This window comes from Polyangium sp. 6x1, from assembly GCF_029946515.1.
Lineage (GTDB): Bacteria > Myxococcota_A > Polyangia > Polyangiales > Polyangiaceae > Polyangium.
The window spans coordinates 1-57671 of record NZ_JARZHH010000061.1 but is presented as its reverse complement, the minus strand read 5'-3'; the positions used below and the strand labels follow the sequence as shown (position 1 = coordinate 57671).

Sequence of the window (57671 nt, the reverse complement as noted above, 5' to 3'; positions counted from 1 at the left end):
CGATGATGCGCTTGATCCCCGCGCGGTGCGCCGCGAGCACCTTCTCCTTGAGGCCGCCGATCGGCAGGACGCGACCACGCAGCGTGATCTCGCCCGTCATCGCGACGTCGTGCCGGACCTTGAGGCCCGTCAGGAGCGAGACGAGAGCGGTGAACATCGTCACGCCCGCGCTCGGACCGTCCTTCGGCATCGCGCCCGCGGGGATGTGGATGTGGAGATCGCTCTTGTCGAGGAAGTCCTTCGGGATGCCGTACTTCAGGGCATTCGTCCGGACGAACGACAGCGCCGCCTGCGCGCTCTCCTTCATGACGTCGCCGAGCTGCCCCGTGAGCTGGAGCTTGCCGGTGCCGTACATGCGCGTCGCCTCGATGAAGAGGATCTCGCCGCCCACGCTCGTCCACGCGAGGCCCGTGGCCACGCCCGTGTCCGCCGTGCGCTCGGCGACCTCGCTCGTGTACTTCGGCGCGCCGAGGAACTCGTGCAGATCGTCCTCGTTGTCGACGCGACGCTTCTGCGTCTCGCCCTCGGCGACCTTCACCGCCACGCCGCGGATGACGCTCGCGATCTGGCGCTCGAGCGAACGGACGCCTGCCTCGCGCGTGTACCGCTCGATGATCTCCTCGAGCGCGCGATCGGTGATGTCGAGCTGCTCCTGCGTGAGGCCGTGATCCGAGAGCTGCTTCGGCAGGAGGTGCTGCCGCGCGATCGCGAGTTTTTCGCGACGCGTGTAGCCAGGGATCTCGAGGATCTCCATACGATCACGCAGCGGAGGCGGGATCGGGTCGGCCGTGTTCGCCGTGGCCACGAACATCACGTGCGACAGGTCGTACGGGATCTCGAGGTAGTGATCGGCGAACGTGTTGTTCTGCTCCGGATCGAGCACCTCGAGCAGCGCCGCGCTGGGATCGCCGCGGAAGTCGTGCCCGATCTTGTCGACCTCATCCATCATGAAGATCGGGTTGATCGTCCCCGACTTCTTCATGCCCTGGATGATCTGGCCGGGCAGCGCGCCGACGTAGGTGCGCCGGTGGCCGCGGATCGCCGCCTCGTCGTGCACGCCGCCGAGCGAGACGCGGTGGAACTTCCGACCGAGCGCGCGCGCGATGCTGCGACCGAGCGAGGTCTTGCCGACGCCGGGAGGCCCGAGCAGGCAGAGGATCGGACCCTTCTTGTCCTGCTTCAGCTTGCGCACCGCGAGGTACTCGAGGATGCGCTTCTTCACCTTCTCGAGGCCGTAGTGATCCTCGTCGAGGACCTTGCGCACCGCCGCGATGTCGAGGTTGTCCGTCGTCGACTGCGTCCACGGGATGTCGAGGATCCAGTCGAGGTACGTCCGAACGACCGTGTACTCGGCCGAGCCCACCTGCATCGTGCGCAGGCGCTTGAGCTGCTTCTTCGCGACGGTCTCCGCCTCCGTCGGCAGGTTCGCCTTCGCGATGCGATCCTCGAGGCCGTCGAGATCGCCCTGATCGCCGTCGTCCTCGCCGAGCTCCTCCTTGATCGCCTTGAGCTGCTGGCGCAGCACGTACTCGCGCTGGTTCTTGCCCATCTCCTCCTTGATCTGGGAGTTGATGCGCTCGCGCATCTTGAGGATCTCGAGCTGCCGCGTGAGCAGGCGCAGGACCTTCCGGATGCGCTCCTTCACGTCCACCGTCTCGATGAGCTGCGCCTTCTCCTCGACGGGCGCGTCGAGGTTCGCCGCCACGAGATCCGCGAGCGCGCCAGGCGCCTGGATCGAGTCGATCAGCGAGCCCGCCTCGCGCGGCAGCTCCGGCATCAGCTGGATGACCTGCTTGGCGATGTCGCGCAGGCTCATCGCGAGCGCCTCGGCCTCGACGTCCTCCGTCGCAGGCTCGTCGATGCGACGGATCTTCGCCTTCATGTACGGCGACAGCGTGGACACGCCTTCGAGACGGATCCGCGTCAGCCCCTGGAGGATGAGCGAGTAGTTGCCGGAGCTGTGCTTCAGCGCCTTGAGGACGCGGGCCGCACAACCGACCGGATAAAGATCCTCGGCCGCGGGATCATCCGTCGACGGATCCCTCTGTGCGAAGATCGCGATCACCGGCCCGGGAAGGTTGTCGACGTCTTCGACGAGGGCGACGCTCTTCTCACGGCCCACGTCGAACGGCGCGACCGCTCCCGGAAACAGCACGGCGTTGCGAATGGGGAGGACCGGCAGCTCGTCGCCGAAGACCACCTCCTCCTCGGAACGCGGCTGACTCGGCGGGTTTTTCTTTTCCGACATGAGACGATCTCCTCTGCGAAGCTACCCGGGACGGGAGCAGCTCCGACCGGCATCAGCGGCAATTGCTGGACCCTACAGAGGCCAGCTCACGAATAGCGTCAATCGGTTTGATGTCCTCCGCAGCCCCGCGGAGCAAGCAACGCCCGAACGGGGTCTCGGAGGCGGCGGTCAACGTAGACACGACGCACGCCCCATGCCAGGCCCCTGCGGGAGATTTCATCCGGCCTCGGGGTCCAAGGGGGTGCCGTAGGGCGTTCTCCGAGGTTTTGAAGAGCCCGCCACGGCTAGCGCCCACGTCCCGGGCGGGTACCATGCGCCCGGGAACAGGCTGCTCCTTCGCTCTGCGACCGCGAGCGCGCGGGCAGCCTTCGCCTTGCTGGAGGCCGCCGCTTGCTCGATCCGGTCGTCGCGACGTTGTCCCTCGCTGCCTACCTGCTCTACGTCCCCGCAGCGCCTTCGCTCGATCCAGGCCCGACCCCCGAGTGCCCGAGCGACATGCGCCTCGTCACGGGCACGCACGCCGACGAGATCCAGCACCTCTGCACGGACCCTCGCAAGGACGCGAAGACCACCCATTGCTTCGCCTATCACGAGGGCCTCACGGGCGAGGAAGGGTCGCGGAACGACATCCGCGTCTGCATGGATCAGTTCGAGGCGCCGAACCGCCGCGGCGCGCGGCCGCTCGTGATGCAGTCGTTCCGCATGGCCGAGCGCTGGTGCGGCGAGCGCGGCAAGCGCGTGTGCAGCGAGCAGGAGTGGGAGCTCGCCTGCGAGGGCGGAGAGCGCAGGCCCCTCGCGTACGGCTGGCAGGTGAACCGGACGCAATGCAACAGCGACAAGGGGTGGCGTCCGTTCGACGCGCGCGCACTCGCGGCCGGCGGCGAGGACGAAAAGAAGGAGCTCGAGAAGCTCTGGCAAGGGTCGACGAGCGGCTCGTACCTGAGCTGCGTCTCGCCGTTCGGCATCTACGACATGATGGGCAACGTCGAGGAGTGGGTCGCGACGCGGCCCGGACGCAAATTCCCCGGCGCGCTCATGGGCGGATTCTGGGCGAAGCCGTGGACGGGCTGCCGCGGGACGAACGACGCGCACGAGCCGGGTTTCACGTTTTACGAGACGGGCTTCCGCTGCTGCGCCGATCCCGGCAAGCTCTCCGATACGACGAAGGCGAAGGTCGACGGCGACGGAACGAAGGACGAGAGCGGCGACGCGAAGCCGAAGCCGGCGAAGAAGAAGCGGAAGAAGCGCGCGGGATAGGGAGCGTCAAGCGCCGAGGATCATGCCCTTCGCGAGGGCACGACCGGCCACGAGCTCCTGCGCGGACAGAGGCTTCCGCCCTTCGAGCTGCCCACGCACGAGCGTGATCGAGCCCGCGCCACACGCGATCTCCGCGCCCCATTTGTCCGCGGCGGTGATCTCGCCGGGCGCCCCGCGCACACCTTGCTCGGTGGCTACCTTCGTTGCGAGCACCTTCAGCCCTTTGCCTGCGCACGTCGTGAACGCGCCGGGCCACGACGTCATGCCGCGGACGTGATCGTGCACGGCGCGGGCAGGCTTCGACCAATCGACGCGACCGTGCTCCTTGTCCAGCAGCGGCGCCATCGTCGCCGCCGCAGGATCCTGCGGCGCAGCGACGAGCTCCCCCGACACGGCGCGGGCGAAATCCTCACGCACGACGCGCGCCGCGAGCGCGCCAAGCTCGACGTAGAGCTCATCGGCGGTCATGTCCTCGCCGATCGGGATCCGGTGCGTGGAGTAGACCGGTCCCGTGTCCATGCCCTCGTCCATCTGCATGAGGCAGACGCCGGTCTCGCGCTCGCCGTTCACGATGGCCCAGGTGATCGGCGCCGCGCCGCGGTACTTGGGCAGGATCGACGCGTGCAGGTTCATGCAGCCGCGGCGAGGCGTGTCGAGCACGGTCTTCGTCAGGATGCGGCCATAAGCGATGACGAGCGCGACGTCGGCGTTCGTCTCCGCGATGAGCTGGGCGAACTCCGGTGTTTTGACCTTGAGCGGTTGCTCGACGCGCAAGCCGAGCTCGAGGGCACGCTGCTTGACGGGCGGCGCACGCAGCTCGAGGCCACGACCGGCCGGGCGATCAGGCTGGCAGATGACGAGCGGGATCTCGGCGATCGCATGGAGCGCGTCGAGCGCAGGGACGGAGATGGCAGGGGTGCCGAAGAAGAGGGCGCGCACGGGCGGGGTGTAGCGCTTCAGAGGCGGCGGAGGAAGTCGGTGAGGGGCTGGAGCTCGGGACGGGAGAAATCGAAGACGCCATCCCTCGCTCCAGGGCCCAGGCGAGGATCCTCGTCGCTGAGGACCGAGAGGAGCGCACTGATCCGTCCTTTGTCGGGGCTTTTTGCCCGATGACCTTGGCCGTCCATGCAGGCGAGGAATGTCTCGACGCACGCCCTCGGCCCAGCATTCTCGGGGTCGTTCGACCAGGCTCGCCAGACGAGGGACTCGATCTCGCCGGTGTTGCCGTCGCCGTAGCCCTCGACGAGCAGCACTCGGCTGGCCGCCTTGAGATCATGCAGGTGGGTCATCGCGATCTCAACGAAGCTCGATGTCGGCGGCGATGGCCGCTTCGATGTGCTTGCGGTCCAGCGTGCGTCCCTCCGCCGCATCGCCCAGGCGGTAGAGCTGGATCACGCGAAAGTCGTAGTGCTCGCGCTCCGCGAAGCACTCGTGTGCAGCAACGAAGCACTCCCGCGAGTGGGTCGTGGCGAAGACCTGGATGCCGAGGCGCTCGGCGACTTCGGCGATCCCCTTCCAGACCGTGGGGAGCGCGGTGTAGTGGATGCCGTTCTCGATCTCGTCGATGAAGCAAAGGTTCGGCTTGTGGCCGATGAGCGCCGAGAAGATCCCGACGAGCCGGTAAATCCCCTGCCCTGCCTGGGAGAGCGGGATGCGTTCGCGCAGACCCACATCGACGGCGATGAACGGCTTCGAATCGACCGCGTCGATACGCACGGAGCGGATACGGCCATCGACCTTGTTGAGAAGCGAGACCAGCAACTGCTCGTCTTCGGGTGCGCGGACCGTCTCCGCGAAGGCGTCGATCATCGAATCGGGCGATCGCTGCTGAACGGAGACCGCATGGATGAAGAGCTTGGACAACCGCCTGCTGTGAAGGAGACGAAGCTCGCCTTGCTGCCAACCAAGCTCCAGCTCGTCGCCCTCGGTAGCCGCCGAATCGCCCTTCACCAAGAGGATACGCCTCTGCGGTGAAGCCGAGGCCACCGCCTTCAGCTCGGCTTCCACGACATCCGCGCCATGCTTCGGCAACCACCTATAGAAGCGCTCGTCCACCGTCCCTGCGTTGGCACGGAAGAGCCCGGGCATGTTCTTCATCATGCCGGGATTCGCGAGCAACGTGAGCGCCTCCAGCAGCGACGTCTTCCCCGTGTTGTTCTCACCAACGACGAGGTTCACACGGCCGAGATCGCTCAAGGCGAGCCGGGAGAACCCGCGAAACCGTTCGATCTCGATCGACTGGAACATGCGCCTCGCCGTTCCTTGCCCGTTCACCCGCCCAGCGGCAAGCCCCTCGCCGGCCGAGCGCAACAAACGCCCTGACGAGCCTCCGCCCTCGTCGGACAAGAGCCGCTGAACACCCCTGCAAAACGCAGCGTGCCAGCTCCCGACCGAGGGATCCCCGACGCAAAACCCCACGCCGCCTCTGCTCCGCGTGTCTTGCACGCATGCAAATCGACGCTCCCGGCTCCGCAGACGGCACTTGCACGCGTGCAAGCGAGGTCCTCGCGGCTGCGAGGCGGCGCTTGCGTGCACGCAAGCGGGTCCCTCGCGCCTGCGAGGCGACGCTTGCGTGCACGCAAGCGGCATCCCGCACACACGACGGACGCGTTTGCATGTACGCGAGAGCGATCCATCTGTGTGCGAGGTCGCGCTTGCACGCGTGCAAGCGCATGGATCAAACGTCGCTGGCTGCCTTCGCACGCGCGCGAGCCCCCCCTCGCACGCGGCTTCGTTCGATTTGCATGCATACAGGGCCGCCCGCGCGCGCGGCTCCTCCGCTTCGCGTCGGCGCAAGCGTGGCCGCGTGCCGATCACGCAGGCGTGATCACGTGTGCAAACAGGGGTCGTGAGGGGAGAGAAGAGGGGACGGGCGTCGTCTACACGCCCGACGGGTGCCAGATCGTCTTCATCTCGACGAACCGCTCGATCCAGCGCGGACTCGTCGCGCTGTCCGCGTCGAACCACGCCGCCTCGTCGATCGATCGCGCCCGCACGCGCTTCACGTTCACGATCGCCGCCTCCTCCGCCTTGCGCGCGAGCTCCGGCGTCACGTCGTGCAGATCGAGCGCCGCCACCTCCATGTGCTTCGCGAGGTGCGGGAGCAGCTCGGCCGCGCGGCCCGTGAGCACGTTGATCACGCCGCCCGGCAGATCACTCGTCGCGAGCGCCTCGCCGAGCACGAGCGCCGTGCGCGGATCGGCCTCGCTCGCGAGCACCACGACCGTGTTGCCCGCCGTGATGATCGGCAGCACCGCGCCGATCAACCCGAGCAGCGCCGGGCGCGCCGGCGCCACGACGCCGACCACGCCCATCGACTCGGGCACCGTGAAGTTGAAGTGCGGCCCGGCGACCGGATTCAGGCTCGAAAACAAGCTCTGGTACTTGTCCGCCCAGCCCGCGTACGAGACCACGCGATCGATCGCAGCCGCCGTCTCGCTCGCCGCCTGCGACGCATCGAGCCCGCCGCGCTCGAGCGCGCGCGAGAGCTCGCCTTGCCGCGCTTCGAGCATCTCCGCGAGCCGGTAGAGGATCTGCCCGCGGTTGTACGCCGTTCGGCCGGCCCACCCCTCCCACGCACCGCGCGCCACGACGACCGCGTCGCGCACGTCCTTGCGGGAGGCCCACGGCACGTTCTCCTTCGTCCCTCCGAGGCTCATCGGATCCGCCACCTGGATGTACCTGCCCGACTCCGATCGAACGAACTGCCCGCCGACGAGCATCTTGTAGGCCTTCCGCACCGACAAACGAGCGGGCGGAACGAACCCGTTCTCGCGCTCGTCCGTGCGGGCAGGCGCCCCTGCCGTCTCCTTGTCCTTCGCGCGCGCCATCAGTCCACCTCGAGATACGGCAAGAGCCCTTGCCGGCCGCCCTCGCGGCCGAACCCGCTTTCCTTGTAACCGCCGAACGGAGAGCTCGGATCGAACTTGTTGTACGTGTTCGCCCAGACGACCCCCGCGCGCAGCCGCTGCGAGACCCAGAAGCTCTTCGAGCCCTTGTCCGTCCAGACGCCCGCGCTGAGGCCGTACATCGTGTTGTTCGCCTTCTCGATCGCCTCGTCGGGCGTACGGAAGGTCATCACGGCGAGCACCGGCCCGAAGATCTCTTCGCGCGCGATGCGATGCGACTGCGACACGCCCGTGAAGAGCGTCGGCGCGAACCAGTAGCCGCGCTTCGGCAGCTCGCACGGCGTCGAGAAGCGCTCGGCGCCCTCGCGCTCGCCGGCCTCGACGAGCTCGCGGATCTTGTCGAGCTGCATCTTCGAGTTGATCGCGCCGACGTCCGTGTTCTTGTCGAGCGGATCGCCCACACGCAGCGTCTGCATGCGGTCGCGGAGCTTCTGCATGAGCGGCGCGAAGGCGCCCTCCTCCACGAGCAGGCGCGAGCCCGCGCAGCAGACGTGCCCCTGGTTGAAGAAGATGCCCGAGATGATCCCCTCGACCGCCTGATCGAGCGGCGCGTCCGCGAACACGATGTTCGCCGCTTTGCCGCCGAGCTCGAGCGTGAGCTTCTTCTTCGTCCCCGACAGGGCCTTCTGGATCCGCTTGCCCACGTCGGTCGATCCCGTGAACGCGACCTTGTCCACGTCGGGATGCGCGACGACCGCCGCGCCCGTCGCGCCCGCGCCCGTCACGATGTTCACCACGCCCGGCGGCAGATCACACTCCTCGATGATCTTCGCGAGGAGCAGCGCCGTGAGCGGCGTCGTCTCCGCGGGCTTGAGCACGCACGTGTTGCCCGCCGCGAGCGCGGGCGCGAGCTTCCACGCGGCCATGAGCAGCGGGAAGTTCCACGGGATCACCTGCCCCGCGACGCCGAGCGGGCGCGGCGAGCGACCCGGGAACGCGTACGCGAGCTTGTCGGCCCAGCCCGCGTAGTAGAAGAAGTGCGCCGCGACGAGCGGCAGGTCGACGTCGCGCGACTCCTTGATCGGCTTGCCGCCGTCCATCGTCTCGACGATGGCGAACTCGCGCGCCTTCTCCTGGATCACCCGCGCGATGCGGTAGATGTACTTGCCGCGCTCGATCCCGGAGAGCTTCGACCAGTATTTTTCGTACGCCGCGCGCGCCGCCTTCACGGCGAGATCCACGTCTCGCTCGCTCGCCTCCGCGACCTCGGCGAGCTTCTGCTCGGTCGAGGGGCTCACGGTATCGAAGTACTTGCCCGACGACGGCGCGACCCACTTGCCGCCGATGAAGAGCTCGTAACGCGGATCGATCCGCACATGATCGGCGGCCTCGGGCGCGGGCGCGTAGATCCACGCCTTGCCGAACTCGAGCGCGGCCTGCTTCGCAGGCGACGACGGGGCCGCGTGGGTCTCGCCGTTCGTCGCAGAGGCGATCGTTTCCTTGGCGGTCATCGTGTCTCCTCGTCAGTCCTTGCTGAAGTAGTCGCCCGACTGGTAGGCGCCCGTGCGCTGCGTCTCGAGCTGCATGAGCACGTCGTTGAGCAGCGTGGACGCGCCGAGCCGGAAGAGATCCGGCGTGAGCCACGCATCCCCGAGCGTCTCCTTCACGAGCACCAGGTAATGAAGCGCCTGCTTCGCCGTGCGGATCCCGCCCGCCGGCTTCATGCCGATGCGCTTGCCCGTCGCGTAGAAGAAGTCGCGGATCGCCTCCAGCATCACGAGCGTCACGGCGGGCGTCGCCGCCGGCGTGACCTTGCCCGTCGACGTCTTGATGAAGTCCGCGCCCGCGAGCATCGCGATCTGGCTCGCCTCGCGCACGAGGTCATACGTGCCGAGCTCGCCGGTCTCGAGGATCACCTTGAGATGCGCTTGTCCGCACGCCTCTTTCGTCGCCGCGATCTCGTCGAAGATGCGCGTCTTCTCGCCCGCGAGCAGCGCGCCGCGATCGATGACCATGTCGATCTCGTCGGCGCCCCAAGCGACCGCGCGCCGGACGTCGTCGAGCTTCACGTCGAGCGCCGAGAGCCCGCTCGGGAACGCCGTCGCCACGCTCGCGACCTTCACGCTCGACCCGGCGAGCGCGCGCTTCGCCACGGGGACGAGCTTCGGGTACACGCAGATCGCAGCGCACGGCGGCACCTCGGGCGAGGCATGAGGCCGCATCGCCTTCTGGCAGAGCTGCGTCACCTTGCCCGGCGAGTCCTTCCCTTCGAGGGTCGTGAGATCCATCATCGCGATGGAAAGCAAGAGCCCCGCGACCTTCGCTTCCTTCTTGATGCTGCGCTTGCCGAGGGCCGCCGCGCGCTCCTCGACCATCACCTTGTCCACGGTGGGCGCCGAGAAATCGGGGTACGTCCGCGCTCCGCTCGGCCCCGCCGCGCCCTTGCCATTGCCGCCTTCTGCAGCCATCGACCGGCCTCCGGGGGTTTGGGGGCAGAGCCCGGCTCAGCCGGGCGAGCCCCCATCATCGGGAGAGGTTCGAGGCAAAGCCCAGCTCGTCCGGGCGAGCCCCCAACGTCTACCGGCGCGGACGCTAGCAGAACTATCCGCGCCGGGGCATCCCTGCTAAGGGTGGCAAGGTGCAGAGCGGATCGGGCCTCGTCTTCGTCAATGGAATCCGCCTCTACATTCACCGCTTCCAGCCCGCCAGCGCACGACCGAGCGGCCTGACGGTCCTGCTTCTCCACGGATACCTCGACTCGGGCGCCACCTGGGATCTCGTGGCCGAACCCCTCGCGCGCGCCGGGCACGACGTCCTCGCGCCCGATCTTCGCGGGTTCGGCGAGAGCGACTCCGTCGGCGCAGGCGGCTACTACCACTTCCCCGATTACGTCAGTGACCTCTCGTCGCTGCTCGACATCCTCGCGCCGAAGCGCCTCGCCCTCGTAGGCCACTCGATGGGCGGAACGATCGCCGCACTCTTCGCCGGCGCAAGGCCGCAGCGCGTCGACCAGCTCGTGCTGCTCGAAGGCCTCGGCGCGCCCATCACCGAGCCGGGCACGGCCGTCGATCGCATGCGCACCTGGCTCGACGACATGCGCTCGCTCGATCGCACCCCACGCCCCGTCGGCTCCTTCGACGAGGCCCTCGATCGCCTCGCACGCAGGCACCCGCAGGTGCCCCGCGCGATCCTCGAGAGCCGCGCGCGTCTGCTGACGCGCACCCACTCGGGCCGATTGTCCTGGGCCTACGATTCCATGCACCGCACGACGGCGCCGGTGCCGTTCCACCTGGAGTCGTTCAAGTGCTTCCTCCGCCGCATCACGGCGCCCACGCTCTACGTGAGCGGCGGCGTGAACGGTCTGCGTTTGCCCGACGAGGCCGAGCGGCTCGCCTGCATCCCGAGCACACTGCACGTCGACCTGCCCGACGCAGGCCACATGATGCACTGGACCGCGCCCGAAGCGCTCGCCGAGCGTCTGCTACGCTTCTTCGCGTCGCCGCCCGAGAGCCGTCCGCCCCCGCCGCGCTGACCTCTTTCGACAAGGAGCGATCGCTTGGCCGAAATCACGCGCAAGGAGCTGATCCTCGCCCTCATCGCCGCAGGGGATCACCCGAGGCTCATGGGCGTCGATCTGTCGGGGCTCGATCTCTCCGGCCTCGCGCTGCACCGCGCGAACCTCGCCCGCGCAAACCTCTCCGGCGCGAACCTGATCATGGCGAACCTCTTCGGCGCAAACCTGAAAGGCGCAAACCTGAAGGGCGCAAACCTCACGCGCGCCGACCTCGAAGGCGCCTACCTCGCCGGCGCAAATCTCACCGGCGCCATCCTCGTCGACGCCATCCTCACAGAAGCAAACCTGACGGACGCCATCCTCGACGGCGCCGATCTCACGCGCACCGTTCTCGACGACGTGAAGGGCTACCGCGCCACGCCCGATTGAATTTTCGAGCGCAAAGGGCCACGCTGAACGCATGCGAACCCCGCGCTTCTTCTCCTTCGCTTCCCTGCCGTTCCCCCTCCTCTCGCTCGCACTCGCAACCGGCCTGCTTCTCACCGTGTCAGGCTCCGGATGCGGGACCGATCGCGCCTGCTTTTACTGGAGCGACCTCGAAGGCGCCTGCCCCTCACAAGGCGAGGCGCTCGACTTCTTCCAGGGCGATTTCTGCTCGAGCTCCATCAGCTCGGTCGACAGCGAGGGCACCTTCGAAGGCGACACCTGCTGTTACGACGTGTCCGAAGACAGCTCGAGCTTCGGGAACTGCACCGAGCCGACCCCGTTCCCACCCGGGGGGCCCTCGGTCGCCGTCGGCGTCGGCGGCGCCCCCGCAACCGGCGGCTTCGGCGGAATCGGCGGCGGAACCGGCGGCGTGGCCGGCGGCGGCGGCTTCGGCGGAGCCGGCGGCGGAGGGACATGCGCATCATGCAAGCAATTCCTGCTCGACGAGATGCCCCCCGAGCTCTGCCCCGCGTCCGTCCCGCTCTACGAAGCCTTCACCGACTGCAAGTGCCTCGGCACCTGCGCAGCCGTGTGCGGCGAAGCCTGCATGTCGAGCCAAGTCCCCGGCACCGAGTGCGAAAACTGCCTGCTCGACACCTCGTCGAACGGCTGCGGCATGCAGTTCTTCGCCTGCTCGAACGACGGGAACTGAGCAGCGTCACAGCGCTTCGCTGGGGCTTTGCCCCAGGCCCCACCAGGGGCTGTCCGCCCCTGGACCCGGACCAGCGCAAGCGCTGGACTCGGGGTCGATGAACTGCGCGATGCGCAGTTCATCGAACGGGCCAGGTCAAGACCGCAACCGATCCTGCCAACCAAGACAGCCGCGCTGACGGTTCAACGGGCGATGCGGTGCCACCAACGGCCTGTGGGAAGAACTGCGCGAAGCGCAGTTCTTCCCCCTGAGGTCCAGGGCTGGCCCTGCAAAACGGGGGGGCGGACAGCTTAAAAAACTTTCCCCGCATCGACTGCGCTTCGCGCAGTCGATGCCCAGAGGTCCAGGGCTGGCCCTGGTTCGGGTCGAGGGGCGAACAGCCCCCGCGGGGCCCGGGGCAGAGCCCCGGCGCGACGCTCCCTTAAAAATTGATCTTGCCGACGTTCGGCGCCGGCCCTGTCGGCGTGGGCGCCTTCGCGCTGCCTGTGCCTGCGGTGCCGAAGGGCTTCGCGGAGAACGCGCCGCTCCCGAGCGCCCCTGCGGGCTTCTGGCTTGACGTTGGCTGCGGCGTGGTTGCGGCTGGCTCGACTTCGAGGCCGTCGCCTTCGGTGCTCGGCGTTGGCGCGGCTGCGGATGGCGTTGGCGCGGGTGTCGGCGCGGCGCTTGGCGTGGGGGCTTGCGGCGTCGCTGCGGGCGAGACGGGCGGGACAGACTCGGTGGGCCTTGCGTTCAGGAAAAACGCTGCGGCTCCGCCTACGCCTGCTGCGAGTGCGAGGAACACGAGACCCACGACGGCTGCGGGGGACATGCCGCGACGCTGCGACGCTGCGGGGACGGAGAGCGCTGCTGCGACGCTCGCGCTTGGGGCCGAGGTCGGCCCACCTGGGAGCGAGGGCCGATCTTGCACCGGCATCATCGCGTGCTGCGCTTGCGCGGCTTGCTGCGGATACGGCATGGGCGTCTGCGTCGCGGGGTAGCCGGGGTACGACGCTTGCGACTGCCTCGGGTTCGACACGCTCGACGGCGAGAGCAGGTGCCTCGCCGCGCTGTGCTCGAAGGCTGCTGCGCGCACCGCGTCTTGCAGCGCGCGCAGCTCGTTCAGCATGTCCTCGGCCTTCTGGTAGCGCATCTGCGGCCGGCGCTGCAGTGCGCGCGTCACCACGTTGACGAACCCTTGCGAGATCCGATCGTTTCGCCCCGTTTGCAGCGGCGTCGCGTCTGTCATCAGCTTGGCGCGCGCGAGCTCGGCGTCTTGTGCGTCGCCGAAGATGTGACGCCCTGCGATCGCGCGGTAGAGCATCGCGCCGACGGCGTAGAGATCGGAGGCTGCGGTCACGTCGCGCGAGTTCAGGATCTGCTCGGGCGCCATGTACTCGAGCGTCCCGAGGGCCATGTCTGCGCGCGTCAGGTTCGTCTGTTCGAGATCCTCGCCTGCGCCGGACTCGATGCGACCCATGCCGAAGTCGACGATGATCGCGCGCGTCCTGCCGTGTTGCTGCGGCTCCATCATGATGTTGCCGGGCTTCATGTCGCGGTGGATGACGTGTGCGCGGTGCAGATCGCAGAGCGCGTCTACCACGTCGCATCCGACGTCGATCGCTTCCTCGACGGAGAGCCTTCGCTGGTGCAGCACCTTCGAGAGCGGCTGGCCCTCGATGTACTCCATGACGAGCACGAGCCCGACGCTTGGGTCTTCGACGAAGTCGACGACGCGCGCGACGTGATCGCTTCGGATGCGGCCGAGCAGGTTCGCCTCGCGCCGGAAACGTGCGACCACCTCGCGATCGTAGGCAGCGGCGGCGAGCAGCGTCTTGATCGCCACTTTCATGCCGATCGCGAGGTGCTCACCGGCCCACACCTCGCCCATGCCGCCCGCGCCGACACGCGCGTCGACCCGGTACCGTCCCGCGATGATTGAGCCCGGAGCCAGATCCATACGATCGGCCATGCTAACGGAAACGGAGACCGAACCGGCAAAAGGTTGCGCATCGAGCGCACGAGCCCGGTCCGTCGCGTCGGGAAACGCCTGTATCTTTTTCCACACACGGCGAGGACACGCCGCCCTGCACGAACGCGCCGGGCCCGCCTCGAGGCGTGCGCTTGGGTCGGGACGGCGGTAACGGTCCTCCGTGCAAATCGTCTTCTGCGGAACGGGCTGGTTCCCCATCGTCGACGCCATCCGGGCGCGGTTGCCTTCGGGTGTTGCGCTTCGCTCGTGGGATCCGGGCTTGCCGCTCGCGGGCCAGGTCGAGGATGCCGACGTCCTCTTGCCTTCGAACGCGCGCCTCGACGCGGAGGTCATCGCCGCGCCGCGCCATTTGCGCCTCATCCAGCAGCCGGCGGTCGGCACGGAGGGCATCGACCTCGTGGCGGCGCGCGCCCGGGGCGTACCTGTGTGCAACGCGCCTGGCACGAACGGGCAATCGGTCGCCGAGGCGGCGCTCTTCTTGATCCTGGCGCTCGCGCGCCGCTTCCCTCGTGCTGCGCGTGCCTTCGCCGAGCGCTCCATCGGCGCGCCGCTCGGTGTCGAGCTTGCTGGGCGTACGCTCGGCGTCCTTGGCCTCGGCCGCTCGGGTACGGCGCTCGCCCGCATCGCCGAGGCCCTTGGCATGCGCATTCTTGCTGCGCGCAGCACCACGTCTCGCGAGGACGTGCTCGATCTTGCCGCCCGGGCCGACGTGATCAGCATCCATTGCCCGCTCACGCCGGGGACGCGTGGCCTCGTCGGGGAGGCGTTTCTTTCGCGGGTGAAGCCTGGGGCGCTGCTCGTCAATGTTGCGCGGGGCCCGATCGTCGATCGAGGCGCGCTCCTCCACGCGCTGGAGACGGGCCGGCTCGGCGGCGCTGGGCTCGACGTGTTCTGGGAAGAACCTTGGGATCCGGCGGATCCACTTTATCGGCGCGACGATGTCGTCGTCTTGCCGCACGTCGCGGGGTCCACGGAGGAGGCGTTCGCGCGCATTGCGGACATCGTCGCGGGCAATGTCCACCGTCTCGTTCGGGGGGAGCCGCTGCTGCATCGGATTGCGTGAGGTCTGGGCGCGGCTGGGGGAACAGGGGAATTCCACATTCACCATTGACCCTCGACGCGTACCTTTCCGTGTGTGTTGACATCGCCGGTAACAGGAGCGACCATCCCCCGCTGGTACGACGGACGCCCCTGCTTTCCCGGGACGATCTCTCCGTGCTCCTCGGCCGCTTCCTGGACGCTCTCCCCCTTACGACCTCTACGCAAAAAAGCTCGTGTCTCCTGCCTCGGCGGGACGCGTTCGAGCGCGCGCAGATGCATTGACGGCATGAAGACCCATCACATCGGACGACACACGCTCATCTATGGCGATGACGACGTGTCCACCATGATCTACCGCGGCCCCGTCTCGTGCGACGAGATGCGCGCGGTCCTCGCGACGGAGGATCTCTCGAACGTGCCCGACGCCGTGCTCCTGATCTGCGACATGCGGGAGTTCGGGGGAATGGACGGCGAGACGCGGCGCCTCGGCGCGACGAACCCCAAGCCCGCAAAGCGGTATTTCACGGCCTACCTCGGCGGCGGCTTCAGCATGCGGGTGTTCGTGAACATGTGGAATCGGGCGACGAACTTCATCCACGGCGAGAAGTACGTGGCCGGGTTTTTCGAGGACGAGGCGTCCGCGCGGGCGTGGCTCCTTTCGCAAAGGGAAGCGTTCGAGCGCGAAGACAAGCACTGAACGAGCGCCGCCAGCCAAGCGGCCGCGACGACCCTCTTGACGTACGTCGTCGCACAGACTTTGATGCGCTCCAAGCTCGGACGGTCCAAGGAATCGCGTGTGGCAACCCCTGATTGTGGCGCCCCACGTTCCCGGATCCCAGCTCACGAAGTCGAAGGAGTCTGTGCTGTCATGTCAAGAATGATTTCCCAAGCCGCCGCCGCGCTGGCGTTGCTCGTGAGTCTCGCTGGCTGCTACATCGCCGGGTCGCAGGCGCATTTCATGGATACGGGGCTCCCCAAGGCCGCTTTCGACATGCACTGCGAGAAGGAAAAACTGACCGTCACCCAGCTCGCCCATGGCTCCATGGGCGTGCAGGGCTGTGGCAAACAGGGTCGGTACGAGTTCGTCAACGGTGGTGGTTGGGTGCTCAATTCCGCGGAAGGTCTGGACGAAGGCAAGTAATGGTTCTCGGGCGTCGAGGGGGCCCGCATCGAATGCGGTGCCCCCTTGGCACCAATATGGGGGGCGGGGGCGAAGGCGGGGGCGGAGGCGCGTGGGGGAGCGCGTGCGGTCGTGGGGCCTTGTGTAAGTTGTACTTACTTGCTAAGTAAGTACAACTTACTTCCAGCGGGAGCGCGCCCCCATGCCGGTGAGCAGACGGATCAAGAAGAAGTCCGCGGACGCCTACCACCACGGCGATCTGCGACGTGCCCTCATCGACGCCGCGGCCGCGGCCGTGGCCAGGGAGGGCGTCGACGCCTTGAACGTGTCCTCGCTGGCCAAGCGCCTCGGCGTCACCGGGGGCGCGCCGTTTCGCCACTTCGAGAGCCGCCTCGCGCTCCTCGTCGCCGTGGCCGAGGAGGGGGCGCGACGCCTGCTCGAGCGCATGGATGCTGCGGCGGGCAGCACCCTCGATCCGCTGGAGAAGGAGCGCGCACGCGGCATCGCCTACGTGCGCTTCGCCGTGGAGGAGCCCGGCGCCTTTCGCGCGCTCACCCACGCCGACGTCGTCGCCGCGTCGGCGCTCCTGCAGCAGATGGCCGCCGCCTGGCAGAAGACCATGGACGAGGTGCTCGGGCGCGACCACCAGGGCGTGTCGAGCCCCGCGCTCGTCTCCCGCAGCGCGGGGATGCTGGCCGCGCAAGCCCTCACCTACGGGCTCGCGCGCATGATCACCGACGGGCTGCTCGGCGACCTCAGCGCCGAAGAGGCCGAGCGCCTGACGTACGAGATCACCGGCGTCCTCGGCGTCGGGCTGGGAGCTTCGTCATGAAACGTGTCGTCAAGATCGTCGGAATCGTCTTCGGCGTGCTCGTGGCGCTCGTCGCAATCGCCGCGGGCGTGTTCATGGCCCTGCAGCCCGAGAGGCCCCGAGCGCGCGTCAGCCGCCCCGAGGTCGTCATGCGAGACGGCGTGAAGCTCGCCGCCGACGTCATCCTCCCCGAGCCCATGCCGGCCGAGCGTGTCCCCGTCGTCCTCTTTCAAACGCGTTATTGGCGAAGCTTCGCGACGCGATTCCCCGATCAGCCCGGCGTGCCGCCACTCGGCCCGCGCGACGCCTCGGTCGATGCGCTCGTCGCTGCGGGGTATGGAGTCGTCGTCGCCGACGTCCGGGGCACGGGCGCGTCGGAGGGGGCCTGGCCGCGCCCGTGGTCCGACGAGGAGGTGGCCGACGCGAGCGATCTGATTGCGTGGATCGCGGCGCAGCCCTTCTGCGACGGGCGCGTCGGCGTGGCGGGCGTCTCGTACGAAGGGACGACCGCGCTCCTGTCGGCGACGACGACGAACCCCGCGCTCCGGGCGGCGCTCGTGCGCGAGGTCGAGTGGGATTTGCTCGACGAGCTCCTCGCGCCCGGCGGCGTGCGGAACACGTCGTTCATCGATGCATGGGGCAAGGACGTGGCCGGCCTCGACAGGAACCAGGTGCCAGCCTTTTTTCCTGCGCCCGCGAAATACATCGTGACCGGCGTTCATCCTGTGGACGGCGACGAAAAAGGCCTCGGCCTCGCCAAGCTCATCGGCGAAAGGCGCGTGGCCGACGTCGCGGGCGCGGTCGTCGATGTGCGCGGCCCGTCGGATCTTTTCGCGGGCGTGCCCATCGCGAAGGTCGGCCCGGCCGCTCACGCGGAGAGGCTCGCGCAGACGAAGGCCGCCGTGGGGCTCTGGGGGAGCTTCTGGGACGCCGCCACGGCGGACGCGGTCTTGAGAGCCGATCGCGCAATGCCGCTCGTCGAGGCGGTCATTGGCCCGTGGACGCACGAGGGAAACGAATCCGCGAGCCCTTTTGGCCCGCGCGCGGGCGCCGCGGTGAAGGTCGACGACGTCGTCGCGTTCTTCGATCGCCATTTGAAAGGAACAGCGCCGGCTGCGCCGAAGCGTCGGTACTGGGTCGCCGGCGCGGAGGTGTGGCGCGAGGGGGACGCGTGGCCCACGACGCGCGCCGCGACGTATTCGCTGGCCTCGGGAGGCAAGCTCGTTCGAGACGCGGCGGCGCTCGAGGCGCGGCTCGACGTCGACTTCCAGGCGACCACGGGGACGAAGAACCGCTGGGTGACCGGCCTCTTGCGCCCCGTCGATACGGGCGACCGCGCGAAGGCCCGGGGACTCTTGTCCTTCGACCATGCGCCGCTCACCGACACGTTATCGGTCTTCGGCGCGCCGGTGCTGCGCTGCCAGGTCACGGCGGACGGAGACGAATCCGCGCTTTTCGCCTACCTCGAGGCGAAGCTCGCGGAGGGGCCCACGCGTCTGCTCACCGAGGGCGTCGCGCGCATTCGTGGCGGCGCCATCGAGGTGCGTCTGCGGCCCATCGCATTCGAGCTGCCGCCGGGATCGTCGCTGCGGGTCTCGCTCGCCGGCGCCGATGCCGACACCTTCGAGCGCGTCCCCGCGAAAGGATCACGCTCGATGGCATTCGCCGCCCCCTGCGCGATCGAGCTTCCCGTCGTGGTCCCTTGAGGGCAAGGCCGATTCACCGTCGAACCCTCCAGGATGAAATGAGAAGGGCGGCTGCGCCGTCCCGGCGGCGGGCGACCGTGAAGGCCGCCCCACCCTTCGTCCAGGGACACGGGAATCATCCCCCGCCGCTGCCCTCCCCCTTCTGCCGCGACCGCCTCCCCTCTATCCTCCTCGATCTTCCCTTCCGTCAAAGGAGGAGCCCGCCATGCGTTCCCGTGCGTTCAGCCGAATCCCGCTTGCGTTCCTGATCAGCCTCCCGCTCGCCGCCTTCGCGACGGGCTGCTCCGACGACTCGGTGGCCACCTCCGGCACGACGAACCCCGCGGGCAGCGGCGGCGCGGGCGGCTCCGGCGGCATCGGCGGCATGGGCGGCGCCGGCGGCGACGGAGGCGCCGGTGGACAGGAAGAAATGCGCGGCCCCGTCTCGTTCACCACGATGCCGGTGCTCGTCGCGCGCGTCGGGGACGCGTACGTCTACGCGTCGAAGGCCGTTCAGGAAAAAGCCCTGCCCGGCGACACGATCACGTACTCGCTCGCGACCAAGCCCGACGGCATGCAGGTCGACCCCGCCACGGGCGAGGTCACGTGGACGCCCGTCGCCGGCCAGGAAGGGCCGCAGGCCGTCTCGCTCGTGGCCACGGGGCCCGACGGGCAAAGCGCGAAGCAGGACTACACGATCGAGGTCGAACCCGCCGTCAACATCCTCGGCATGCAACCGGCCGCCGGCAGCGCCGCGGGCGGCGAGCTCGTCACGATCAGCGGCTACGGCTTCGTCGGCGCCGTCGGCGTCCTCTTCGGCGACGTCCCGGCCGCCGACGTCATGGTCCTCGACGACGCCACCCTCAGCGTCACCACGCCCCCCGCCGTCGCGAACACGCGCAAGGTCACGCTCACCCTTGGCGGCACACCGCAAGCGACCTTCTCCCCGGGCTTCACCCACCTGCCCGTCGCCGGTTCGACCGACGTCACGCAGGCCAAACTCTCCTCCACGCTGAAGGTCCAGGGCCTCGGCTTCGATCCCCTGTCCGTCGACGGAAACCAGCTCGCGATCCCGGGCCGCAGCGGCACGCGCCGCAAGATCGTGACGAACCAGGCGGCCTCGGGCGATCTCGCCTTCGCGCTCGGCGTCGGCAACTCCGAGTCCACGCTCGCGACCGGCGCCATCGCCATCGAGGTCAACGGCCTGCGCTCGAACTGGCTCCCGCTCACGATCACCGACGCGTCGATCCCCGCCGAGCTCGCGGTCACGGGCTTCGACGCCGCCCACGCGCCCGGCGAGAGCATCACCCTCCAGGGCGCCGGGTTCGTCGGCCTGCAGCCCGCGGACCTCACCGTCACGTTCTCCGGCGCCGCCGCGCCCGCGGCCGTCAGCTCGATCAACGCCGCCGGCACGCAGGTCGTCGTGACCGTCCCCGCGGACGCCGTCACCGGACCGATCCACCTCGCCGCCCCGGGACGCCTGCCTGCGCGGAGCTACGCCGCGGCCACGATCACCGGCTCTTTGCCCGTGCTCTCCGTGCTCGACACGACCCCGGCCGGCGGCGCGCCCGGCAGCGCGCTCGTCCTCCGCGGCACTGGCTTCGCCGCCGGCGCCGCCATGAACAAGGTCACGGTCGGCGGCGTGGACGCCGTCGTCCTCTCGGCCGAGCCCGATCGGCTCGTCGTCGAGGTCCCGGCCGTCGCGTTCGGCCCGGCCGAGATCGTCGTCAATGCGGCCGGACAAACCGCGGACGCGGGCGTCTTCGGCGTCACGGGCGATTACACGATCCTCGCGGGCGGCGGCCCCGAGGAGAGCGAGATCGGCGACGGCGGGGATCCCTTGCTCGCCTCGATCGAGGGAGGGTTCGTCACGACGGACGCGGCGAACAACTATTACATCGCCGATCGCAAGCGCGTCCGCGTCATCAACAACGGCGCCGCGCCCGTCACGATGTTCGGCAAGACGATCCAGCCGAAGACCCTCCAGACCGTCGCGCAGGGGCCCGAGGGCGTCGCCGCCGTCGCGATCCACCCCGTCACGCAGGACGCGTATTTCGCGACCGGCTTCCGCATCTTCCGCGCCAAGCGCACCGACGGCACCGTCACGGCATACGCCGGCACCGCGTCGAGCGGCAACGGCGGCAACGGCGGCAACCGCACGAGCGCGAGCTTCAACGGCATCACCGACCTCACCTTCACGGCCGACGGCTCGATCCTGCTCGTCGCGGACAACAGCAACGGCACGATCCGCGCGATCAACACCACGGGCACGGCCACCACGGCCTGGGGCGTCACGATCGCGGCCGACGCGGTCGATCAGATCGCGAACATCGGCGCCGTCAATCCGCTCACCGTCACGCTCGACGCCGAGGGCAGCATCTACACGGCGACCTCGCTCCAGGTCCGCAAGATCCCCGCGAACCGCCCGCCCGTCGGCGATCCGATGTACGTCGAGAGCTCGGCCCTCGCCGGCGGCGGCAACTTCTCGAGCCTGCCCGCCGAAGGCTGCCCCGCGCTCACGATCCCCCTCGGCATCAACAGCGGCGTCGTCGTCGATCCGGTCCGCGGCGACGCGCTCATCGGCAGCCGTCACGGCCTCGTCCGCCGCATCCGCCCGGCCGGCGGCACCTCGCCGACGACGCTCGACGAGAACGATTGCATCGACTTCGTCGCCGGCAGCTGGGACATGGGCAAGGCCATCCCGAACGCCGGCTACGCGGGCGACGGCGGCCCTGCGAAGAGCGCCACGTTCGCGCTCTTCTCGCGCCCGTTCGTCGATCGCAACGGCTCGCTCCTCGTGCTCACCGAGGGCCGCCTGCGCCGCGTCCTCTTCGACGCCGCCGGCGCTCCGGGCCTCGTCGAAGCCGTCGCCGGCACGGGCCCGAGCAAGATCGACAACCTGCCCGGCCTCTCGCTCCGCTTCCTGAACAGCCTGAGCTCCATCCGCGTCGACGCGGCGAACAACCGCTACATCTACGCCTCCGACGCGCGCGTCGTGGCGCAGGATCGCACGACGAACCTGCTCATGCCCCTCGCCGGCACGGGCTACACCGGCAACACCATCGGCCCGAACGCGTCGGCGCTCGCCTCCGATCTCGGCACCTTGCGCGGCTTCGACCTCGCGGGCGGCGCGCTCTACCTCCTCGAGGCGAGCTTGCCGCGCGTCTCGAAGGTCGACCTCGCGACGGGCATGCTCTCCGTCGTCGCGGGCGACGGCCGCGCCGCCACGACCGCCGAACAGCAGGCCGCGGGCCTCGCCACCGCCGCGCGCGTCGCCATCAACACCGGCGCCGGCAAGGCCGCCGTCGGCCCGAGCGGCGCGCTCTACTTCGCCGACGCGAACTACCTCCGCATCGTCAACGTCACGAACCAGGCCATCACCACCTTCGGCGTCACGCTCGAGCCTGGCTTCGTCGACGACATCCCGCAGAGCCTCGGCCCGAACATCAGCGGCATCGCCTTCGCGCCGAACGGCGACCTCTACGTCGCCTCGTACGATTCGAACGCCGTGAAACGCATCCCCGCCGCGGGCCCCTTCACCGCGGAGAACGTCATCGCGGGCGACAGCCAGCGGTATGGCGTCGCCACGCCCGGCACCGTCGCCGACCTGCACCTCAATCGCCCGAGCGACATCACCTTCCTTCCCACGGGCGAGCTCGTGATCGCGAACGACTTCGGCCACACGCTCGTCGTCGTCGCGCCGGACGCGAATGGCATGATCGGCCCGTCGAGCCTCTTCGCGCACGCCTTCGGCAGCGGCGCGCCGGGTCGCCTCGCGAGCGACGGCGCGCCGGCCCTCTCCGTCGCGCCGCGCGGCGTCCGCGCCGTCACCGTGGACGGCAAGGACCTCGTCCTCATCGCTGGTGAGCGCGTGATCCGCCTGGCGATGCCCTGAACCTCGGGGCCTCCGGGGTCCCCACCTCGCAGGCCCCGATGCTGTGCCCCTTCTCCCGCTTTGCGCGTGGTTTCCCCATGAAATCCTGGTGCTCGTCCACCGTGTCGTCCGTCGCCGCGCGCGCCGCCGGCGACGCGGGCAAGAGCGTGTAATCGCCCCGCAGCGGATCCACGAAGAGCCGTGCGAACGGCACGGACAGCGAATGCCCGTCCTTGCCGAGCTGCTTTCGCCAATCGTCGAGCGGCCGCACCTTGTCCCCGATCGCCACCCGATCGAGGACGTTCCCGTCGCTCTCCACGAGCTTCGCGTCCTTCTCCGTCACGAGCTCGAGCCCCGCGCGGCGCGTGTCGCGGTGGAACAGGATGTTGTTCCGCACCACGTTCGGCCCCACGCTCAATCGGATCTGCAGCGCGTTCCGCGCCCCCTCGGGCATCACCACGGTGTTGTGCGCGATCGTGAGCCCCTTCGGGCCGAAGCGACCGTCGCCGTCTTCCTCCGCGTCCTGCTCCATTCCGTCGGCGTCGCCGAACGCCACGATGCCCGCCGCGGCGTTGTCGTAGAGCACGTTCCCTTGCACGATCGAGTCCTGCACGCCGTCCAGGTTGATCCCCGCGCCTCTCCGCTTCTTTTCGTTCGCGAGCGCGCCGGATCCATTGCCGATGACCAGGTTCCGCTCGATGGCGGCGCCGGTCACGATCCCGTCGGCCACGCCGTCGTAAAAGCTCTTGCCGGACTTGTCCGTCTCGGGCCTCTCGCGCATGTCGGCGTTGATCTGGATGCCGCAGCCGTCGTTGTCGCGCAGCACGTTCGCGCGAATCGCAGGCCTGTCGCCGCTGTTCGACAGATAGATCCCGTGCTCGCGCCGGCTCCGGCGGACCTCGTTGTTCTCGACCGTCATGTCGTCCGCGAACGACGAGAAGATCCCCCACCGCCCGTTGTCGAGGAACGTCCCATTCCGGATCGTCACGTTCGTCCCGTAAAACACCGCCACCGCCGCCCGCGGCGCGCCGTACGACGAGATGCCGTCGAGGACGACGTGGTGGGACTTTCGAACGATGATGTTGTCCCGACAAGAGTTCTTGTTCTTGCAATCGGGATCCGGCCGGACGATCGCGCGCTTGCCGACCGCGAAGATCGTGATCGGCCGGCGCGGCTCGCCCCGGTGCCCGTCCACGATGAAGTGTGAGTATTCCCCGTCTTCCACGAGCAGCACGTCGCCCGGGGCCGTCGCGAGCGAAATGCCTCGCTGGATCTCCCGGCACGGCTTCCGCTCCGAGCAATCGTTCGCGTCGTTTCCCAGCGGCGAGACCCGGAATCGCCGCCCGCCTGGCGGCGGCGCCGGCCGGAGCTTCGCGGGCCCGATCGACGCGAGCGTCTGCATGCGCGGCGACGCGGACAGCGCCTCGGCCGACTCGCCGGCATCACCGGCATCGCCGGGCGAGGCCGAGCGCGCGCACGCAAGGAGCAAGACAAGCGGAGCGGCGCCCAAGAAAACACGCATGAACAGCACCTCCGCGTGAGCCCGTGAAAGGTAGCGCCCGTATTCAACCCCGTCACGACGAATTGCGAGACAACACACAACCCAGGATGTTCAGGACGCGCGGGAGACCGTCTGCGACGGGGCGCGTTCGTCCGGGCTGCGTATCCATGCTCACGCCGCCTGCTTGGACGAACCCGCGCGGACCCCCTCGACCCGGGCCTTCGATGCGCCTAGACTCGCGCCGCCTCGTCACGGGACGCGGCATCCAACCGTTCCCACCTCTCCCTGGAGTCAGCCGTGGCCACCGGACGAACGCGCCTTCAATACGATTGCACCAAGTGCGTGGCATTTTGCTGCTCCATCTACGAGCGCGTCGAGGTGACGGCCCGGGACGTCAAGCGGCTCGCGACCCATTTCGGCGTCACGCCCGAGGTCGCCGAGAAGCGCTACACCGTGAACCGCTTCGGTGGCCGCATCCTCCGCCGCAAGAAAGATCCCATCTTCGGCAAGGCCTGCAAATTCCTCCACCCCGAGACGCGCGGCTGCACCATCTATGAAGGCCGCCCCCAGGCCTGCCGCGAATACCCCGGCACGAGCCGCTGCGGTTATCACGACGTCCTCCAATTCGAACGCGAAATCCAGAACGACCCCACCATCGTCCCCATCGTCCGCCTCGCGTTCAAGAAACAGCTCCGCAAAACGGCCCGCTGATCCTGCCTCCCGCGTCGGGGTGCCGGACCACCACCACCCCGGCGACGCAGGCTCGGCCACCCGCCCCGCCTCCCTCGCCGCCAATCTCCACCGTCGGCATCATTTTTCACGGATAGCGCCGCTCGCCATCATGACGCGGGGTGTCGACGAGTGGATCCATTGCTCGGCCCCCTTGCGTGCTTCGCCCGCCTTTACGTAGGCTGGGCCAATGGCGAACCCCGTCCTCTCCTTCGAGTCTGGCGAGCAGAGCCTCTCTGTGCGGCACTTCTCGGTGCACGAGGGCATCTCGACGCTCTTCAGCGCAAACATCGTCGCGCGCTCGCCGAAGGAAGACATCGACCTCGAATCGCTCGTCGGCAAGGCGGGCGGCATGCTCGCGACGAACCCCCTGCTCATGCCGCGCGCATGGACCGGCGTCGTCAGTCACGCCGAGCAGATCGACGTCGAGCCGCCGACGGGCACCTCGCTCGGGCTCTCCACCTACCTCATCCGGATCGTGCCCACGATGTGGCTGCTCACGCAGCGCAAGGGCAACCGGATCTTTCAGAAGATGTCGATCCCCGACATCGTGAAGAAGGTCCTCGGCGAGTACGGCATCGAGCCGAAGATGAAGCTCACCGAGCCGCACCCCGAGCACGAGTACCGCGTCCAGTACGGGGAGACCGACTTCGCCTTCGTGAGCCGCCTGCTCGAAGAAGAGGGCATCTCGTACTGGTACGGCCAGGCGTTGAACGGCGACAAGGTCGTGAGTGAGCTCAACATCGCCGACGCGCCCACGCGCGGCGAGGCGCGCCCGCCGGTCCGCCACGCGGAGAACCCGAACCAGCCCGGCAACAACGAGTGGATCTGCCGCGTCCACCTCGCGCACCAGGTTCGCCCCGGCGCCGCGGCGATCCGCGACTACGACTTCGAAAAACCCAAGTTCCTCCTCCGCGGCGACGCCGAGAAGACCAAGAAGGAAGAGTTCTTCGAGCAATACGTCTACGAGCACGGCGCCTTCACCGACGACAAGGAAGGCAAGCGCCGCGCGGACATCCTGCTCGAGGCCGAGCGCCGCACGAAGCGCGTCGTCTCGTACGAAACGAACGCCTTCGATCTCGCGCCGGGCGTGATCTTCAGCATCGACAACCACCCGCGCGAGGACCTCGATCCGGGCAAGAAGCTGCTCGTCCTCGAGGCGATCCACGAAGGCACGCCCGACGGCGAGTGGACGCACACTGGCGAGGCCACGTTCATCGACGTGCTGCATCGCCCCGCGCAGCGCACGCCGCGCCCCAAGATCAACGGCCTGCAGAGCGCGTTCGTCACCGGCCCGAAGGGCGAGGAGATCTACACGGACGAGTACGGCCGCGTGCGCGTGCAGTTCCACTGGGATCGCGACGGCAAGTACGACGAGACCTCGACCTGCTGGATCCGCGTGAGCCAGGGCTGGGCCGGCGCCGCGTACGGCATGATGACGATCCCGCGCATCGGCCAGGAGGTCCTCGTCGGCTTCTGGGAGGGCAACCCCGACGAACCCGTCATCGTCGGCCGCCTCTACAACGGCAAGAACCGCGTCCCGTACAAGCTGCCCGACGAAAAGACGAAGAGCACCTGGAAGACGAACAGCTCGCCGACGAACGGCGGCTTCAACGAGATCATGTTCGAGGACAAGGCGGGCAAGGAGCTCTTCTTCGTCCAGGCGCAGCGTGATCTCTCGAAGCTCGTCAAGCGCAACGAGACCGAGCGCACCGGCGCGAACCGCACGATGGTCGTCGGGGCAAACCGATCGAGCGTCGTCGGCGCCGTCGACACCACGCTCGTCGGATCGAAGTACACGCTCGTCATGGCCAAGCCCAAGGATCTCAAGGTCGAGGCCATGGGCAATCCCGACGTCGAGAAGCAGGAGACCATGATCGAGATGGTCGACGGCAAGATCACGCTGACGACGGGGAAGGCCTCGATCGTGCTCGACGGCGCCACGATCACGCTCAAGGCCGACGGCGACATCAAGCTCAAGGCCGGCGGCGAGGTCGTCATCCACGGCGGCCCCTTCGTGAAGATCAACTGCTAGGAGCCCGCCATGCCGCAAGCCGCACGCAAAGGCGATCTGACGGTCCACGGAGGGGTGATCTCCGAGGGTTCGCCCGACGTCACCATCGGTGGGATGGCCGCCGCGCGCCTGCTCGACAAACACGTTTGTCCGCTGCACGGCCCCGGACCCATCACGCAGACCTCGGCGACCGTCTTCATCAACAAGGTCGGCGCCGCGCGCGTGACCGACGCGTGCACGTGCATGATGCCCTCCACGGCGGTCGGCGGGGGCAACGCGAAGAAAGACGACCAGCCCTACTGGACGCTCAAGGGCGACGGTTCGGCGACGAAAGAGAACAAGTACGCCACCGACGGCGAGGACTACAGCGAGAAGTCGCTGCGCGACGCCTGGGACAAGGCGAACAACAAGGCCGGCGACAAGGCCCTCGACCAGCTCGCGAACGGCCGCGATCCGAAGGACCAGGCGTGGAAGCCCAAGGTCGCGATCGGGGCAAACCACGAGCTCTGGAACGCGACCACGGTCCCGAAGGGCGCCGACGGCAAACCCGTCGACAACTACGCGCAGTTCTTCTCGGGCTCGACGAAGGGCTCGTACGGGGCGACCGCGGAGTTCGAAGGCGTTCGCAACATGAAGGCGAACGCCGGCGGCAAGGCCGAGGTCGAAGGCTCGCTCTTCGCGGCCTCGGGCAAGGCCGGCGACGCGAAGGGCTGGGGCGAGGTCTCCGGCGAAGCGAAGGTCCTCACGGCGAAGGCCGACGCGGCCGCGGGCATCCAGGCCGAGGTCAAGGACGGCAAACTCGAGTCCGCGTACGCCGAGGCGTCCGCGGGCGCGGGCGCGTCCGTCGTCGAGGGCAAGGTCGCGGGCAAGAAGACGTTCACGATCCCGCTCGTGAACCTCGACGTCAGCATCGGCGGCGAGGCTTCGGGCGCGCTGCTCACGGCGGAGGCGCGCGCGAGCGCGTTCGCGGGCTACCGCGACGGCAAGCTCCGCGTGGGGTTCGGCGCGAAGGTCGGCGCGCTGCTCGCGGGCCTCGGCTTCAAGTTCAACATCGAGATCGGCCGCTCCGAGGAGAAGAAGGAGCCCCCGAAGGCGCCCGGCGTCCCCGGCGTCGCGGGCATCGATCCGATCGCGATCGGCTGCATGACCGTGCTCGTCGGCGGCGTCCCGCCTCCGTACATCCCCGGCGCGCCCGCGCCCGATCAACCGCCGGGCGTCATCGTCGACGCCGTCGGCATTCGCAACAAATCCCAGGCGCTGACGCTCAAGGCCGCGAAGCGCGCGGCTGCGCCGTTCACGCCGATCAAGTGCGATTTCTGAGGGGGAACGAGGCTTGATGGACACCGGCATGAACGAGCACGAGTCCCCCCTCGTCACGACCGCGGCCTTCGCCGACGGCATCGAGCGCCTCGCGCGATCGGGCCGCCTGTTCGCCGCGGTCGACGCCGCGGACGCGCCGTTCGTCGCGGAGAAGGCGGCGCAAGCCGGGCCTCACGCCGCGGTCTGTCTCTACAAACCCAAGGACGCGAGCGAGTGGGCCGACGCGGCGCCGTACCTCTTCCAGGTCGATCTCGCCACCTGGAGCTGGCTGCGCGAGGGCCTCGCCGAGGATCCGAGCCTCTGCATCTTCGCGGTCGCCGACACGAACCTCGAAGGCGTGCGGCGGCACTTCCGCCGCTTCCTCCTCGTGCAGTCGCCGGCGGGCACGAAGATGAACTTCCGCTTCTACGACCCGCGTGTGCTCGTCACGTGGCTCGACTGCTGCACCGCGCTCGAGCTCGACGATTTCTACGGCCCCGTGAGCGAGTACGGGATCCCCACGGAGGACGGCCTCGGCGCGCTCCTCTGGAAGCGGCTCGTCGAGGGCGCGCCGCGCAGGCGCGAGGACGTGCTCCTCAAGCTCCGCCCGGCGCAGATGCGCGCCTTCGCCAAGGCCTCGGAGGAGCGCTTCACGGATCGCACGGTGAACTTCCTCCAGATGCAGTTCCCGGACGCGCGGGAGGAGCCGAGGCCTTCGCTCAAGTACTTCGTCGCGGACCAGATCGATCGCGCGCGCACGCTGCACGGCTTCACGACGGAGCTCGAGCTCGTGACGTATGTGATCACGGCCTGGGCGCTCGGCGGTGATTTCGACACGGCGATGCCGGCCGTGGCGGAGACGCTCGCGGCCAAGCACCTCTCGTCCGGTGACAAGGCCGCGTGGATCTCGGACTTCACGCGCAAGCTTCTTCGTACGCTCGAGGAGACCTGAGTCATGCCTGGTGGCGGTCTATTGCAGAGGGCTTGGGGCGCGGCCTCGAATGCGGCCAAGAAGACGGCCGGCGCCATCACGGGTGGCGCGCAGGCGATCGGCGACGGGATCGTCAGCGGCGCGAAGGCCGCTGGCAATGCGGTCGTCAGCGGCGCGAAGGCCGCCGGAAACGCGGTCGTCACGGGCGCGAAGGCCGTCGGCAATGCGGCGGTCGAGGGCGCGAAGGCCGTCGGCAATGCGGCGGTCGCGGTCAAGGACGGCGTCAAGGAAGGCGTGCGCGGAGCGACGCGGGCCGTGGCCGACGCGGGCTACAACGCGGTCGGCGCGGGCAAAGACGCGCTCGACTCCGGCGCGAAGCGCGTCAGCGACGCGTATGACAAGGCCAAGGAGTACTTCACGGGCAAACCCCCGGCCCAGCCTTGCATTGCGTGCACCGGCAAGGACGTCGACCACGACGGCTCGATCTTCGGCTACGTGAACGGCAAATGCGTGCCGCTCACGCAGAAGGGCCAGGAGGTCACGCGGGCCGACATAGAAAACGCGAAAAAGAGCGGCTACAACCCATCCTCGCCGACGCATTCGGCCTACGACCCAGACAAGCCGGACGATCCGACGCGGAACACGTCGCAGGCGACGAAGGATTGCTGCGCGAAATGCACCGAGGGCAAACCTCCGCGCACGATCTTCTACGTCAACGGCATCAATACGACGCGCACCACGCATTGCGAGACGCTGAAGCAGCTCGGCGACATGACGTGCGCGACCGTGGTCGGCGTCTACAATGCGACCGAGGGCTTCGTAGGGGACGCGCAGCAGACCTCGAAGGATCGGCGCCTCATCCGCGAGGCGGCGGCGGGCAAGAAGGACCTCACGACCGACGGCCGGAACCCCGCGGTGAACACGCTGAGCGACCTCGTCGTGGCCGAGCGCGAGTCCGGTCGGCCCGTCGAGATCTTCGCGCACAGCCAGGGCGGCGCCGTGACGAGCCTCGCGCTCTACGACGCGAACAACACGCTGAAGGCGGGCTCGCCCTCGCCGAACGCGGGCCTCGACGAGAACGTGAAGGTCACGAGCTTCGGCTCCGCGGCTCCGCAATGGGTGGAGGGGCCGAAGTACACGCATTACGTGCACGTGAACGACGCGACGCCGATGGTGTTCGGGCTCGGCGACAACCCGAGTAACCACGCGAAATACGCGGGCGGCGGCAAGGTCGTCACGTTCTCGGGCGAGCGCGGCCAGGCGGCCGATTTCGAGACGAACGGCAAGAACCTCGACAAGCACTGGCTGCCGGGGATGACCGAATACCACGGCATCGACGACGATCTCTATTTCAAGGCGTACCAGCAGCAGAACCGGAACACCGGCGACACCTGCGGCTGCGGCAAGAACAAATAAGGCGCCGAGGCGGAAGGCAGAGGGACGACGATGGCGACGAACAGCGCGATGCCGCCGGGGCGAGACAGGGCCGAGGCCCTCATGCAGTTCTACGCGCGCAAGGAGAACCGCTACGACGCGGAATTCGACGCGAACGGGGACATCTCGTTCGGCGAGTTCGGCTTCCGGCACGAGCCCGAGAAGGACGCGCTCGTGGCGCGCGTCTTCGTGGCGAAGGCCTGGCGCGACGGCGCGCCCGAGGCGCAGATCGACGCGTTCACGAAGGTCGGCCGCGCGCTCAACGATCCGGCGATCGGCGGGCTCTTCGATCAGGGCGGAGGGTATTTCCACCTCGACCCGGACAAACGTATCTATTTCCTGAAGAAAGACTTCCCCCTCGCCACGACCACGCGCGAGACGCTCGACGAGGGCGTGGAGAAGCTCAGGGATCTCGCCGCCACGTGGACGACGCGCTGGTTCGCGCGCGTCGCCGACATCACGCACGGACGCGCGCTCCCGCCGCTCCGCCCCGTGAAGCAAGACGATCCGGACGACAAGATCTGACGTAACCGACGAGGCCGATCATGGCGCTGCTGGAGCTTGCGTTCGAAAACAAGGAAGACTCCCTCTCGGTGCGGCATTTCTCCGTCCGGGAGCCGATCTCAGGCGCATTCGACGTGGGCGTCCTCGCGCGCTCGCGCCTGCCGGGGCTCGATCTCGAGGGGTTCGTCGGGAGACCCGCGGCCTTCCTGATGATGGGCGGCCCGCTCTCGGGCCCGCGCGCCTGGTCGGGCGTCGCCAGCCACATCCAGATGGTGCAGGCCGAAGTGACGGGCCTCTCGACCTATTTCGTGCGCATCGTGCCGCAGATGTGGCTCCTCAGGCTCCGCAAGCGGAACCGCATCTTCCAGCACATGACGATCCCGGCGATCGTCAAGCAGATCCTCGACGAGTATTCGATCGTCCACCAGATGAAGACGGTCGACGACCACCAGGAGCACGAGTATCGCGTCCAGTACGAGGAGAGCGATTACGACTTCGTGAGCCGCCTGCTCGAAGAAGAGGGCATCTCCTACTGGTTCAAGCAGATCGGCGGCGGCAACGCCGGCACGTACACCACCGAGCTCATCCTCTCGGACAAACCCGAGGCGGGCGAGGAGCGCCCCACCCTGCCCTTCGTGTACGCGCCAAACCAGGACGCGCGCAAGGAGTTCGTCCGCAACGTCAAGGTCTCGCACCGCATCCGGCCCGGCGCGGCGAGCTTCCGCGATTACGATTTCGTGCGCCCCGATTTCCACCTGCTCGGCGACGCCGAGAAGGCGCCCAAGCCCGAGGACTTTTTCGAGCTCTACCGGTACACCCCCGCCGGCCTCGTCAAGGATCGGCGCGAATCGCCGCGCGTCCCGGGCGATCCCGAGGGCAAGCTCGTCGCCGACATCGACCTCGCTGCCGCGCGCCGCGGCAAGCGCGAGCTCCAGTTCGATGCGAACGCGTACGATCTCGGGCCGGGGCTCCTCTTCAAGATCGAGAATCACCCGCGCAGCGACGTCACGGCGGGCCGCTTCCTTTGCACGGAGGTCACCGTCGAGGGCACGCACGACGGCGAGTGGACGCTCTCCGGCTCTGCCGCGTTCGTCGAGGAAAAGACCCGATTCCGGCCGATGAAGATCACGCCGAAGCCCGTCGTCGAGGGCGTCGAGAGCGCGATCGTCGTCGGACCGAAGGGCGAGGAGATCCACACGGACGAGCACGGCCGCGTCCGCGTGCAATTCCACTGGGATCGCGACGGCCAATACGACGACCAATCGTCCTGCTGGATTCGCGTGAGTCAGGGCTGGGCCGGCGGCGCCTTCGGCATGATCGTCCTGCCGCGCGTGAGCCAGGAGGTCTTGATTGCCTTCCTCGAAGGCGATCCGGATCAGCCCGTCCTGCTCGGCCGCGCCTACAACAAGGTCGCGCCCGTGCCTTTCAACCTCCCCGAACAGCGGACGGTGAGCACGTGGAAATCGCAGTCCTCGCCGAAATCCGAGGGCTGGAACGAGATCACCTTCGACGACGCCGCGGGCAAGGAGGTGCTCTACATGCAGGCCCAGAGAAACCTCTCGAAGCTCGTCAAGGCGAACGAGAACGAGCGCACGGGCGCGAATCGCTCGATCTTCGTGGGGGCGAACCGAAGCTCCTTCATCGGCGCCGTCGACAACGTCATGGTCGGCCAGCGCAGCGTCGCCGCCATGGTCGAGTTCCGGGAGAAAGACCCGGACAAACCGAACGAGCCCACGATGGTGCTCAAGGAGACGATGATCGAGACGATCCACCCGAAGGTCTCGCTCACGACGGGCAAGGGCACGAGCATCATCGACGACGCGAACATCAACCTGCTCGCCGATCGCAACGTCATCCTGAAATCGGGCAAGGACGTCATCATCGAGGGCAAGCACGTCTACATCAACACGCAGAGCGTGCCCGGCCAGGCGCCCAAGGTCGAGGGCAGCGCGAGCGACGGCGCGCGCAGGCCCCAGGGCCGCACGCTCGGCGCGGTGCTGGAGACGTTTGGCCAGCCAAAGTCCAAGGCGGTGCGCCTCGCGATGCAGCGCCAGGTCATCGGCTTCCGCCCCCCGACACCGCACATGTTCAAGATCGCCGCGGCCAAGGGGAACACCGTCGAGCAGATCGCCGCCCGGAAGAAGGTCGCCCTCCACTTCTACAAGGACCTCGGCCAGACGTTCGACAAGGCCTTGGGGAAGGCACGGAATTACAAGTACCCGGAGGAGATCAGCCAGATCTTCAGCCACATGCGGGGCATCGATTTCAAGGAGCCCCTCTCCGTGGGCCCGCCCCCGCCCGCGCCGAAGAGGCTCACGCAATGGCAGACCCCGGACGGGTTCAAGGGCAATTACTTCGCGAGCTCCATGGTCACGCCGCCCGATCTCGGCATCGGCCAGCTCGGGACGATGCAGGACAAGAAGACGGTCGTCGAGAAGATCGCCAAGCCGTACGCCATTCCCCCGTCGACGCCCTACCTGAAGACGACCGCGGCGAAAATCCTCGACACGTGGAGCGTGGAGAACAAGCCGACGATGACCCCGGGCGGCGCGACCCAGTATTACATCGGCGACAACTCGAACATCCTCCAAATCGGCGTGAAGCCCTGATCCCGCATGAATCGTCCGCTCAGCAGCCGGAAGGAGTTTCTCGAAGTCCTCGCACGAACGCGGACCGAGGCGGAGGCGCGCTTCCAGCAAGCCCCGCGCTCGGCCACGTACGAATCCATCGCCCGGCAGCTCGATGCGATGCAATCGATGACGGCCGGCGGCCGCACGCCCACCGAGGACGAGCGAGACTCCATCACGATCGGCCTCCTCGCCGTCCGCGAGCTCGAGCCGGCGCACGATGCGGACCTCGCTGATTTCATCGAACGCCTGCACGAGCTCAACGGATATCTCACGGCATGGCCACCCAACTAGCCGGACTCCGCTACCAGCACCGCACGCACCACGCGCCCGTGCCCAGCGACGCCGTCCTGCGGCTCTGCCGGCTCGCGCCCTCGGGCCATCGCGTCGCGTTCGTCCGCGAGGACGGACCCGAGGGACAAACCGGAATCTGGATCGGCGAAATCAACAATGCCCTCTCGGCCCGGCTCCTCGTGCCGTTCAAGCCCGGCCGCGTCGAGGATCTCGTCTTTTCGCCCGACGGCGCGCACATCGCGTATCGCGTCGCGCCGCTCTTCGGTGGCCGCGGCACCGTCGGCTGGGCCAACGCCAATACGCCGGGCGAGATCCGGCGCGTGGACGGGACCGGATTTGGCTGGACCCCCGGCGGCGGAGCCATCCTCGTCGCGGACCCCTATCGCAAATCGCTGCTCCGGTACGCGCTCGACGAAGAGGAGCCGCGCGAGCTCGGCCCCTTCGAGGACGACGCCGATCCCTCGTTCCCCGCGGAAGTCGTGGTCTCCCCCGACGGCGGGCACATCGCATACACGGCCGGGCGCGACGGCGAGGACATCTCCGAGGTATGGCTCGTCAGGCGTGAGAAAAACGCGGTCGTGACCTCCTCGATCCTGACGGAGATCCCCGGCGCGAACGTCCACGTCTTGCCCTTCTGGTCGCCCAAGGGCGCGACGCTCGGCCTCTTCTGCGTGCACGAAGAGCAGGAGAAGACCGCGCTCATCGTCGTCCCGCGCCTCGAAGGCGAAGGGCACGTGCTCTACGAGAGCAGCTACCTCGACCCGCCGCGGACGCCCGTATTCACGCCCTCCGCCCGCTCCATCGCCTTCTTCCGCACGGAAAAGCCCGGCGACGAGGAGCGCCTCGGGACGAGCCGCTTCGTCCTGCTCGACGTCAAGCGCGAGACCTTCGCCGCCCTCGCCGAGCCAGACGAGGTCTTCGGCACGCCCCGCTTGTTCGATGACCGCACGATCGCCGTCGACGGCGAGGGCCTCGCGCACCTCTTCGTATTCGACGATCCGTTGTGACGAAGGTGCTAGACTCGGTCCCAGCAAGGAAGAGCTCGACATGGCGCTCGACGATCCGGATCTCCCGACCCAAGGTGTCTTCCCGAACGAGGAAGAGCTGAAGGATTGCATCACCGTCACGGTCCGGCAGCCTCGCTCGGATCTCGATTTCAGCATTCTCTTGCCGGACGGCTGGTACCAGCAGCCCGCGCCGATCGACAAGATCGACTTCTCCAAGGAATCCGAATTCGTGCCGCTCGCGCTCTTCAGCGCGGCGAAAGAAATGCTCCCGCCGATCCTCTTCACGGTCGGCGTCCGCCCCGCGCCGAAGAAGGGCAACGTGGCCGAATGGCTGGAGCGGCAATGTTATCTCCAGCAGCTCGCGCTCGAGCGCATGAAGCTCAACAAGTTCCCCTTCGGCTGGGCCGTGGACGCGGTCGCAATGCAGGCGAGCGATTTCGGCAAGCTCAGGCTGCGCATCACGATGTTCGAGGACGGCAATCGTCTCTTCGCACTCATCGGAATGGCGCCGCTCGACGTATGGGACGTGTGGGTCGTCCCCCTCGGCCTCTGCGTCAATACCTTCGAGCTGCTCGACCCCAAGGGGCAAAGCGCTCCGCTCGCCCCGAAGTACGAAGACGCGAAGCCGGAAGGCGAGTAGTCGCGGAGCCGCCTGGGCGCGGCGCATTGGTTTCATCGGGGAGCGCTTCGCTGGGGCTTTGCCCCAGGCCCCACCGGGGCTGTCCGCCCCTGGACCCGGACCAGCGCAAGCGCTGGACTCGGGGTCGATGAACTGCGCTCCGCGCAGTTCATCGAACGGGCCGAATCAAGACTGCGAGCGACCGTGCCAGCCAAGACGGCAGCGCTGACGGTTCCATCGGCAACGCGCTGCCACCGGCCTGTGGGAAGAACTGCGCACCGCGCAGTTCTTCCCCAAATGGTCCAGGGCTGGCCCTGGTTCAGGTCGAGGGGCGAACAGCCCCCGCGGGGCCCGGGGCAGCGCCCCGGCGCGGCGCCTCCTCGATGAGACCAATGCTCAGCGCTGGGCACGGAATGGTCATTGCCCCCGGCTGGCGTGCGTGGGAGAGTGGGGATCCACCGTCTCGAGGAGTCACCATGTCGACGCAGCGCAGCTCGAGCTTCTATTGCCAGGCGTGTCGCATGCAGGTGCAGCTCGTGCACCAAGGCGAGCACAGTTACCAGCAGCAGGACGGGACCTCGAAGGACTATGTCTTCGGCCATTGCGCCCGCTGCAACCGCGTGGGGCTCGTCGAATACGAGCACGAAACCGACGGTGCTGCTGCGGAGCCGCGGCAGCTCTGGCCTTCGGTGCTCCGTCCGATCGATTTTGAGCTCCCGCCGCGCGTGATGGAGTCGTACCAGGAGACGCTCCGTTGCGAGGCGGCTGGCGCGTGGATGGCCACGGCGGTCATGGCGCGGCGCACGCTCGAGGTCGTGGTGCGTGAGTTCGCGCCTGATCACGAGCGTTTCCTCGACGGCTTGCGCGCACTCTACACGAAGGGCCTCATCAGCGAGGAGCTTTGCCGCTGGGGCGAGGAGCTGCGGTTCCTCGGCGACGTCGGCGTCTTGCCCACGGATCCGAAGGCTTCGCATCAGGATGCGAAAGAGGCGCTCGAGTTCCTGGGCGCGCTCTTGGAGACGCTTTATCACTTGCGGGAGAAGTTCCGGCGCATGCAGGCGCGGCGCCAGCGGGGCCGGCTCGGGGCGGATGCGCCCGAGCGGCCCTCCTGAGAACTCTCGTCAGAGCTCGATCTTCGACGCGTCGAGCTGGTCGTTCTTCGGGTCTGCCGCCACGGTCTTGCTTGGCGGCGGCGCGGTTCCTTTTTCGGCCCACTCCACCAGGGCGTCGAAGGCGCGCTCGGCGTAGGGCTGCAGGATCGTGAATGCGTCCTGTGCGCCCTCCTCGGCTGGCGTGCCGTCGAAATCGAAATCGAGCACCCCGTCCGAGTGCAGGTCCACGTGGCCGCCGCCGGCCACGACGTAGAGCCGGTACATGTCCGGATCGCCGTAGGCGGTCACCGCGTCGCGGTAGGCCTCCGCGTTCGAGATCACCCCGAGCAGCCCGTCTGCGTCGCCGTGAATGCTCACGAGCGGCGCCGAGAACTCGCCCGTGTTCGCGTTCTTCAGGGCATACGACACGCTCTCCTCTGTCCAGCCGGCGTCCGGCGCCGAGGCCAGGAATGCGTAGAACGGCGGCGGATCCATCTCGTTCGGCGGGAAGCAGCTGTATGCCGCGCTCCCGGCCAGATCGTGGCCGAGCAGCTCTGCCTTGAAGTAATAGGCCGTGAAGTTGTAGTACCCGATCCCCTTGAATTGCGGTAGCGACGCCTTGAGGGAATCGAACGCCGTGTTGTAGGCGCCCCAGATCGTCGCTGACGGCGCGCCGAAGCCCGCGGCGATCATCGCGTCCTGCGCCCCCGAGAACGGCGGCATTTCCGTATATGCGGCCGGCGTCGAGAGCGTCGCCGGATCGTAGGCCCACTTCATCGCGAGCGCTGCGCGCTCGTTCGAGCTCACGAGGTGGTTTGCCGCGGCATACTCGGCGGGCGTCACCGTCCCGTTCTTGTCGTCGTCGAGCACCCGCGCGTCGGGCCAGTACGCGCCCGACCAGTCGAGCCCGCCGGCGAAGATACGCTTTCCGCCGGCCTTCGCGCGCTCGTGATCGATCTCCAGCGCGCGCCGCACCTGGTAGCCGCCGTTCGACAGGCCCACCGCATACACGTGCGTCGGCACTTTGCACGTCACGATTTCGAGCGACGTCGCGGCCCACTCCGCGAGATCCAGCATCATCGCGCCCCAGTGCTGCGTCGGATGCGTCTTCGTGAGCAGCGTCGCGTTCCCGTCGACCCCGCCGTTCGTCATTCCCTTGTTCCCGGCCACGTACGCATAGCCGCGCCTCAGCACCCAGGGAACGATCGTCCCCTCGTTCGCGAATTCGCTGCGCGTCCCGGGCGTCCCTGCCACCACGAGCTTGCCGTTCCAATCGTTCGGGACCTTCAGCACGATCTCCTGCGTCCGCGTGACCCCGCCTTCGGTCACCGTCAGCGTGCCCGTGACCTCGACGCCGGTCACTTCGTCCTTCGGCGCGAGCTTCAGCGAATGCAGGAGGCTCGCCTGCATCTTCTTGACCTTCGCTTGCTCCTCGGCCGGAAGATCGTCGAATTCAGGCGTCCCTGCCTTGAGGCCCCAGTACGTGATGTGCGCGAGTCCCCCGCCGCCGCTGGCGTTGTAGAACGTGCGCAGCGTCCCCGTGAGCCCGCCTTCGAGCCCTTCGAAGTCCATCGCCGGCACGCATTGCGAAGGGGGATTGCACGTGTCGCCCACGCACGGGGACGGCGGCTGGGGTTGTGCCGGATCGTCGCTGCACCCCGCGAGGGAGAGCGCCGCGAGGGCCGCGGCCGCGTGGAATGGGTTTGCCCGTCGAGCCAAGGATCGGAAGGTCTTCATCATCGCGCGAATCTACCAAGGACAGCCCGGCGCGCTCAACGTCGGCAAAGGCACCGCGCGCATGTGCGCAGCCGCGTCGCCAGGATCCCACGCACGGCCGCGTCTGCCGCTTCGCAGGCACGTGTCGAATTTCGGGCGGCCGTCGTCGATGTTCTGCACTTTCGGAACGGACAGGCCAGCGATCCCTTCCCTGCCCTCGTGCCGGCACGACGCGTGCACCTCCCGTGATAGCTTGCTGGATGCCGCGATCTCTTTTTCGCGCGCCGGCGCCTTCGCCACGAGGTCACACCGTGCGATCACCTCCTCGACGCCTCTTGCTCTCCGCGCTGCTCACCGCCCCGCTCCTCGCGTTCGCGGCGCCTGCCGCGGCGGACGACGCCCCGCCCGCGCTCCGCTGGGACCAGCCCGTGAGCTGTTACCATCTCAAGGAGGGCAAGACGCTCCGCGTCCAATGCACGCAGGACGCCAAAGGAGAGACGTGCCTCGCCGCGCCCGGCGAGATGGTCGGCATCGGCGATCCGCTCGACAAGGTCCTGCCCTGCTCGGCCCACAGCGACGACGAATATCGACAGCTCGCGCGCCGCGCCCGCATCGTCCCCGCGGTCGCCGAGGCGCCGCCCGGGTATGCGCGCGGCGAGAGCGGCCGGGCGTTTCAGGTCAAATTCGACCTCCTGAACCGCTTCTACATCGGCGTCGGCTGGGCCCCCACCCTGCAATCGAGCCGCGGCTTCGCCATCCCCGAGGGCTTCCCGTTTGCCCGGGCGAACGCCGAAATCGGCATCCACCTCAGTTTTCTCTCGCCGCGTCGGCGCGCGCGGCACGACCTCCGCCTGCTCGAAGGCAGCGCGACCTTCGCCGACCTCGAGCTCCGCGGCACGCTCCTCTCCTACGATTACCAGCACGAGCACAGGCGCCCGCTCTTCTGGCTCAGCACCTTCCTCGGCGAGCCCGACGTCCACCCGATCCTGCCGCGCATGGGCTTCGGCTTCCGCGTCCTCTCCGTCCTCGATCGCCAGCCTTCCTTCCGCGACGCCCTCGACATGGAGTTCGGCGAGTTCCACGTCGCCTGGAACCCCTGGCAATCCGACGACATGTACAGCCACCTCCGCCTCGAAATCGGCGGCGACTTCGGCGCGCACTGGCAGGATCGGAAGATCGTCTCCGGCAAATCGGGCAATTACTTCATCGGCCCCACGGCCGCGATCGAGTCGCGCATCACCCTCGGCAAAGGCGGCCTGCATTATCTCTTCAGCGACCTCACGTTCCGCCGCCCCACCATCGTCTCCGGTGATCTCACGGGCGAGAGCGTCAACCGCCTCGCGGGCTCGCTCGCGTACGAGGGCGTGCTCGTCGCGATCAACGACCAGCCGATCTCGGCCCGCCTCGTGGCCGAGGGCCGCACGCAGAACGATTTCGTGCGTGACGTGCGGGCCGTCGAGCTCCGCTTCTTCGCGGGCCTGCGCATGTCCTTCGGCGCCCCGCCGCGCGTCTTCGAGCCGATGCCCGCCTTCGAGGATCCGTGATCCGACGCTCCCTCACCGCCGCGATCGCCGCGATGGCCATGACCACCGCGCCCATGGCCGTGGCGGACGAGGGGGGTTCGGGGGCGGAGCTCGGCTTGTCCGAGCGCAGCCCCCGAGCGTCGGACGACTTTCGTCATTCGCCCAAGGGCCGCACGTTCCGCGTTCGTTTCGATCCCGAGAGCCGCATCCGCCTCGGCGCCGCCGCCTCCGGCGCGCGCAAGGAGAACGGCCGGATCACGCCTGCGCTCGAGCTCCACGCCGGCATCTCCGTGCGCCGCCGTTATGCTTTCGGCGAGGGTCCCTCGCGCGTCGAATGGCAATTCGATCAGCGCGTCCTCTCGGGCTTCGTCGCGCCCTTCGCCCGCCCGTTCGGGGACATGCCCTCGTTCGACGCCGTCCTCTACGGCGCCGCCGCGCACCGCCACGACCTCGCGCCGCGCATCGTCCTGCCGTCCTCGCCCCCGCTCAGCATCCCCTTCCCCTTCGACATCGGCTTCGACGGCGAGATCGGCCGCGTCACCGTCCCACGGGCCCTGCCCACGGGCGCCGCGGACGGCGGGGCCATCCCGTTCCTCCGCGTCTCTGTCGCGCGCGCGACCGCCTTCCTCGATCCTTGGCGCTCCAACCATCCCGGCCGCAGCCTCGAGATCGGCGTGGGCGTGCGGTACGACCTCGACGTCTACGGCCCGCAGCGCGGCACCGGCCCCGAGGGCTCGATCGCGCGCCCGCGCCTCGTGCACCGCGTCGCCCCCGGCACGGCCGGATCGCTCCGTTTCCGCTTCGAGACGCAGGACGGGCTCCTCTCGCTCGACACCCGCGCCGAGGTCACCCCGCACTGGACCAGCGAGCGCACGTGGAAGCTCGGCGCGCTCGGCTACGGCCGCGTCGAGCGGACGATCCTCGCCATCAACGACGAGCCCATCTCCCTCTTCCTCGAAGGCAGCTACCGCCTCGTCCCTCCCGCGCTCGAGCTCGCCGCCCTGCACGACGCACGCGCGAGCCTCGGCATCGCCTTCGGGCTCGATCTCACCCCGGATCCGCGCGTGAAGAAGATCCAGCCGCGGTCCCGGCGGATCCCGGCGACGGTGCCCGCTCCCTGAGCGCGCCTCCTTCGTTTTGACGACAAACGATCAGTGCGCCGGAGGTGCGGACATCTGCTTCGCCGTGGGCTCCACCATGGCCACGTCCGGGAAAAACAGGGCCGCGACGAACGCCGTGATCCCGAGCCCCGCGATGATCCAGAAGACCGTCCCGAGGCCCGCGTCGAGCAGGCCGGAGATCCGCTGCACGACCTCGGGTCCGAGCGTGGACATCCCCTCCGGGGACAGCGCGCGGCTCGCCGCGTCCTTCGGGATCGTCGCGTCCTTCGCGAGCGCCGCGACGATCACGCCCCCCATCACGCCCACCGCGACGGCGCCGCCGATCGTCCGGAAGAACATCGTGCTCGCGGTCGCGATGCCACGCTGCTCCCAGCGCACCGAGGTCTGCACCGCGATCATGAGCGCCGTGTTGGCGCAGCCCATCCCGAACCCGAAGAGCCCAGTCACCACGCGGAGCGCGAGGGGCCCTTGCTCGGCGAGCAAGGGCAACGCGACCGCGGCCGCCCCGGTGCAGCCCATCCCGAGGCGAACGAGCGCGCGGAAGCCTACCCTCGGCAGGAGCCTGCCGGCGATGAAGCTCGCGATCGGCCACGTGACGAGCATGGGCGTGATCGAGCTGCCCGCCTGGGTCGGCGTCCCGCCGCGCACGCCCTGGATGAACAGGGGCACGTACGTGAGGATCGCGATCATCGCTCCTCCGATGATCGCGCCCATCGCGGACGAGAGCGCCATCACCCGGCGCGTGAAGAGCGACAGCGGCAGGAGCGGCTCCTCGGCGCGCCGCTCGACGACGAGGAAGGCCACGAGCGACAGCACGGTGGCGAGGATGAACTTCCACCGGGCCGAGCCGTGCACGCCGGAGCTCGCGAGGAGCAGCGTCGTCACGAAGCTCGCGAGCAGGCCCGCCCCGGCGAGATCGAGGCGGTGCTTCTTCCGCTCCACGCGCTCGTGCAAGGCCGTCACGAGCAGGCCCGCGGCCGCCACGCCGAAGGGCAGGTTCATGTAGAAGACCCAGCGCCAGGAGACGTTCTCGACGATGAGGCCGCCGATGATCGGCCCGACGAGCCCGAAGAATCCCCACGCCGCGCCGAAGAAGCCTTGCAGCTTCGCTCGCTCCTCGATGCGGAAGATGTCCGCGATGATCGTGATCGGCATCGGCTGCATGGCGCCGGCGCCGAGCCCCTGGATCGCGCGGGACACGATGAGCGCGGGCATCGACCGCGCCGCGCCGCTCGCCGCCGAACCCAGGAGGAAGATGGCGATCCCCGCGAGCAAGATGGGCTTTCGGCCGTGCAGATCCGCGAGCTTGCCGAAGATGGGGACCGTGATCGCCGACAGGATCAGGTAGGCGTTCGTGACCCACGAATAGTACTGGATGCCGCCGAGATCCCCCGTGACGGTGGGCATCGCGGTGGCCACGACGGTGGCCTCGAGCGCGGCCATGGCGAGGCACAGCACGAGGGCCGTGATGGTCAGACCTCTGTGCGTGTGCCGTTCGTTTGGAGCCGACATGGCAAGGCGGTGTGGTTACTCCGCGCCCGCCGCCCGCGCAACCACGGCCCCGATCAGAAAACGCCGAACTGCCGCACGAGGCCCGCGATCTCGTCGTCCTCCAGAAAGAAGACCTGATCGAGCCCGTCCTGGAACGTGTACGTCAGGCTCGTCGCTTCCTTCCAGAGCGCGTCTTGATTGAAGGCTTCGAACGGCAGATCCGAGAGGTGCCGGCGTTTGTCCTCGTCGGAGAGGATCTCCATGAAGGCGTCGTACGAGCCCATCACCTTCTGCGCCGTCTCGACGGAGATCGTGGGCCGGAGCAGCACCTCGCACATCTGCTCGAACGGCGAGAGGCGAAGACGCTCGCGGAGGTAGCGGACGACACGCGCTGGATCCAGGCCGCCCTCGCCGCGCCGGAACTCGCCCTTGCCGAAGAGCTCGAGCGAGAAGCACGCCAGCATCCCGCTCGCGAAGAGCAGCTTCCGGCTCATGCGCAGCTTGATGTTGCGCAGCGCCCAGCCGCCCTTGAAACCTTGCTTGTTCACGAAGTCGACGGTGATCGTGCGCCAGTACCGGATGATGTCGTTCAGGAGGACACGCGGCACGAGCTTCGAACGCTTGGAGAACAAAAGACCACGGTCGTCGGAGACGTAGCGGTGCAGCACGAGATCGACGACCCGATCGAGCGCCTCTCGCTGGCCGATCGCGATCGACTCGAGCAGGAGCAAGATGCGCTGCGTGGTGTTGCGGTTCGTGTCGTCGTGGCCGCCGATGAGGTGCAGCAAGGGGTGGCTGAAGGACACGTTGTCGAAGACGCCGAACGGGCTCGGCGGCTGGAACTTCGCCTCGTCCAGGATACGCGTGATCGCGACGGCCTCCTCGAAGTGGACCCGGTCCGCGCGCCCGTCGACGAGCAGCGTCCAGTCGATGTCGCTGCCGGGCGTGTACTCGCCGCGGGCGAACGAACCGAAGACGACGATGCTCGCGTCCTCCGGATCGTGCCCATGAAGGAGCTCGCGCAGCCTGCCGAGCGTCCGCGCGGAGAGGTCACGCGCGGCGAGCACGTGCGGAAAGGCGCGGTTCGCCTTCGCTTCGAGCCGCTGAATCACCTCGGATTTCGCTTCCATTCCGTTTTCCTGAGGGGGCCGGACACTAGCACATCTGTCCCAAGGGGGACGCGCCCGCGTCCCCCTCTCGGCCGTGGACATCGCGACGAGGAGCCGATTATCCTCCGCGCCATGGCGAGAGACGTCACGCGCATCCGCACGAGGGACGAGTTCGTCGCGCTGCTTCGCCGCGTCGCCGACGCGGTCGAGCGAGGCGAGCCGTTCCGCGTCCAGGTCGGCGGCGTGCGGGTCACGGTCCCGAACGACGCCGAGCTCTCGGTCGAGCACGAGGCCGAAGGCGACCTCGAGGAGATCGAGATGCAGCTCCAGTGGCGCCGTGAACAAGCCAAGAGCGACGGTCCCGACGCCACATGAACGACGGCAAGACGCGCGGTCGCATCTCCGTTCATCCACGTGGGTTCGGCTTCCTCGTCGTCGAGGGCTCGACAGCCAGCTCGTCGACGCCTGGGGCGCAAGGTCGCCCGACGACGCCCTCCGCCCCAGACCCGAGCGCGTTCATCGCTCCCCCCGATCTGAATCCGTTCCTCGACGGCGACGTCGTGAGCGCGCGGATCACGTCGGACGCGAGTGGCCGCTTCTTCGCGAGCGAGCTCGCGCTCGTCAGCCGCGCCCGCGCCGAGGTCTTCGGCAGCGTCGTCCTCCGCGGCGGCAAACGGTACCTGCGCATCGATCGCTCCGTGGCGAACACGGACTGGCCCCTCGACACCACGAGCGAGCTCGCCGAAGGCACGCACGTCGTGGCCGAAGTCTCGGGTGATCGCCTCGTCGTCGCGCGTGTCGTCCCCGAGGGCGCCGATCTCGGCGTCGAGCGTTGCATCGCGCGGCACGGGCTCCGCGCGGTCTTCGCCGAGACCCTCGATCGCGCCGCCGAGGAAGCGTCCACGCGGCCGATCCCGATGGAGCGTCGGCGCGATCTCCGGAACGTGCCGACCGTGACCATCGACGCGGCCTCGACGCGCGACATCGACGACGCGCTCGCGGCGTACCCGGCCGACGCGAGCGGCGCGCTCCGCGTGCTCGTCTCCATCGCCGACGTCGACGTGTTCGTCCCCGAGCGCTCGGCCCTCGATCGCGAGGCGCGCCTGCGCGGCACGAGCGTCTACCTCGCGGGCCGCGTGCTGCCGATGCTCCCCGAGGCCATCTCGTCGCGCGCCGCGAGCCTCGTCGAGGGCGAGGACAGGCCCGCGCTCACGGCCGAGCTGCGCATCGATCCCGAGGGTCGCATCACCTCGGTCGACGTCTACGAGAGCCTCATCCGCTCGCGCGCGCGCCTCACGTACGACGCCGTCGACACGTTCCTCGCCGAGGGCCACGCCGACGGCGTCCCGCATGCCGTCGAGAGCACGCTCCGCTGGCTCCGCACCGCGGTCGCGCGCCTCGGTGCCGTTCGCGCCGCGCGGGGTGGGGTGAACCTCGCGCGCGAGGAGGCGCGCATCGAGCTCGACGAGCGCACGGGCGAGCCGACCGCGATCGAGGCGCGCCGCGAGACGCCCGCGCACAGGCTCGTCGAGCGGCTCATGGTCGCGGCGAACGAGGCCGTCGCCGAGTGGCTCGTCGCGCGTGGCCTCCCCGGCATCTTCCGCGTCCACGACGAACCTTCGCCCGAGCGCGTCCGCACGCTCGCGCAGCTCGCGCACAACTTCGGCATCGAGGCTGGCTTCGGCCCTCGCCTCTCGGCCCGCTCGCTCGCCGCGTTCGAGGCGCAGATCGCCGGCGCCCGCTTCGAGCCCGCGATCCGCACCGTCCTCGGACAGGCCCTCGGCCCGGCGCGGTACACGCCCGATCCCGGCCCTCATTTCGGCCTCGGCGCGCCGCTCTACCTGCATTTCACCTCGCCGATCCGCAGGTACGCCGACCTCGTCGTGCACCGCATCTTGAAGGGTTACCTCGAAGGCCACCGCGATTACGAGGACATCCGCGCCGGGCTCGCCGTCCTCGCGGCCGACTGCGACCGCTCCTCGCTGAACGCGGGCAAGGCCGAGGCCGAGCGCCACCGCATGCTCGTCGCGCGCCTTTATGCCGGCCGCCTCGGCGAGGAGGTCTCGGGCAACGTCATCGCGATCAAGCCGTTTGGCCTCCTCGTGCAGATCGCGGGCACGGGCGCGGTGGGCTCCATTGCGATGGAAGCGCTCCCCGGCGGCCCTTTCCGCACCGACCTCGCCGCGCAGGCCCTCCTTGGCCACAGCCATGGACAGCGGTTCGCCGTGGGCGACCGCATCCAGGCGACCGTCGCGGCCGTCCACGAGGAGCTCGGCCGGATCGACCTCGTCCCCGTGGGCTGATTCGCATTCCCTCGTTCGGCCGTCCGAGCGCCCCTACTTCTGCAGCACGCCGGCCACCACCAGCAGCTTGATCGCGATTCCCATCAAGCTCTCGCCCGCGATCCACCCGCTCGACACCGGCACCGTCACCCGCTCGCCGAGCGCCGGCTTCGTCTTGCGCAGCACGTGCGCGATCGTCGCCCCGATGAACATCGCGATCGCGTTGCTCGCCGGGATCACGAGCGCGATCCCGAGGCCCGCCGGCGAAGGCACGAACGGCAGCAGCTTCTTCGGCGCGAATCGCTCCGCGAGCGCGAGCACGACGCCGAGCAGAAGGCCGATCACCATTGCCCGGCCCGCCCCCGGGGGCAATCCACCGAGCCCGCCTGCGAATGCCTTGGAGACGCCGGCCCACACGAGGCACGACGGCGCGGGCCACTCCTCGCTGCCGAGCACGGACGGGTCCGGCATGATGAGCCAGAAGGCCGGCACCACGACGAGCGCCCCGGCCACCACGCCGAAGAGCTGCCCTTTGAGCTGCTGCCGCGGGCTCGCGCCGAGCAGCCACCCGCTCTTCAGGTCGGTCAGCAAATCTGCCGAATGCAGCCCGACCCCGCCCGTCACGTTCGCGCTCATGATGTTGCCGGCGAGGTTTCCGGGCGAAAGCAGCCCGTAGACCGCCTGCGTCACCGGCCCGAGCGCCTTCGTCGGCGTCACGTCCGTCTCGCCCGTCACGCGCGCCGCGACGAACCCCATCACGACCGCGAGCGGCACCGCGATGATCCCGGCCCAGAGCGGGATGTGGAACAAGAAACCCATCAAGAGGATCACGATCGGCGCGAGCACGGCGAACCCCGCGGGGAACCACCAGGGCGGGCACTCCACCTCCGCGATGGGCTCCTCTTTCTCGGATTTCGCGCCGCGCTTGAATATCCCCGACAAACCGCGGAACGAGCGGACGATGCTCTTGTAATCGAGAAAAAAGCTCGTCAGTCCCGAGGCCACGAGGATCGCGGCGCCTGGCCAGAGCGTCCACCCGACGATCGCCTTGTAGCTCACCTCTTTGATCGCGTGCTCCTCGGCGAGCCGCGGCGCGAGGATCGCGTACCCGGCCATCCCCGAGAGCAGCAGCGACCAGGCCGTACGGAAGCTCATGAGCGCGCCCGCGCCGACCAGCACGAGCTCGCAGTTCAGCGTGATCGTCCAGTCCTTCGCCGCGCGCCCCGCGATCTGGAAGGGCAGCGCGATCGATCCTGGCAGGTTGAACGGGATCCACGCCGCCTTCGCGTCACGCAGAAACGCGAGCAGCGCGCCCATGAGCCCCGCGATCCCGAGCAGCCGCGCCTTCTCCTTGCCGGCGCCCGCGCCTTCTGCGCCCGCGTCTCCGTGGTGCGCCGCCTCGTGCATCGAACGCAGCGTCTCGGCCGTCGCGGTCCCCGTCGGGAATGCGAGCGCCTCCTTGTTGATGAGCTGCCGCTTGATCGGGATCGCCGCGAACACGCCCATCGCTGCGATCACGCCGAACCACAGCATCAGCCAGAGCGCGCTCGGCCGCGTCGTCGTGACCATGAGCAGCGCGCCGAACGCCGCCATGTTCCCGCCGCCCGTCATGTACCCGGCCGCGGACGCGACCGAGCCCATCGCGTTGTTCTCCAGGATCGAAAACTCGCTCTTCGTCAGCCTCGCCGCGCGAAGAAGCTCGAAGAGGGCGAACGCGAGGATGCAAGCCGTCAGCGTGACCCCGAGGCTCCAGCCCGTCTTGAAAAAGACGTAGAGGTTGGACAAACACATCACGCCGCCGATGAGCATCCCGGCGACGACCGCGCGCGGCGTGAGCTGTTTTTCCCCTTTGCGGTAGACCGTATCGAGCCATTGTTGCTCGGGGTCCTTCGCGGGCGTGTTTTCCGTCGGGGCAGCGGGCTCGGCGGACGCGTCGGTGGGGTTCATCGTGGTCATCGCGGGTGGGCCGTGAGCGTACCGGAGAACGTTGGAGGTGCGAAGAAAAACCTACTCGGTAAGCGCCGGGAGGATCGTCACTTCCAGCGCGCTCGGCATCGCTTGTGACCGATACACCCGGTGCGTCGCCTTCGTGAAATCGCCCGGTTTGGCCTCGAAGATGTTCGGCACGAATTTCTGCGGGTTTCGATCGATGAACGGGAACCACGTCGATTGCACCTGGATCACGATCCGGTGCCCCCGCTTGAACGTGTGGAACACGTCGTTCACCGCGAACTTCACCTTCGTCGGCTCGCCCGGGACGAACGGCTTCGGCGCCTCGTAGCTCTCGCGGAACCGGCCGCGGAACGGCTCGCCGCGCACGAGGGTCTGCTGGCCGCCCCGGTCCTTCTTGCCCGCCCACCGATCTTCCTTCGTGAACCCCGGCATCTTTCCTGGGTTCTCGTCGATGAGCTTCACGACCCAGTCCGCGTCGGTCCCCGTCGTGCTCACCCAGAGCTCGGCTTCGAGTGGGCCCGCGAGCGTGACGTCCCGCTCGAGCGGCTCCGACCGATATTCGATCACGTCGGGCCGGCGCGACGCGAAGCGCTGATCTTCGGCCATGTAGCTCGACGACCAGTTGTTCGCCATCTCCTGGGTGTACGGCACGGGTTTGTCCGGGTCGCTCACGTATTCGTCGCTCTCGGCCTCCGCGTTCTTCGGCGGCTCGAACGAAAGCGCGCCGCTCCCTTGCAGGTAGAGGCGCCCCTTCTTCGCCTCGCGCGGGGGCCAGGCGTCGAACCTCCGGAAGCGATTGGCGCCCACCTCGAAGACGAACGCCTCGGCGAGGTCCGGATCCGGCCCGTCCTTCAGGTGGTGCTTGAAGAACGCGAGCTCGAGATCCTGGAACACGATCGACGTCTGGAACCCGAACTCCGCGTCGCCGAGTTTGTCCCCTTTGCCGTGGTACCAGCCCCCGTGCTTCCACGGCCCCATCACGAGCGAATTCTTCGCGCCCGGGTTTTGCGCCTCGATCGCGCGGTACGTGGCGAGCGGCCCGTAGAGATCCTCCGTATCGAAGAACCCTCCCACGACGAGCATCGCGGCCTTGATGTTGCGCAGGTGCGGCAGGATGTTCCGGGCCTGCCAGAACGCGTCGTAGTTCGGGTGCGCCACGATCTCGCGGAAGAACGGGCGCTCGCCCTTGAAATGCTTCGCTTCGGCCTCGGACAGCGGCCCCGCGGAGAGGAAAAACCGATACGCGTCGGGCGTCCCGTAATCAAACCCGTCCCAATCGTCCTCGCTGTCCTCCTTCGGCTTCGGCCGCGGTTTGTCGAACGACGCGAAGAAATGGAAGCCGAGCTGCAAATTGAAGGCGCCGTGCCGGTGCATGTCATCGCCGCGGAACCAGTCCCCGATCGGCGCCTGCGGCGAGACCGCCTTCAAGGAGGGGTGGCCGTCGATCGCGCCGGCCGACGCATAAAACCCCGGATACGACACCCCGAGCATGCCCGCGCGCCCGTTGTTCCCGGCCACGTTCTTCGTCAGCCACTCGAGCGTGTCGTACGTATCCGTGCTCTCGTCGATGTCCTTTGGCCCTTTCTTGTCGAGGTGCGGGCGCACGTTCACGAACTCGCCCTCGGACATGTAGCGGCCGCGCACGTCCTGAAGCACGAAGATGAAGCCCTCCTTCTCGAAGCCTTCCGTGAAGAAACGCTTGGAGTACCGATCGGCCCCATACGGCGCCACGGAGTAAGGCGTGCGCATCATGAGGAACGGATACTTCCGTGACGCGGTCGCGTCGTTCGGCACGTACACCGCCGTGAACAGACGCGCGCCGTCGCGCATGGGAATGCGGTATTCGTATTTCGTGTAGCGCGATCGGATGAACTCCGCGCGCGCGTCCGGCTCCTCGCCCCCGCTCGAAGGCGCGGGCGCGGTAGCAGGCGCGGCGAGCGGCGGGGGCGTCGGGGCCGCCTTCTTCTCGTCCATCGAACACGCGGACGAGGCCAGAAGCGCGAGGACGAGCGGCGAAGTGCGGGCGAGAGAAACGGCAGGCGACACGAACGACCTCCTGGGAGCGCCGAGGAGCGCACAGGATAGACGCCTGCCGTTCGCCCTTGTGACCAAAAATTCAATCGACGTGCCGAAACATCGGAGGTAGTCCACTCGGAACATGCCGACCCTCCTGGACTTCGGGTACCCGAAGACGACCCGATGACGATGCCGCCGGCGGCCCCTCGTGCCGCGCTCGTGCTCGCCCTGCTCGCGATCGTCGCCCTGCGGATCGCGGGGTTCGTCCCGAAAGACCCTCCGGCGAGCGCCGCGCCGCAAACGTTTTCCGTCGATCGCGCCGCGGCCCATGTCGCCCACCTCGCCGCGGCGCCGCGTCCTCCGGGCACCCCGGGCCACGACGCCGCGCGGGAGCTCATTCGCGACGAGCTCACCCGCCTCGGCATTTCCGTGGAGGTGCAACGCGCCACGGCGCTCGGCACGCACTGGGGCGTGCCCTACGACGCCGCCCGCGTCGAGAACCTCGTCGCGCGTTTGCCCGGGCGCGAGCATGGCCCGGCGCTCGCGCTCGTCGCCCATTACGACTCCGTGCCGAATGCGCCCGGCGCGGCCGACGACGCGAGCGGCGTCGCGGTCTTGCTGGAGACGGCCCGCGCCCTCCGCGAGGGCCCCGCGCTCCGCAACGACGTGATCTTCCTTTTCACGGACGCCGAGGAGGCCGGCGTCCTCGGCGGGAACGTGTTCGTCCACGAGCACCCATCGTTCCGCGACGTCGGCCTCGTGCTGAATTTCGACGCGCGTGGCACGCGCGGGCCCGTCGGGCTCGTCGAGACGAGCGCCGGCGCCGGCGCGCTCGTGCGGCATTTCGCGGACGCCGCGCCCGATCCGGTGGCCTCGTCCCTCTTCCCCGAGGTCGCGCGCCGCCTCGGCCACCAGACCGATTTTTTCCCCTTTCGCCAGGCCGGCGTTCCCGGGATGAATTTCGCGTTCGCCGACGGAGCTGCCCATTACCACGCGCCCGTCGACGATCCGGCGCACCTCGACCGGCGTACCCTCGCGCAAGCGGGGACGCTCGCGCTCGCCCTCGCGCGACGCTTTGGCGAAATCGATCTCGCGACCCTCCCGGCCGAGCCTGTCATTTATTTCGACGTCCCGGGCCTCGGCCTCGTCGTGTACGGCCGCGCGTGGGCGCTGCCGATGGCGATGATCCCCGCGGCGCTGTTCGTCCTCGCGCTCCTGTTCGCCGTGCGGCGCGGGCAGGCGCGCCCCGCTCGCGTGCTCGCCGGGCTTGGCGCGCTCCTCGCGTCGCTCGTGGTCGCGGCCGCGCTGGCCATCGGCATCGTCGCCGCGCTCCGCGCCGTCGCACCCGCGTGGGGCGCTTTCCGCGGCGATCCCTTCGATCCAGGCCTCGCCCGCGTCGCCCTCGCCCTGCTCGGCGTCGCCGTGTATGCCGCCGCATATCGGTTTTTCCGGGCACGCCTCTCCCCTTTCGAACTCGCGCTCGGCGCGGCTTCGGCCTGGCTCCTCCTCGCCCTCGCCACGGCCGCGCTCGTGCCCGGGGCGAGCTTTCTTTTTGCCCTCCCGCTCGCCGCGTCACTCGCGGGCCTGCTCGTGTGGCAACGGCGCCCCTCGCCGGAATCGCCGCCGAGTGGCCTCTGGCTCTTGCTCTCCGCGCTCCCCGCGCTCGTCCTCGTCGTCCCCGTCCCTTATCTTCTTTTGATCGCCCTCGGCTTACCGCGCGCCGCGCCGGCCGTCGCCATCGTCGTCCTCCTCGCGGGCCTTTTTGCCCCGCTGCTCGAAGTCCTCGGCGTGGGCGCCTCTCGAAAACCCGCCCTCGGCCTCGCGGCGGCGTTCATGGTCACGCTCGGCCTGGCCGTCGCGACAAACCCATTTTCTCCCGCGCGCCCGCGCCCTGCGTGCCTCGCCTACGCCCTCGACGCCGATCGCCGCGAAGCCGTGTGGACGACGACCGAGGAAAAGCCGTCGCCCTGGACGGCCTTGCACATCCCCGAGGCCACGCGCCGCGCCGCTCGATTCTCCCTCCCCGACCAGGGCACGCTCCGGCACGAGGCCGAGGCGCCGCCGCTCGACCTCTCGCCTCCCCAGCTCGAATCCCTCGGCGATACGATCCACGACGGGATCCGCACGCTCCGCTTTCGAATTCGCTCGGGCCGAAGCGCGCCGTTCGTCCTCGTCTCCGTCACCTCGGAGGCGCCCCTTCGCGGCGGGACGATCGACGGGCGCCGCGTGGACGAGCCGAGCGGCTTTCGAGCGACGACCGCCGAGCCCTGGGGTTTCACGTTCCAGGGTTTGCCCGCGGAGGGCATCGAAGCCTCGATTGACGTCGCGCCCGGCGCGCCCGTGTCCGTGCGCGTGGTCGACCGGACGTACGCCTTGCCCGAATCGCTCCTCCGCGCGCCCATGCCCGCGGACGTGATGCCCATGCCCTTCCGCGTCGCCGGCTCGACGTTCGTCGCCGCCGAGCGCCATTTCGGCCCGACCCCCTGAATCAGACCGGTTTCTTCCGGCCCTTCTTCGTCGTCTTCCTGCCTGCGGCCTTCGTCGCTCCGTCGCGCAGATGCGACCAGAGCGGCAGCGTGGGCACGATCGGAGCCCCGGCCTCTGCGATCGCGCGACGAAGGGGTTGCGTGTCCACGGGTCCACCCTTGGGCCAAAGCACCTCGCCTTGCCCCTCGGCCACGTTGTCGAGCGCGTCGATCACCTTGCCGCGTGTTACGCCGAGCGTGTCGTGCACGAGCAGGCCCGGCCGAAAAGGCTCTTCCCGCTCCACGAGCGCGCGCTCGAAGGCCTGCTCGTCGAACGCCCCGCTGCCCGCGACGCCGAAGCCGAGCTCCTGCGGCGACGCCGCGATCGTCTTTTTTTCGTACGTCCGGAGGACGCCTTGATCGAGCGCGACGCGCTCCCCTTCCCCGTCGATCATCGCGCGGCCCTCGAAGCCGTCCGGCGTGAAGCGCATGGCGACGTCGTAGTCGCTCATGTCCGACGACGCCCACGCCACGTATTGCCAATCGCGCGCTCCTGCCTTCCGAAGCGCCTCGGCCGGCGCCGCGGCCCAGTCGTCCACGAGGAACACCTCGCAGCCGAACGAGAATGCCTGTGATTTGAGCCGGAAGTTCCCCGGGAAGTAGAACACCGCCTCGACGCGCGGGCTCACGGCCACGCGCACGAGGCTCTCGCCCGCGAAGCCCGGCTCCGCGTCGGCCCACGGTTCCATGAGGGCCTTCGCCGAGCAGCGACGTTTGTCGTACAGGTACGCGACGAACAGGTAGCTCACGGTAGCGAGGAAAGCATGGTCGCGGCAGGACGACAACTCGCCCCGCCGACGAACCCTCGCCGATGTTACGACCATGAACCATCAATCGCTTGTATTTCCTGTTCTTCTCGTCATCTCGTCGATTTCGTGCCGAGGACGACGACTGCGACGGCATCCCCAACGACGGATGCCCCTGAACCGTCGCGCGGAGCGCACAGTGTCAAGTGACACTTGACACTTCGCAGTCCAGCCGGTAGAAGCGAGCCATGGAGCTCGACAAGGCCCAGAAGCAGGCCGAGGCGCGCAAGAGCGGGGGCCCCGCGGACCTCCTGCCCGCCACGATCGTCGTCCGGCTCGAAGCGCTCGTGCGTGACGTACGCACGGTCCTGAACGATCTCACCGGCGTCCGCCCCGCGCCCTACGCCGTCCGCAAGCCGCTCGCCCGGCACCTCATCGCCGTGACGCCTTCGCCCACGCCGAGCGCCGGCATCACGCCGCGGAGGCTCCGCGTCACGCGCGTCGTGCGCGAGACCCCGGACGCCGTCTCGCTCTCCCTCACCGATCCCGAGGGCCGCCGCATCGCCTTCGTGCCCGGCCAGTTCTTCACCGTGCTCGTCACGCTCGCGAGCGGCGACGTGCTCCGTCGCGCCTATTCGATCTCGAGCGTGCCCGACGAAGACGGCGCCGCCGCCGAGGTGACGATCACGATCAAACGAATGCCCGGCGGGCGCGCTTCGAACCACCTGAATGATGCGATCACGGAAGGGGACATCCTCGATGTGCTCGGTCCCTCGGGCAGCTTCACGGTGACGCCGGATCCCGCCGCGCGAAGGCATCTCGTGCTCCTCGCGGGCGGCAGCGGCATCACGCCGCTCGCCTCGATCACGCGGACCACGCTCGCCCGCGAGCCCGGAGCGCGCGTCACGCTCGTCTATGGAAACCGGGGCGAGCGCGACATCATCTTCCGCGAGGCGCTCGAATCCCTCGCCGAAGCCCACGCGGATCGCTTCACGCTCCGCCACGTGCTCTCCGAGCCGCCCGCGGGTTTCACGGGACGCACGGGCCTGCTCGATCGCGACAACGTCACGCGCGAGCTCGACGCGATCGCCGCGTCCTCGGGCCTCGATGCCGACGCGACCGCCTATTACGTCTGCGGGCCCGAGCCGATGATGGCCGCGGCGCGGGAAGCGCTCCTCGCCCGCGGCGTTGATCCTGCCCGCATCCACGAAGAACGATTCTCCGCCCCCGCGCGCCGCACGGCGCCCGCGCTCCCCGCGGCCTCCGCCCCGATCGAGATCCGCGTCCGCGGACGCGCGAAGACCGTCACCGCCGCCCCCGGACAAACCCTGCTCGAAGCGGGCCTCGCCGCGTCCCTGCCCATGCCTTTCTCGTGTACGATGGGCGGGTGCGGCGTGTGCAAAGTGAAGCTCCTCTCGGGGAACGTGACGAGCGAGGAGCCGAATTGCCTCAACGAGGAGGAGAAAAATCAGGGGTTCGTGCTCGCGTGCGTGTCCCGCGCGGCGGCGCCGTGCGCGGTGGAAGTCCCGTGATGGACGCCGCGGTCGAGAGCAAGGAGCCCGCGCGCGCGAAGCCCGCGAGCGTGGACCGGGAGGCCTATCCGTATCGCATGAAAGACCTCTGCGAGCGGACGGGTTTGCCGCGGCAGGTCGTTCATTTCTACATCCAGCAGGGCCTCGTGCCGGAGGGGCACAAGACCGGCCGCAACATGGCGTATTACGGCGAGGAGCACCTCGCCCGCATCCTGCTCGTGCGCAAGCTCCAGCACGAGCGCTTCCTCCCGCTGCGCGCGATCAAGGCCCTGCTCGAGGAGCGCGATGAGGCCTTCAGCCCGGCGCAGCGCAGGTTCGTCCACGAGGTGAAGGCGCGCCTCAGCGCCACGCTCGGCGCGCGCGCGGACAAACCCACGACGGCGGACGCCCACGAGCTCATCCAGAAGCTCGGCCTCTCCCGGAAAGATCTCGAGCACATGGTCGAGCTCGGGCTCATCGCGGCCGCGGAGGAGCACGACGCCTCGGGGCGCGCGCGCCTCGTCGTCGCGAGCGATGACACGTGGATCCTGGAGACGTTCGCCGAGTTCCGGCGCATCGGCTTCGACGAGTCGATCGGTTTTTCGGCGCGCGACATCCTGATGTACGAGGAGGCCATGGGCGCGCTCTTCGCCCGCGAGGCGAAGCTGCTCGCCGAGCGCCTCTCCTCGCTCTCGCCCGAGCAAGCCGCCACCATGGTCGAGCGGGCGTTGCCGCTCATCAACGCCTTCCTGGTCCGCTACCACGACGCCCTGGCGAGGAACTTCCTCGCGACGCTTTGAGGCCCAACGGTTTTCGGAGGAGACATACGATGTTCGACACGAGCCGGCTCACGAGGTTCCTCCCGCCGAGAATGCAATCGCAGATCGACGCGTATTTCGAGGCGTTCGAGGTCCTCCTCTCGGTGAAAGATCCCAAGGTGCTCGGCGCGCTCGGCCCCTCGGGCGTGCGGGGCCTGCTCCTGCACCGGGGCAAACAAGGCACGCCGACCGACATGCCCGCGGCGCACACGGCCCATTTCAACTGGAGCTACCCGAGCGATCAGCCCGAGATGGCGGACCTCTATCGCCGCGCCAAGGTCGGCCAGTGGAACGGCGACGACCTGCCCTGGAACACGAGCGTCGATCCGCTCGATCCCGAGCGCCCGCTCATCCCCGAGGAGTTCCTCTCGTTCGAATACATCGAGGAGCTCGGCATCAAGCTCGACAAGGAGGAGCGGGCGGAGCTCGGCTACAGCATGTGCGCCTGGATGCTGAGCCAGTTCTTGCACGGCGAGCAGGGCGCGCTCTTCGCGGCCGCGCAGGTGACCGAGGCCGTGCAGTTCTTCGACGGCAAGCTCTACGGCGCCACGCAGGTGATGGACGAGGGCCGCCACGTCGAGGTCTTCAACCGTTACCTCGATACGAAGCTGAACAAGCTCTACCAGATCAACGACAACCTCTTCGTGATCATCGACTCGCTCATGACGGACGGCCGCTGGGACATGAAGTTCCTCGGCATGCAGATCATGGTCGAGGGCCTCGCGCTCGGCGCGTTCAGCACGCTCTACAAGCAGACGAAGGAGCCGCTCCTGAAGGAGCTGCTCAAGATGGTCATCCAGGACGAGGCGCGGCACGTGCATTACGGCGTCTGCGCGCTGCGCGAGCATTTCACGAAGCACCTGACGGCGCGGGAGCGGCAGGAGCGCGAGGACTGGGCGTTCGAGGTCGCGCTGCTCATGCGCAACCGCTTCGCTGCCTACGAGGTCTACGAGGAGTGGTTCGAGGGCCGGATGACGCGCGCCGAATGGCGAAACGTGGTGTACCGGTCGAAGGGGATGGAGGAGTTCCGGACCGTGATGTTCAGCCGCCTCGTGCCGAACCTGCGCGAGATCGGCCTGCTCTCCTCGCGGATCATGCCGCGCTACGAGGAGGTGGGCCTCATGCGGTACTTCGGCGGGCTCGCCGCGGACAAACTCACGGCGGAGACGCTGCTCTCGGATCTAGATTGAGGTTTTCCCGGCGCGTCAGGTTCCCTCGAGCCCGCGCCACGGCTTCGGGAAGAAGCGCCATTTGCCATTCACGTACGTGAGGCCGTCGAACGCCATGCCGAGCGTCTCGCCGGGCTTGACGAACTTGAACCGATACCAACGGACGCCCGGCTTCATGGCCTCGACGGCCTTCTTGTAGCCGCCGGGGAAATTCGGGCCGTCGCCCTGGCCCGCCGCGATCTCCTCCGTCGTCGCCGAATACAGGAGGAGCTGGGTTTGTCCCTCGTTCGGTTTGATGGCCGCGTTCGGGTCGGCCCACATCTTCTTGTAATGCGCTTCAAGCTTGGTCGCCGCGTCGTCCTTGAACACGGCCTTGTAATCCTCGGTCGTCGGCTCGAGCTGCTTCGTGAGCGCCGCGTGATCCGCGCCCGGCTTCAGGAACGGTTCGAGCAGCGCCTTCGCCGCATCCATGTCCTTGCCGCCGCCCGACGGCGCCGCCGCGCCCTCCCCCGCGGCCTTTTGCCCCGGCGCGGCCTTCCCTTCGGCGCCTGCCCTGGCCTCGGGCTTCGCCTCGCCGGCCGCCGGGTCGGGCTTGTTGCACCCGGCGCCGCAGAGGATCACGGCGACGAGCGATATCGCAGACAACGAACGAATGGACACGGCCACCTCCCTCGGGCGCACGCGCGCCGATCGTAAACCCGGAGCTCTTCTCACAAGACCTGCCCCGACGCGCCCGCGACGCCCGCGTTACCAGGCGAGGTGCCGCCCGCGCCGCCGGTGCCGGGGGTGAGCGTGTTGCCCATGACCGAGACCAGGTTGCTGTTGACGCGATACACGGCAAACGACGGGCCTCCCGAGCCGCCGCCGCCATGCCCGCCATTGCCGCCCTTGCCCCCGGTGCCGCCATTGCCTCCCTGGCCCACCTCGGCGGTGCACGCCGCATTGCCCGTCCCGCCGCCGCCGCCGGCCCCGCCCGCGGCGCCCGCGCCGCCGCTGCCGCCGGCCCCGCCCTTCGCGCTCTTGATCGTATTGCCCGACAGGAGCAATCCGTTCGAATTGATGACGAAGAGCCCGAACGATCCCCCGCCCGCGCCGCCGCCGCCGCCGCCCGTGCCGCCGCAGCCGCCCGCGCCGCC

At 68.6% G+C, this 57671-nt stretch carries 45 protein-coding genes and 1 pseudogene (1 of these 46 running past the window's edge); 29 read left to right on the top strand and 17 right to left on the bottom strand.

Annotated features, from left to right (window positions below):
- Positions 1-2248, bottom strand: partial view of an endopeptidase La gene (gene lon / locus QHF85_RS38290; protein ID WP_281332374.1) — the 5' portion only. 203 nt of this gene lie to the left of the window's left edge; only the first 2248 of its 2451 coding nucleotides appear in the window; the start codon lies at positions 2246-2248; its stop codon lies beyond the left edge, outside the window.
- 390 nt (positions 2249-2638) lie between these two features.
- Here lon and QHF85_RS38285 point away from each other — a divergent pair, with 390 nt between their 5' ends.
- Entirely contained in the window at positions 2639-3505 is an 867-nt protein-coding gene (locus QHF85_RS38285) for an SUMF1/EgtB/PvdO family nonheme iron enzyme (RefSeq protein ID WP_281332373.1), read from the top strand.
- 6 nt (positions 3506-3511) lie between these two features.
- On the opposite strand, the gene fmt is transcribed toward QHF85_RS38285, so the two are convergent.
- The 6 genes from fmt to deoC form a co-directional block, all read right to left on the bottom strand.
- A complete protein-coding gene (gene fmt / locus QHF85_RS38280) occupies positions 3512-4444 on the bottom strand; it encodes a methionyl-tRNA formyltransferase (protein ID WP_281332372.1) in 933 nt (310 codons plus the stop codon).
- A gap of 17 nt (positions 4445-4461) precedes the next feature.
- On the bottom strand, positions 4462-4794 hold the full coding sequence (locus QHF85_RS38275; protein WP_281332371.1) for a hypothetical protein: 333 nt from the start codon (positions 4792-4794) through the stop codon (positions 4462-4464).
- Positions 4795-4801: 7 nt separating this feature from the next.
- Complete coding sequence (locus tag QHF85_RS38270; RefSeq protein ID WP_281332370.1) at positions 4802-5752, bottom strand: ATP-binding protein; 951 nt, start codon at positions 5750-5752, stop codon at positions 4802-4804.
- A 632-nt stretch (positions 5753-6384) separates the two neighbouring features.
- Positions 6385-7335, bottom strand: a complete 951-nt coding sequence (locus QHF85_RS38265) for an aldehyde dehydrogenase family protein (protein WP_281332369.1) — start codon at positions 7333-7335, stop codon at positions 6385-6387.
- Positions 7335-8864 (bottom strand): aldehyde dehydrogenase family protein, encoded by a 1530-nt coding sequence (locus QHF85_RS38260; protein ID WP_281332368.1) that lies wholly within the window; start codon positions 8862-8864, stop codon positions 7335-7337. Before QHF85_RS38260 ends, QHF85_RS38265 begins: the two co-directional genes overlap by 1 nt.
- Before the next feature lie 12 nt (positions 8865-8876).
- Positions 8877-9728, bottom strand: coding sequence for a deoxyribose-phosphate aldolase (gene deoC, locus QHF85_RS38255; protein ID WP_348652795.1), 852 nt, complete (start codon positions 9726-9728; stop codon positions 8877-8879).
- Between the two features lie 263 nt (positions 9729-9991).
- Between deoC and QHF85_RS38250 the strand changes: the two genes are divergently transcribed.
- Genes QHF85_RS38250 through QHF85_RS38240 form a run of 3 tightly spaced genes read left to right on the top strand, consistent with a single transcriptional unit; the run spans position 9992 to position 12005 of the window.
- Positions 9992-10885, top strand: a complete 894-nt coding sequence (locus QHF85_RS38250) for an alpha/beta hydrolase (protein WP_281332366.1) — start codon at positions 9992-9994, stop codon at positions 10883-10885.
- Positions 10886-10909: 24 nt separating this feature from the next.
- A complete protein-coding gene (locus QHF85_RS38245; protein ID WP_281332365.1) occupies positions 10910-11296 on the top strand; it encodes a pentapeptide repeat-containing protein in 387 nt (128 codons plus the stop codon).
- 31 nt (positions 11297-11327) lie between these two features.
- Positions 11328-12005, top strand: coding sequence for a hypothetical protein (locus tag QHF85_RS38240; RefSeq protein ID WP_281332364.1), 678 nt, complete (start codon positions 11328-11330; stop codon positions 12003-12005).
- Positions 12006-12426: 421 nt separating this feature from the next.
- Here the strand turns inward: QHF85_RS38240 and QHF85_RS38235 are convergent, their stop codons facing one another.
- Entirely contained in the window at positions 12427-13941 is a 1515-nt protein-coding gene (locus tag QHF85_RS38235; RefSeq protein ID WP_281332363.1) for a serine/threonine-protein kinase, read from the bottom strand.
- A 193-nt stretch (positions 13942-14134) separates the two neighbouring features.
- On the opposite strand from QHF85_RS38235, the gene QHF85_RS38230 reads away from it, so the two are divergent.
- The 6 genes from QHF85_RS38230 (at position 14135) to QHF85_RS38205 (ending at position 22526) form a co-directional block, all read left to right on the top strand.
- Positions 14135-15037 (top strand): NAD(P)-dependent oxidoreductase, encoded by a 903-nt coding sequence (locus QHF85_RS38230; protein ID WP_281332362.1) that lies wholly within the window; start codon positions 14135-14137, stop codon positions 15035-15037.
- 264 nt (positions 15038-15301) lie between these two features.
- On the top strand, positions 15302-15712 hold the full coding sequence (locus QHF85_RS38225; protein ID WP_281332361.1) for a hypothetical protein: 411 nt from the start codon (positions 15302-15304) through the stop codon (positions 15710-15712).
- A 180-nt stretch (positions 15713-15892) separates the two neighbouring features.
- Positions 15893-16156 (top strand): hypothetical protein, encoded by a 264-nt coding sequence (locus tag QHF85_RS38220; protein ID WP_281332360.1) that lies wholly within the window; start codon positions 15893-15895, stop codon positions 16154-16156.
- Between the two features lie 181 nt (positions 16157-16337).
- Positions 16338-16967, top strand: a complete 630-nt coding sequence (locus tag QHF85_RS38215; RefSeq protein WP_281332359.1) for a TetR/AcrR family transcriptional regulator — start codon at positions 16338-16340, stop codon at positions 16965-16967.
- Positions 16964-18652 (top strand): CocE/NonD family hydrolase, encoded by a 1689-nt coding sequence (locus QHF85_RS38210; RefSeq protein ID WP_281332358.1) that lies wholly within the window; start codon positions 16964-16966, stop codon positions 18650-18652. The genes QHF85_RS38215 and QHF85_RS38210 overlap by 4 nt, the downstream gene beginning before the upstream one ends.
- 205 nt (positions 18653-18857) lie before the next feature.
- Entirely contained in the window at positions 18858-22526 is a 3669-nt protein-coding gene (locus QHF85_RS38205; protein ID WP_281332357.1) for an IPT/TIG domain-containing protein, read from the top strand.
- On the opposite strand, the gene QHF85_RS38200 is transcribed toward QHF85_RS38205, so the two are convergent.
- Entirely contained in the window at positions 22486-24027 is a 1542-nt protein-coding gene (locus QHF85_RS38200; protein WP_281332356.1) for a right-handed parallel beta-helix repeat-containing protein, read from the bottom strand. The genes QHF85_RS38205 and QHF85_RS38200 overlap by 41 nt on opposite strands.
- 276 nt (positions 24028-24303) lie before the next feature.
- On the opposite strand from QHF85_RS38200, the gene QHF85_RS38195 reads away from it, so the two are divergent.
- The 11 genes from QHF85_RS38195 (at position 24304) to QHF85_RS38145 (ending at position 36576) form a co-directional block, all read left to right on the top strand.
- Positions 24304-24717 (top strand): YkgJ family cysteine cluster protein, encoded by a 414-nt coding sequence (locus QHF85_RS38195; RefSeq protein WP_281332355.1) that lies wholly within the window; start codon positions 24304-24306, stop codon positions 24715-24717.
- 208 nt (positions 24718-24925) lie between these two features.
- On the top strand, positions 24926-26770 hold the full coding sequence (tssI, locus tag QHF85_RS38190; RefSeq protein WP_281332354.1) for a type VI secretion system tip protein TssI/VgrG: 1845 nt from the start codon (positions 24926-24928) through the stop codon (positions 26768-26770).
- A gap of 9 nt (positions 26771-26779) precedes the next feature.
- Positions 26780-28069, top strand: coding sequence for a PAAR domain-containing protein (locus QHF85_RS38185; RefSeq protein ID WP_281332353.1), 1290 nt, complete (start codon positions 26780-26782; stop codon positions 28067-28069).
- A gap of 28 nt (positions 28070-28097) precedes the next feature.
- Positions 28098-29000 (top strand): DUF4123 domain-containing protein, encoded by a 903-nt coding sequence (locus QHF85_RS38180; protein WP_281332352.1) that lies wholly within the window; start codon positions 28098-28100, stop codon positions 28998-29000.
- A gap of 3 nt (positions 29001-29003) precedes the next feature.
- Entirely contained in the window at positions 29004-30395 is a 1392-nt protein-coding gene (locus tag QHF85_RS38175; RefSeq protein ID WP_281332351.1) for a hypothetical protein, read from the top strand.
- Positions 30396-30425: 30 nt separating this feature from the next.
- Positions 30426-30938, top strand: coding sequence for a hypothetical protein (locus QHF85_RS38170; protein WP_281332350.1), 513 nt, complete (start codon positions 30426-30428; stop codon positions 30936-30938).
- Between the two features lie 20 nt (positions 30939-30958).
- On the top strand, positions 30959-33526 hold the full coding sequence (gene tssI, locus QHF85_RS38165) for a type VI secretion system tip protein TssI/VgrG (protein WP_281332349.1): 2568 nt from the start codon (positions 30959-30961) through the stop codon (positions 33524-33526).
- A gap of 6 nt (positions 33527-33532) precedes the next feature.
- Complete coding sequence (locus QHF85_RS38160; RefSeq protein WP_281332348.1) at positions 33533-33838, top strand: immunity protein Tsi6 family protein; 306 nt, start codon at positions 33533-33535, stop codon at positions 33836-33838.
- The gene (locus tag QHF85_RS38155) at positions 33823-34845 is read left to right on the top strand and encodes a hypothetical protein (RefSeq protein ID WP_281332347.1); all 1023 of its coding nucleotides are present in this window, start codon (positions 33823-33825) and stop codon (positions 34843-34845) included. Before QHF85_RS38160 ends, QHF85_RS38155 begins: the two co-directional genes overlap by 16 nt.
- A gap of 40 nt (positions 34846-34885) precedes the next feature.
- A complete protein-coding gene (locus QHF85_RS38150) occupies positions 34886-35485 on the top strand; it encodes a hypothetical protein (RefSeq protein ID WP_281332346.1) in 600 nt (199 codons plus the stop codon).
- Positions 35486-35940: 455 nt separating this feature from the next.
- On the top strand, positions 35941-36576 hold the full coding sequence (locus QHF85_RS38145) for a DUF4145 domain-containing protein (RefSeq protein WP_281332345.1): 636 nt from the start codon (positions 35941-35943) through the stop codon (positions 36574-36576).
- Positions 36577-36585: 9 nt separating this feature from the next.
- Here the strand turns inward: QHF85_RS38145 and QHF85_RS38140 are convergent, their stop codons facing one another.
- Positions 36586-38295, bottom strand: a complete 1710-nt coding sequence (locus QHF85_RS38140; RefSeq protein ID WP_281332344.1) for an alpha/beta hydrolase domain-containing protein — start codon at positions 38293-38295, stop codon at positions 36586-36588.
- A gap of 287 nt (positions 38296-38582) precedes the next feature.
- On the opposite strand from QHF85_RS38140, the gene QHF85_RS38135 reads away from it, so the two are divergent.
- Entirely contained in the window at positions 38583-39815 is a 1233-nt protein-coding gene (locus QHF85_RS38135; protein ID WP_281332343.1) for a hypothetical protein, read from the top strand.
- Positions 39812-40915, top strand: coding sequence for a hypothetical protein (locus QHF85_RS38130; RefSeq protein ID WP_281332342.1), 1104 nt, complete (start codon positions 39812-39814; stop codon positions 40913-40915). The genes QHF85_RS38135 and QHF85_RS38130 overlap by 4 nt, the downstream gene beginning before the upstream one ends.
- A 30-nt stretch (positions 40916-40945) precedes the next feature.
- Here the strand turns inward: QHF85_RS38130 and QHF85_RS38125 are convergent, their stop codons facing one another.
- Together QHF85_RS38125 and QHF85_RS38120 are read right to left on the bottom strand one after the other, a co-directional pair.
- Positions 40946-42427 (bottom strand): MDR family MFS transporter, encoded by a 1482-nt coding sequence (locus QHF85_RS38125; RefSeq protein WP_281332341.1) that lies wholly within the window; start codon positions 42425-42427, stop codon positions 40946-40948.
- 53 nt (positions 42428-42480) lie between these two features.
- Positions 42481-43536, bottom strand: a complete 1056-nt coding sequence (locus QHF85_RS38120; RefSeq protein ID WP_281332340.1) for a nucleotidyltransferase domain-containing protein — start codon at positions 43534-43536, stop codon at positions 42481-42483.
- Between the two features lie 111 nt (positions 43537-43647).
- Here QHF85_RS38120 and QHF85_RS38115 point away from each other — a divergent pair, with 111 nt between their 5' ends.
- Both QHF85_RS38115 and QHF85_RS38110 read left to right on the top strand, forming a co-directional pair.
- Positions 43648-43890: an amphi-Trp domain-containing protein gene (locus tag QHF85_RS38115; protein WP_281332339.1), complete on the top strand. Its 243-nt coding sequence runs from the start codon at positions 43648-43650 to the stop codon at positions 43888-43890.
- Entirely contained in the window at positions 43887-45818 is a 1932-nt protein-coding gene (locus QHF85_RS38110) for a ribonuclease R family protein (protein WP_281332338.1), read from the top strand. The genes QHF85_RS38115 and QHF85_RS38110 overlap by 4 nt, the downstream gene beginning before the upstream one ends.
- Before the next feature lie 33 nt (positions 45819-45851).
- Here the strand turns inward: QHF85_RS38110 and QHF85_RS38105 are convergent, their stop codons facing one another.
- The gene (locus QHF85_RS38105; protein ID WP_281332337.1) at positions 45852-47744 is read right to left on the bottom strand and encodes an OPT family oligopeptide transporter; all 1893 of its coding nucleotides are present in this window, start codon (positions 47742-47744) and stop codon (positions 45852-45854) included.
- A 60-nt stretch (positions 47745-47804) separates the two neighbouring features.
- On the bottom strand, positions 47805-49724 hold the full coding sequence (locus tag QHF85_RS38100; RefSeq protein ID WP_348652794.1) for a CocE/NonD family hydrolase: 1920 nt from the start codon (positions 49722-49724) through the stop codon (positions 47805-47807).
- Between the two features lie 225 nt (positions 49725-49949).
- On the opposite strand from QHF85_RS38100, the gene QHF85_RS38095 reads away from it, so the two are divergent.
- A complete protein-coding gene (locus QHF85_RS38095) occupies positions 49950-52253 on the top strand; it encodes a M20/M25/M40 family metallo-hydrolase (RefSeq protein ID WP_281332335.1) in 2304 nt (767 codons plus the stop codon).
- Position 52254: 1 nt separating this feature from the next.
- Here the strand turns inward: QHF85_RS38095 and QHF85_RS38090 are convergent, their stop codons facing one another.
- A complete protein-coding gene (locus tag QHF85_RS38090) occupies positions 52255-53040 on the bottom strand; it encodes a hypothetical protein (protein WP_281332334.1) in 786 nt (261 codons plus the stop codon).
- A gap of 245 nt (positions 53041-53285) precedes the next feature.
- Between QHF85_RS38090 and QHF85_RS38085 the strand changes: the two genes are divergently transcribed.
- Genes QHF85_RS38085 through QHF85_RS38075 form a run of 3 tightly spaced genes read left to right on the top strand, consistent with a single transcriptional unit; the run spans position 53286 to position 56556 of the window.
- A complete protein-coding gene (locus QHF85_RS38085; protein ID WP_281332333.1) occupies positions 53286-54569 on the top strand; it encodes a ferredoxin--NADP reductase in 1284 nt (427 codons plus the stop codon).
- The gene (locus QHF85_RS38080; protein WP_281332387.1) at positions 54569-55348 is read left to right on the top strand and encodes a MerR family transcriptional regulator; all 780 of its coding nucleotides are present in this window, start codon (positions 54569-54571) and stop codon (positions 55346-55348) included. Before QHF85_RS38085 ends, QHF85_RS38080 begins: the two co-directional genes overlap by 1 nt.
- 29 nt (positions 55349-55377) lie before the next feature.
- On the top strand, positions 55378-56556 hold the full coding sequence (locus tag QHF85_RS38075) for a ferritin-like domain-containing protein (protein ID WP_281332332.1): 1179 nt from the start codon (positions 55378-55380) through the stop codon (positions 56554-56556).
- Positions 56557-56571: 15 nt separating this feature from the next.
- On the opposite strand, the gene QHF85_RS38070 is transcribed toward QHF85_RS38075, so the two are convergent.
- Together QHF85_RS38070 and QHF85_RS38065 are read right to left on the bottom strand one after the other, a co-directional pair.
- Positions 56572-57195 (bottom strand): hypothetical protein, encoded by a 624-nt coding sequence (locus QHF85_RS38070; RefSeq protein WP_281332331.1) that lies wholly within the window; start codon positions 57193-57195, stop codon positions 56572-56574.
- Between the two features lie 50 nt (positions 57196-57245).
- Positions 57246-57671: pseudogene (locus tag QHF85_RS38065) on the bottom strand (hypothetical protein); the annotation flags it as partial.

Bases quoted from the DNA above. Each gene is read 5' to 3' on its own strand.
- QHF85_RS38275 (WP_281332371.1), bottom strand. From the start codon at position 4,794: ATGACCCACCTGCATGATCTCAAGGCGGCCAGCCGAGTGCTGCTCGTC.
- QHF85_RS38270 (WP_281332370.1), bottom strand. From the start codon at position 5,752: ATGTTCCAGTCGATCGAGATCGAACGGTTTCGCGGGTTCTCCCGGCTC.
- QHF85_RS38265 (WP_281332369.1), bottom strand. From the start codon at position 7,335: ATGGCGCGCGCGAAGGACAAGGAGACGGCAGGGGCGCCTGCCCGCACG.
- QHF85_RS38260 (WP_281332368.1), bottom strand. From the start codon at position 8,864: ATGACCGCCAAGGAAACGATCGCCTCTGCGACGAACGGCGAGACCCAC.
- deoC (WP_348652795.1), bottom strand. From the start codon at position 9,728: ATGGTCGAGGAGCGCGCGGCGGCCCTCGGCAAGCGCAGCATCAAGAAG.
- QHF85_RS38240 (WP_281332364.1), top strand. From the start codon at position 11,328: ATGCGAACCCCGCGCTTCTTCTCCTTCGCTTCCCTGCCGTTCCCCCTC.
- QHF85_RS38235 (WP_281332363.1), bottom strand. From the start codon at position 13,941: ATGGATCTGGCTCCGGGCTCAATCATCGCGGGACGGTACCGGGTCGAC.
- QHF85_RS38225 (WP_281332361.1), top strand. From the start codon at position 15,302: ATGAAGACCCATCACATCGGACGACACACGCTCATCTATGGCGATGAC.
- QHF85_RS38220 (WP_281332360.1), top strand. From the start codon at position 15,893: ATGATTTCCCAAGCCGCCGCCGCGCTGGCGTTGCTCGTGAGTCTCGCT.
- QHF85_RS38215 (WP_281332359.1), top strand. From the start codon at position 16,338: ATGCCGGTGAGCAGACGGATCAAGAAGAAGTCCGCGGACGCCTACCAC.
- QHF85_RS38210 (WP_281332358.1), top strand. From the start codon at position 16,964: ATGAAACGTGTCGTCAAGATCGTCGGAATCGTCTTCGGCGTGCTCGTG.
- QHF85_RS38205 (WP_281332357.1), top strand. From the start codon at position 18,858: ATGCGTTCCCGTGCGTTCAGCCGAATCCCGCTTGCGTTCCTGATCAGC.
- QHF85_RS38200 (WP_281332356.1), bottom strand. From the start codon at position 24,027: ATGCGTGTTTTCTTGGGCGCCGCTCCGCTTGTCTTGCTCCTTGCGTGC.
- tssI (WP_281332354.1), top strand. From the start codon at position 24,926: ATGGCGAACCCCGTCCTCTCCTTCGAGTCTGGCGAGCAGAGCCTCTCT.
- QHF85_RS38185 (WP_281332353.1), top strand. From the start codon at position 26,780: ATGCCGCAAGCCGCACGCAAAGGCGATCTGACGGTCCACGGAGGGGTG.
- QHF85_RS38180 (WP_281332352.1), top strand. From the start codon at position 28,098: ATGAACGAGCACGAGTCCCCCCTCGTCACGACCGCGGCCTTCGCCGAC.
- QHF85_RS38175 (WP_281332351.1), top strand. From the start codon at position 29,004: ATGCCTGGTGGCGGTCTATTGCAGAGGGCTTGGGGCGCGGCCTCGAAT.
- QHF85_RS38170 (WP_281332350.1), top strand. From the start codon at position 30,426: ATGGCGACGAACAGCGCGATGCCGCCGGGGCGAGACAGGGCCGAGGCC.
- tssI (WP_281332349.1), top strand. From the start codon at position 30,959: ATGGCGCTGCTGGAGCTTGCGTTCGAAAACAAGGAAGACTCCCTCTCG.
- QHF85_RS38160 (WP_281332348.1), top strand. From the start codon at position 33,533: ATGAATCGTCCGCTCAGCAGCCGGAAGGAGTTTCTCGAAGTCCTCGCA.
- QHF85_RS38155 (WP_281332347.1), top strand. From the start codon at position 33,823: ATGGCCACCCAACTAGCCGGACTCCGCTACCAGCACCGCACGCACCAC.
- QHF85_RS38150 (WP_281332346.1), top strand. From the start codon at position 34,886: ATGGCGCTCGACGATCCGGATCTCCCGACCCAAGGTGTCTTCCCGAAC.
- QHF85_RS38145 (WP_281332345.1), top strand. From the start codon at position 35,941: ATGTCGACGCAGCGCAGCTCGAGCTTCTATTGCCAGGCGTGTCGCATG.
- QHF85_RS38140 (WP_281332344.1), bottom strand. From the start codon at position 38,295: ATGATGAAGACCTTCCGATCCTTGGCTCGACGGGCAAACCCATTCCAC.
- QHF85_RS38125 (WP_281332341.1), bottom strand. From the start codon at position 42,427: ATGTCGGCTCCAAACGAACGGCACACGCACAGAGGTCTGACCATCACG.
- QHF85_RS38120 (WP_281332340.1), bottom strand. From the start codon at position 43,536: ATGGAAGCGAAATCCGAGGTGATTCAGCGGCTCGAAGCGAAGGCGAAC.
- QHF85_RS38115 (WP_281332339.1), top strand. From the start codon at position 43,648: ATGGCGAGAGACGTCACGCGCATCCGCACGAGGGACGAGTTCGTCGCG.
- QHF85_RS38110 (WP_281332338.1), top strand. From the start codon at position 43,887: ATGAACGACGGCAAGACGCGCGGTCGCATCTCCGTTCATCCACGTGGG.
- QHF85_RS38105 (WP_281332337.1), bottom strand. From the start codon at position 47,744: ATGAACCCCACCGACGCGTCCGCCGAGCCCGCTGCCCCGACGGAAAAC.
- QHF85_RS38100 (WP_348652794.1), bottom strand. From the start codon at position 49,724: ATGGACGAGAAGAAGGCGGCCCCGACGCCCCCGCCGCTCGCCGCGCCT.
- QHF85_RS38095 (WP_281332335.1), top strand. From the start codon at position 49,950: ATGACGATGCCGCCGGCGGCCCCTCGTGCCGCGCTCGTGCTCGCCCTG.
- QHF85_RS38085 (WP_281332333.1), top strand. From the start codon at position 53,286: ATGGAGCTCGACAAGGCCCAGAAGCAGGCCGAGGCGCGCAAGAGCGGG.
- QHF85_RS38080 (WP_281332387.1), top strand. From the start codon at position 54,569: ATGGACGCCGCGGTCGAGAGCAAGGAGCCCGCGCGCGCGAAGCCCGCG.
- QHF85_RS38075 (WP_281332332.1), top strand. From the start codon at position 55,378: ATGTTCGACACGAGCCGGCTCACGAGGTTCCTCCCGCCGAGAATGCAA.